We start from the raw sequence: 57,671 nt of genomic DNA, 5'->3' as shown, positions 1-57,671 counted from the left end.
TGGATACTAGCGCTAATCGGTGGTGCTAGTATAGGCGTATTTGGGATGTTCTCACACTTTTTCTTATTCTCTGGAGAGCATCAGTTAGTCGAATTAACGTCCACCATTGATGAATATTCCGTATTATTCTTGTTGGCTTTAGGTATGTTAAAACCTATTCTAGTCGGACTTTGTATGCAAAGTGGCTGGAAAGGCGGTATGATTTTCCCTGCATTATTCACAAGTTGTGCTATGGGTTACGTGGCTACTTGGTGGTTAGATTCGCCAGTTGCATTCTTGATTACGATTTTTGCAGCGGCTAGTTGTACGAAAATTGTTGGCAGTCCGCTTTTAACAAGCTCGATTTTGTTATTCATTTTCCCGTTACAATTCTTCCCTTTCATTCTAATTACAGCATTTCTTGTTAGTCGTCATTGGTTTAAAAGGACTGCAACAACTGCATGAAATAAAAAATGGCACTCCGGTGCCATTTTTTATTGGAACGAGTAAAATACACAGTTTTTTTCAATTTTTTTCGAATAAATTATCAAATTCTTCATAATTTTAGATATAATTGTATGGTATACTTTTTTTAACAGCTTTTGTTTAGTTCATACGTTAATAGAGATGAGAGGGGATAGTGAACGATGATTAGTCAACTTACATTAGAAGAAAAGAGAGCCATTCCAAAAAAAATTTCACACAAACTTAAACAACCGGGATTTTGACAAGCAGTATGAATTAATTACGGAGAACATCAAATTTTACAAAAATGGACAACTTATTCAGGGCGCTGACAATTTTGTAAACGCGTTACGTTCGATTACTGCTTCTTTTGAGGATGCACAAGTTGCCGATCATGAAATTTATGCTGACGGGAATGTTGCAGTTTCTCGCTATGTTATGTCAGGATCTTTAACGGGCGATATTACATTCCCAGACGGAACAAGCGCATCGAAGACACAGAAGGCATTCACTTATAATTCTGTTGAGTTTTTTGAATTCAATGAAGATGGGCTAGTATATGAAATTCGACAAGTAAATGATTCTGGCTTAACGCCTCAATCCATTGAAGCACAAGTAAAATAACGACACTTAAGAGCCGCCTCTCACTGATTCGCCTCCTAGTAATTAGGACGGAATCTGGTGAGAAGCGGCTTCTTTTATTGTTGATTTTTTAGTTTTTTATTGCGTTCTGCTAATTCCACTAAATACATTTTTTCAAGTTTGTCGGCTTTGTAGAAAAATAATGCGATTCCTGCGATGACAAAACCGATAATTGGTATCCAAATGAAGTTAAATTCGATGGATTGAAGTGCTGCGGCTGTTTGCGTTTTATTGGCTTGGTAACCTCCTGCTGCTAAAATTCCTGCAGTCATGGCGCCCCCGATTCCCATTCCGAATTTTGCACCGAAGCTTGATGCGGATGTTAACAACCCTTGGGCACGAACGCCGCTTTTCCATTCGCCGTAATCGACTGTGTCGGCAAGCATAACGGAAAGAAGTCCTGAAATGAAGCCTGTTCCGAAAGCATTAATGACCACGCCAACGATGATGATTGGAATACTCAAGCTATGTGCCCCAACGCCCATAATCACTTGACCGATAATGGCTAAAATGAGTCCACCGACCATCGTGTTTCGTTTGCCTAGTTTTCCGGCTACGGCTGGAGTCATGAGCAAGGTTAGTAAGGAACCGAATGCTAGCGCCATAATCATTGGTACTAAGTCTTCGCGATTTAAGTTATATTTGAAGAAATACACGGTTGTCTGGTTTTTCATCGTCATGGCCATCCAGTAAATGAAGTTCATCAAAATCATGATAATCCATGGCCAGTTGCGCTTCATTGCTTTAACGCTATCTTTTACGCGCACGACTTTTTGGACATTTTCGATGCGTTCTTTTGTGTTGAAAAATGTGTTAAGTAATAATACGACCGCGATGATGGAAAAAATTAAAATCGTTAGGAAAAATCCTTTTTGGTCGTTGCCTTTTCCTAGTGCTGCTACGATTGGTAGTGTGAATACAGTTACGATAATTTGTCCTAGTGTTCCGCCAAATTGACGTACCGTTCCAAGGACGGTTCTTTCTTTTGGATTGTTGGTTAAGCTTGGTAAAATCGACGTGATTGGCAAGTTTACGCAAGAATATAAAATACCTACTAGAATATAGGTGACGTATGCCCATGCAATCTTGCCGGCGTCACCAAAGCCTGGTGTGGTAAAGGTTAGTACGCACATTAAGCCAAAGGGAATGGCGAACCAAAGGAAGAACGGACGGCTTTTTCCCCATCGTGTGTTGGTGCGGTCGATGAAAATACCAATGATCGGTCCGTCAAAAGCATCGATAACACGCGCAACTAAAAATAAAGTTCCGACTGCTGCGGCACTAATTCCGTATACATCTGTGTAGAAAAACATTAAATAGGTTGAAATTACTTGAAATGCGAGATTACATGCGGTATCACTTAAACCATAACTAATTCTTTCTTTCCACGGCACCATCGCTTTCAATGGTTGTTCTGCCGTCATTCTTCCTGTTGCCTCCATAAAAATTCCACCTTTCTAATGTTCCTATCCGCATCTCTGGAATAGGAACATTAGTTTTTATGATAATTTGATTGTTTTTTCGGTTGTTTCGTAAGTTTTTGTTGCTGGATTGTGTTGTTTGTGCCAAATGATGGTGTATTCTGCTAAGCCTTTTGTTTGGACGGTGACTTCGTTGTTTTTGTTTTGAACATGGATGGTTGCTTTTTGTTGGCCAGTTGTTTGGTAAATGCTTGTGTTTGCTTCTGAACCGTCATTTTCGAAGCCGTAGATGTGAATAGTTGGTTTTTCAGTGTAGTCATATTCGGCGTGATTTTCTTCGGTGCCATGAACGATAATGCTGTTTTCTTTTGCTAAAAGTGGCAGGCTCATGTAGTCGTGGTGCTCAGAAACCCATTGGCCGCCGTCGTACACTTGCTCGGTTAGGATGTTCGTCCATTTTCCTTTTGGAAGGTAGAACTCGGCTTGACCTTGGTCATTAAAAATTGGGGCTACGAGTAGGTTCTCACCTAGCATGTATTGGCGGTCCAGCGTTGCGGCGGCTGGGTCTTCGGTGTATGCTAATACCATTGGACGCATGACTGGAACGCCTTCTTTGTGCGCCGTTACGGCTTGTTTGAACAAGTATGGCATGAGGCGCATTTTTAGTTTTGTAAATTTGCGAGTCACGTCTACTGCTTCTTCGTCGAAAATCCATGGTACGCGATACTCGACGTTTCCGTGGTAGCGACTGTGTGAGGAAAGTAGGCCGAATTGGGTCCAGCGCTTGTAAATATCTGGTGTCGCGCCTTCTTCAAATCCACCGATGTCATGGCTCCAGAAGCTAAATCCGGATAGCATGAACGATAGGCCGCCACGCAATGATTCTGCCATCGAGCTATACGTAGACAAGCAGTCACCGCCCCAGTGTACTGGGAATTTCTGTGAACCCGCTGTTGCGGATCTAGCAAATAGTACGGCTTCTTGCTCGCCTTTCTTCTCTTTTAATAAGTCAAAAACGACTTCGTTATATTGATACGCGTAATAATTGTGCATTTTTTCTGGATCGGAGCCGTCGAAATACTGCACATCGGTCGGGATTCTTTCGCCGAAATCGGTTTTGAAGCAGTCTACGCCCATATCGATTAAAGCGCTTAACTTCGCGCGATACCAAGCACATGCGTCTGGATTTGTGAAATCAACAATGGCTTGACCGCCTTGCCATAAATCCCATTGCCACACGGAACCGTCTCGATTTTTAATGAAATAGCCATGTTCTTTGCCTTCTGCGAATAATGCAGATTTCTGCGCGATGTACGGATTGATCCACACGCAAATTTTGAGACCTTTCGCTTTTAGTTTTGCCAACATTTTCTCTGGTTCGGGGAAAACGCGCTTATCCCACTCGAAATTGCACCATTCGAAATCCTTCATCCAGAAACAATCAAAATGGAAAACGTCTAACGGAATATCGCGCTCTTTCATGCCATCGATAAAGCTGTTCACCGTCTCTTCATTATAATCCGTGCAAAACGATGTACTTAACCAAAGCCCGAATGACCAAGCTGGCGGCAATGCTGGTTTCCCCATCAAATCCGTATACTTCCGCAAAATTTCTTCCATGCTTGGGCCATAAATAAGAATGTATTCCAGTCTTTCGCCCGCTACGCTAAATTGATTTTTAGACACATGCTCGGAGCCTACTTCAAATGATACGTTTTCTGGATGATTCACAAATACGCCGTATCCTTTATTGCTAACGAAAAATGGGACGTTTTTGTAGGACTGGTCACTACTTGTGCCGCCGTCTTTATTCCAAATATCCACGGTTTGTCCGTTTTTCACAAAATTTGTGAAGCGTTCGCCAAGGCCATAAATGTTCTCACCAACGCCTAAGTCAAGCCGTTCTCGTATGTAATTTTGCGATGACGAAGTGATGTAGCCTTGCCCATTCACGTCTGATTTCGTCAAAAATTGGTCTTTTCCGTAAAAGGTTAACGCGTAATTCTCTTTATCGACGACGACTCGCAAATTACCTGAGCTTACCGTAATATCACCGTCTGTTTCGCTAGATTTCAAAGCAATGTGCCCATCTTCTACTGGAAAAGCTGGTGACTTCGGTGCGCTACCGTCGTGATGTGTCAAACGAATCGTCATGACGTCTTCTCGCGGCGAATGGATTTCCGTTGTCATCAAGCCTAGATTTAAGGTGTCGCCACGTGTTTTTAATTTTTTTTAAATGGTGCGTGAATTTTTAGTGAATCCGCTTTCAATTCATAGTCGAATACTTCTTTAGGACTTTGAATCTCGAAGCCTTCTTTTACAAGCCATATACCATCAGTAAATTTCATTTTCGTCCCTCCTAGTTCGTTAGCATAATAAACTAACTAACATCATATTAATACGACAACTTTGTTTTGTCAAGCGCTTTCTTTTCTATTTTGCGCATTGGACAAAGACGGCGTTAACCGCTACAATGAGTAACAGGAGGTGTCGTCATGTTTGCAAACAGGACAGGAATTAGAGAAACAAATGAGCGCACGGTGCTAAGCGTTATCGTTAATGAAGGACCTTTATCACGCGCCAACCTCTCTGAAAAAATTGGCCTTAATAAAGCCAGTGTTTCCGCCATTGTCAAAACACTTATCGCGCAACAGTTAATTCAAGAAGTCGGCATCGGCGAGAGTACCACGCAAGGTGGCCGCAAGCCAATCATGCTAGAACTAAACAAAGCCGCGGGGTTCGCCATCAGCGTTGACATCGGCTACGATTACATAGATACTATGATTCACTATCTCGACGGTTCGACCAAAAATCGGAAACTTCTCCCCTTTCGAACCATCGAAAAAAACACCATTACCGCTGATTTAGTTACGATTATCCAAGAAATTACCGCCAAGCTTCCAAAATCACCTTTTGGCGTCATTGGAATGACTATCGCGATTCATGGTGTCGTGCAAAATAATTGGATTACGTTCACGCCAGCGTATGATTTTGCCGATTTCCCGCTAGCGTCTGAACTCGCACAACATTTTGATTTTCCGATTTTGATTGAAAACGAAGCGAATTTACTCGCACTTAGTGAGCATGCTAAAAATAATACGTACCATAATCTTGTTGGCATCAGCATTCACGCAGGCCTTGGCGCTGGTATCATTATGAACGACACACTTTACACTGGTGAAAACGGGCTTAGCGGTGAGATTGGTCACATGATTGTTCATATTAACGGCAACCCCTGCTCTTGTGGCGGACGTGGTTGTTTGGAAACGTATAGTTCGGAGAAAGTCATTTTAGACGCATTTCGTAACATTTCGGGCAATCCAGAAGCCATTATTCCAGATTTACATCGCGCGTATGTCGCTAATAATCGCCAAGCTATCCAACTCATCGACAGCATGATTGACTACCTCACAATCGCCGTTCACAACACGATTGCGCTTTACAACCCGAAAGTCATTGCAATTCACAGCGAAATCAGCCGACTTATTCCAAGTTTTCCAGAGCAAATCAAAGAACGATTACCACGCCTAACCGCGCAAAATATCGAACTAAAAACCGCCCAACTCGGTGAAGAAGCCATTTTGTTCGGTGCAGCGGTTGTTACGATTTCTAATTTTTTAGAAGTTCCGAAATTCGAATTGAAATGATGGGAGGATAGACGATGAATAAAGCAGATCAAGTGATGGACGGTGTGAGGGACCTGCTAAATAAGATGGGCTGGCTGAACAAGTTCGAGATGGAAGTCCGGCTTGACGGCTACAAAGCCTCGGAGGTCCACTGCATCGAAGCCATTGAAAAAACGACTGACCCTAATGTGACCAAACTAGCGCAGTCCCTCTACATGACCCGAGGCGCCGCCAGCAAAATCACGAAAAAACTCCTAAAAAAAAGGCTACATCGAAAGCTATCAAAAACCTGATAATAAAAAAGAAATCTATTTCCGTCTTACCGAGCACGGCCAAAAGATTTTCAATATCCACGAAGAAGTCCACAAACAATTCCAAGACCGCGACAAAGCGGTGTTTGAGCAAGTGACCGACGAGCAGTATGATATGTTGTTGGCTTTTATGGAGAAGTATAATCAGCATCTTGATGAGGAGATTAGGAAGCAAGGGTTGGATATTAGGTAATGGAGTATATCCTATGCAGACTAACGCACACAGAAATGCCCTCCAATTAAAACAATATAATAAATGTTTGGGTAGGAAAATAAGTTACCGCAACAATTGACCTTGAGCCACATTTAAAAACCAACAAAAAAAGCCTATGAAAATTAATTCAAGGGCTTTTTAGATTGCTTAACTTCAATACGCGGTTAATTAAAATTGGTACTCAAATTTTTCATAATCATAAAATATGATTACATTGACTTTATTATCAAACATTCCAAATACTAGCTTTTGATTTGTTTTAGAATCTTGAAACTCTATCACATCTCCATATCGTTCTGTAGATTTTTTTCTATAATTTTTTCCGTAGGCCTGTTCAACGTCTTTCAATGAGCTACCCAATGTTATATTTTTTTTTCGTCGTTAGTTTTTGATTTGGCACTTCATTTCTCAATTCAATACAGACTATCTTCTTATTCTGGGCAGTAACAACAAAACTATCTTCATCATTATAATAATACGTATTGTTATTTTTCCCATGAGAAATAGCGAATTCCGGATAATAATGGCGGATGTGTTCCTCATCCATACCAACGGTCAGCTTTCCAATACCATCATCTTTTAGTGATGTATCTTTTATTGGTCCATTATTTTTAAACCACATAAAACCTACAAATAATAACACTGCCAAAATAATTAGTGAAATTATTAATATCCATTTCTTAGTCAAATGCTATTCACCTCTCCCATCCTGCTTTTAAATATAGATTAATTAAATCAGCGGGGGCATTTTTGGCATAGAGTATTCTAGCCCCTTCACATTTTTAACTATTAGATTATCAGTAGATAAGTTGGCACTAGCCTTTTTTTGGTTTCTGATTTGCTGTTCATTTTTTCGTGATTATGCGTTTCATCAGCAAACACATTTAACGATTCCACTGCCACGCTGCCAAGCAAAAACATAAACTAATTCTAATCATTTTCAGTGCTATCTCTCCCTATTAGTGTAGTAAATCACATTATACCATAATAAATTTGATATATATTCCATTAGTCCTAAACGTAGCGATTTTGTTCCTGAATGCTTATTTTTACAGTTATAAAAACATTAAATATAACATTATAAAATTATTGGGAATTTCCTCAGTATATTTATTGAGAAACATAATCCATTAACTAGATAAACCTACTCCTAATTTACAGATGAACATCTGAAAAACAAAAAGGGGTACATTTTTTGTTGACAAGGAAACTAAATAGTTATAAGATAATTATGTTTCCTAGGAATCAATATATCTACAAGGAGTTTTCCACATGACTAAAAACAAAGTAAAAGGTTCAGGATTATCCAGAGAAATCCTCGTCGCGGCTTGGGCTATCGCACTTGGCGCCATTGCACCGATGCTGGACTCAACTATGGTGAATATCGCCATCGACCAACTAAATAAAGACTTCCACACAACTTTAGATACAATCCAATGGGCCATTACAGGTTACGTTTTAGCTCTCGCCATCGCCGTGCCTATATCTGGTTGGCTGATGAATAAATTCAATGGCAAGAGAATTTTTATCGGAGCGGTTGTCGCTTTTGGGATTACTTCGGTTCTTGCTGGGCTTAGCTGGGATGTTTCCAGTTTCATTTTCTTCCGACTGCTTCAAGGGTTTAGCGCTGGTGTCATTACTACGCTGATGTCAACGCTTCTCGTCAAAACGGCGGGACCTGAAAATCTCGGTAGAGTCATCGCAATTGTTACGACGCCCATGATTCTTGGTCCAATTCTCGGCCCTGTTATCGGTGGCTTTATTATTCATTTCGCCTCGTGGCACTGGATTTTCTTTATCAACGTGTTTATCGTTCTTATCGCGGTGCCGTTAATGATGAAATCGATTCCTGAGTTCGAACCGTTCAACAAAGATAGTAAGCTCGATGTTTTCGGGATTGTTACTTTGGCTGGTATGAGTGTTGCCTTGATTTACGGTATTACAAAAGCCGCCAGCCACGCTTCTTTCAACAATAGCGAAACATTGCTTTGCGTTGGTGTTGGCCTTGTTTTGGCGGTCGTTTATGTCATCTACAACCACATTCGCAAAAATCAAACGGTTCTTCCGTTAAACTTGTTCGTGCATAAGCGTTTTGCGGCATCGAGTATTGGGCTTTTCCTCGCGAATATCGCCATTATGGGGCCAATGATTATTATGCCGCTTTTCTTCCAAACTTTCCGCCATTTCACGCCTATTGAAGCTGCGATCGCACTGATTCCGCAAGGTGTTGGTATGATTGTGACGAGACCTGTGATTGGTAAAATGATTGATAAATTCGGCGCCAAATATGTCGTGATGGTCAGCCTCGCTCTTTCACTTATTGGCTCAATTCCGCTTGTCTTTATTACGGATAAAACGAGTATGATTTGGATTTCCATCATCTTATTCATCCGCGGTACAAGCATTGGAGGTATTAATTTGCCACTGACGACCGACGCGTATACAGGTCTTGATAACAAGCAAATTCCTGAAGCTAGTATTGGCATTAACATTATCGAAAATCTCGGTTCCAGTTTTGGTTCCGCCGTTATCGCTACGGTTGTCGCCAGTTTCGTTCAAGTCTTACATCCCTCTTTTGCCGCGAGTTTGAAAGGTTTCCAGGCTGGTTTTCTAGTATCTGCTGTGGTCCTCGCGCTCATCTTCATTCCGAGTTTCTTCTTAACTAATAAGCAAAAAAAGACTCGTTGACTTACTTGAGTCTTTTTTTGCGCTATCCATTTAAATATTTTTTTAGGAGAAAAATAGGGCCTATCGCGGATTGTTTGGCATTGCAATTTCGGCAACAGTCTACGGTGTGATTACGGCGAGTGGAAATATTGATTTAGCAGCGATGATCGGTTTATTGACAAATGTTGGTTTTTGCTTGCCTTCGTTGATCGCGATTATTGTAACTGTGCCAAGGGATAATAAGGCTGTAGAACTTGTAACGGAATAAGTCAGATTGGAGATGTTGGTTTGTCCATGTATTCTTTCCAGCGTCTCCAATCCAACAATACCCATTCTTTCCCTTTCGCTAGCCAGCCGCATTCAATCAACTCTTTACGCACGCCATTTAAATATTCTCGTGTGCAATGTGCATATTTAGCCAACTCTACTTGTGTCATGACAGTGGGAATATAGCAATTGTTTAATTGACAAATTCCAATTTCACAGGCAATTTGATATAAAAGTGCCATAATTCTTTGTTTTACTGGTAAGGCGTATATATTTAGCTGATAGGTTAACGCCTGTATCATCCTTGCTTGTGTTTGGTTTTGTTTTTGCAAAAAATCGCTTGGTGAAACCATCGGCAATCGTGTGATTCTGGCATGACCTTGTGCTTGAAATTGGATAGCGTCACCAAACAAAGGTGTCTCCGTAATGATGAAATGTCCTTCTCTTAATATTTTTATAAAATGATTTCCCGTTCTGCATACTATATAACCATGAATTATCGCATATTCTCCGTATTCTTTAATAAATTCCCCTTTTTTTAGTTCCGTTACTGGACTGTTGTTTGTTGTCATCGCTTTTTCCTCCTTTTTAGGTACGCTTTTCGCTAGGTTTTGTATGGCTTAATGCAATCATGTAAAGTACAGCTAGAATAATGCTGATGATGCTTCCTGATACAAGCAGTGTATCAACAGGGCTGGTACATAATGCGTAAATGAATGGAAAGGCAACAATTAATTTCATTTTAAAATTACCACTCGTGGAGCGAATAATCGCGATAAGTGTAACAATGAATAGCGCAATTAGGAAAATGCTCCCGAGAATGCCTGTCTCACCAATAATCATTGCCCAATAGGAATCTGTGATGAAGGATGGATTGATACTGGATAGTCCCCAAACACGAGATAACTGGTAATCGAAATATAGTGGTGAGTAATGAAGACGAGAAGCATGAGAGCCGAACATTCCTAATCCAGCGCCAAATGGAGCATGGTCTTTGGCAATTTCTACAGATGTACGTAGTAATACGCCGCGTGCCTCTGTGTTCTCCGCACCAAATTGATTGATGATACGGTCCCAGCTGAACCAAGCAAGGAAGCTACCGAGTAAAAGATACATGTAATTTGGTATTCGCTTGATGTATGGAAAGAATAGGAGTAGCAAAAACAGGCATAAATAAATCCCGATGGCAGTACTTCTACCCGCCGTAAAAATAAGCCCCAAGTTCAACAGTAAATATAGATACGGCAATCGTGTTTTTTGCAATAAGGAAAAGAACACCATCAATACCGTAAAAATAATCACAATCATACTAAACGGCGCGGGGTGACCAAAACCGTAAGCATACGTTGGCATGCCAAAACGAATATCAAAAGGTTGCATCAGCGGCACTGCGATATTTAGTACATAGACGAGTAAACAAATAATAGAAAACAGCCATGCTAAGCGTTTCATCCACGGAATACTCGCTCGAAAATCAAGCCCCTTCACCAAAATTCGACCACTATAAAATAAAATAAGAAACTTCGTCATCCCGAAAAAGGTATACAGTTGCATCGCCATCGTATTGTGTGGCTCGTTAAATAAATTCGGCATAAATGCGACTAAGAAAAAGGCGCTACATAAGACAAGCGATAATAAAATCCACCCGTCCATCGCTTTTTTCTCTGCTTTTTCTAGGAAAAATAGTTTCACTAGAGCAACCATTGCAAAGCCAATGACGATGATTTCATTGATATACCCCAAAACTGGGTTGATTGTCTCCAGCAAACTGGAAAACAAGGCGACGATAAACAAGATCATGTAGATTACCATACTTTATTTCACCACTAATTTCTGTATTATTTCGCAAGGCGACGCGCGTTTTTAGCACGCATCATTTTTTTCGCAAGGAGGAGTTGACATGTAATTAGCATCAGCGCAAATCCGAGTTGGATGACGATATTAGGAACGTCGCTGAGTGATACGTAAATGCTCTGTATAAACAAGATAGCAAGGCTACACCAAAAGAGCGTTTTGGCTTGCATCTGATGGAAAAATCTTGTTTGCTTCATGCGGAGTAACCAAGTGATTAAGAATCCGATAAGCGTTGCGATGGACGCTCCAATAATACCGATGAACGGAATAAGCAGGAATGATAAAGCGATATTCACAGCGCCACCTTTTAATGTGGTTATGACGAGTTGCTTTGTTTTTTTTCTCTGCCATATAGGAAACTTCTAAGAAACTTGAGAAACTGGACAGGATTACCGCAATTAAAAGAAACGGAACGTACTGCCAAACGCCTTGATACGCTGCGGAGAACAATGTCTCGGCGAGCGGTTGCACGATAAGGAGAATCGCTTCGGTCACGATGAAAAACAAACACGAAAAGATACTGAACACTTGGGCAAAGAAAGTATCGTTTTTCTTAATCCCATCTCCAATTGCCGAAATACTCCATGCTTGGAAAAAGATTGTATTTATCATCGATAGCAAACTTGGAATTTTAGCGGCAACCGTATATAAACCATTTGCTGCTACGCCAAGAAATAGCGTTAAAATGTAACGATCTGATACTTGCATCACCCACCAAAGAATCGCATTTGGAATCAGTGGCAAGGAGTACAACAACATTTTCTTCAATAAAGCTTTGTTCATCTCTCGAAAAGAGAATAAGCGGTATAACTTACTTCCGAAAAACAAGACAATAGCTTGGCAGGAAAATGCAACTAAATTGGCATAAAGAAACCCTTCAATACCCATATTGCCATATTTCAAAAAGATAAGATTAGCAATAAATAACACGACTGCCATAAGAAGTCCCGATACAGAATATAAAATGAGTTTGCCGTTTGCTCGTGCTTGCTGCTGAAATAATGCATTCCATGCCTGGACAAGTAAAATAGCGCTACATAGCAAGTAATAATTTTGAAGCATGGGGATCTGTAATAATATTGGTGCTAGCAAAATCAAAATGGCTGTCATCAAAATTAAGATCGCGCATCCTGTGCTGAACACCTGCTTCGGACTTACCTTATCCATCGTGTAACGAAACACGCCATCTGCAATACTTAGCGTTACAATCGGCAATAAAATAGAAATTGTCATCATTAAAATATCTGCTTTTCCATATTCGGCTGGCGATAAATAAAACGTATAAAACGGAACTAGTAAGAAAATCATAAATTTGCTGCCCATACTTCCCAGCCCAATAATGAACGTATTCCAACCTAGTTTTTTTAGACGATTCATAGCATGCATGCCTTCTTTTGCTCTGTATTTTTATTCTGCATAGTAATAGTCCCGCATCTTCATTTTCGTGTTGTTAAAGATTGTCCCAATGACTTTTGCACCTGCTGCGTCTAGTTTTTTCAAAGCTTTTTTGGCGTTTTCTTGTTTGGTGTAGTTGTTACGGATGACTAAAATGGAGCCATCTACCCAGGAAGCGATGATTTGGGCATCAGCGACAGACATGACTGGGGGTGTATCAATGATAATGCGATCGTAATTTTCGTAGAGCTTTTTGTAGAGTTGTTGTACCTTTTCGGAGTTAAGAATGGAAGCGGGATCGGCGGGTGTCATGCCAACTGGGAGAACATCGAGGTGAGGAACTTCCGTTTTTATAATCGCTTCTTCTAATGGCAACATATCTTTTAAGAAACCAGTAATTCCGTAAGAGGAATGGCACTCTGGGAAAATTTTGTGCACGGTTGGTTTTCGCAAGTCAAGATCGATGAGGATGGTTTTCATATCTAATGCAGCGTAAGTAATCGCAAGGTTGGCAGAAATTAAGGACTTTCCGGAGTCAGGGTCTGGGGATGTAATCATGATGGATTTATATTCGTTATCAATCCCTGAAAAATCAATGTTGGCGCGGATATAACGAAATGATTCGGCGTAGGCTGACTGGGGTTCGTTTTTAGCTACTAGTTTGCGTTTACCGGATGTTTTGTCGCGAAATTTTTTGCTTCTCATTTATTTTTTTCTTCCTTTCCTTGCGTCTTTGGATTGATATTCCGGCAGTTTACCGATAGCTCCGAGCATTGGTACGCCTAATGTTTCAATATCTTTTTCTTCTTTAAATTTATTGCTAAGTAGGTTGCGCATGAAGGCGATGATGATACCTAGAAGCATGCCACCGAATAGACCAACAAGCCCGATGAGTCCGGGTTTTGGTGACACGGGGGTCGTTGCTTTTGTCGGTTGTGCGACAGATAAAATATTGATATTGTCTACTTTCATGACTTTGGGTGTGATTTTTTGAAAAGCTAGTGCGGCTTGATTGGAAATTTCGGCAGCAGTATCTGCATTTTTGTCTTCTGCTGTGATGTTGATAACTTGTGAATCTTGTTCCGTGCTAACCGTTATTTTCTCTGCTAGTTCTGCGCTCGTGTAGGCGCCATCCATCTCCTTGGAAACTTGATCTAAGACACGCGGGCTTGTGATGAGAACGCGGTATGTGTTGACGAGTTGTAAATTTGCCTGAACTTCGGCGTTTTGTGAAACGGCATTTTGACTTGTCTCCATTTGTGAAACAATCACTTGTGCGTTCATGGCAAACATTGGCGTCATCCAAAGATACACAACAAGACTTGCTGTCACTAAACCACCAATCGCAAAGCTGGCAATCCAAAGCCAACTTTTTTTTCAAAATGGTGATGATGTCTTTCATACTAAATAGGTTTTCCATCTGTTTCTCCTCACTTATGGTTTAGTTTCGAATAGAGTTGTTCCCATTTTTTAAGATACGGAGCCATGGCAAAACGGTTTTCTATCGTGCTTCTTGCCGCCTTGGAAAATTGGGTGCGCATCGCTTGGTCACTAAGCATCGTCGTGATGGCAGTAGCAAGCTGTTCGGTATTTCCTGCCTCGATGAGCATGCCGTTTTGATTTGGTTCGATGGCTTGAGGAATACCACCAACATACGTGCTAATATTTGGGATTCCGTGGGACATCGTTTCTAAAATCGCCATTGGCAGACCTTCGTGATACGATGGCAAAATGTGAAGTACGGCGTCTTGCAAAATCTTCTCTTTCGCTTCGGCATCAATCCAACCGCCAAGTTGCACATTCGTTAAGTTGCGTTGCTTGATTTCATCGGCTACTTTGTCCACCTCACCGTCACCGTATAAATCGAACTGCACATTCGGAAAAACGGTACCTACTTCTTCTGCTATTTTCAGGATATCATAACTTCCTTTGCGCTCGCCGATTCGTCCAAAAGCAATAATATGTTGCGAGGTGGCATTGTAACTACTTTCTGCTGGCATGTCTACCGCATTTTCAATAACGGTTACTGGCACATCTGTTATTTTTTCATAAAATGCGGCCCATTCTTCGCTTAGAACAACCACTTGATCTGGTTGACGCAATGTCCAACGTATATATTTCTGAGCCAAGGGGTGGCTACGATGATAAAAGGTGTCAAATTGAGAGGCATGCATATGGAGTACGACGCGACAAGATGATTTAGAAAGCAAAAGCAACAATGATTTTCGATAAAAACTGCCTTGTTGCGCCATATGAATATGCACGATATCGATCTTATTTTGGCGAATAATTTTTCGAAGTTGGAAAAAAGAGCGTACGGTGGTTTGGAGCCGCTTATAGAATGTACCTTCTTGCCATGTTGCGAGGTAAGTTACGTTGTGTTCGGAGGAATCAAAATGCGTCTCGAAATTGCCAATGACCGTTGCGATACCGCCTTTTGATGCGCTACTTGGACCAATCATTAAAATATTCATGCGAAATTTCCTGCTTTCTTATTTAGCTTTTAAAATATGCCTAGAAAGACGAGATTACCGACGATGTAACGATCAAACATTCGGATTGGTTCTTGAATGAAGCGATAAAACCATTCACAGCCAAGACGTTGTATCCACGCTGGTGCGCGTTTCGTTTTACCGGCAATGACGTCAAAACTACCGCCTACTCCCATAACAAACGGGACATTCATACGTTCTAGTTGCTCATGAATCCAATATTCTTTCATCGGGCTAGAAAAAGCGACAAACACAATATCTGCTTGGCTAGCGCGAATTTCCTCGGCAATGCTAGCTGAAATACTAGCGTCAAAATAGCCGTTTTCATGACCCACGATTTGGATGTTCGGATACTTTTTACTAGTTGTCATTACAACTTGGCGGGCAACCTCTTCTGTCGCTCCGAAAAAGAAGACGCGATAAGCCTTTTCATCGGCTAGTTGAAGCAATTCATCCATTAAGTCAATACCTGTAACGCGTTCTGGCACTTGTTTACCAAGCATTTTGGCAGCTAATAAAATAGAAGCTCCATCTGCATTGATTAGCGGCGAACCATTCACAATGTCACGTAAAGTGTCGTCTCGTTTCATTAAATTAATCTTGTTTGCGTTTATTACCACGTGCTGTACGGGCGTTCGTGCTTGGATAATTTCATCGATACGCGTCACCGTTTCTTGCATCGTTAAGCAATCGAGCTTACTTCCTAATAATTCAATTCTCATAATCCTTACATTCCTTTTCCAGCGAACTCTTTAAAAGTGGCACATAAAATCTTGATGTTCAGCCACATGCTTTGTTCGCGAATATATTTCAAATCTAGTTCAACCATTTCTTCAAATGTTAATGTGTTGCGTCCGCTCACTTGCCAAAGTCCTGTACAACCTGGCGTCACGGTCAATCGTTGTAAATCGTAATCACTATATTGGGCAACTTCTCGTTCTAATGGTGGGCGTGGCCCAACAAAACTCATCTCGCCTTTCAGAATATTAAGAAATTGAGGGAACTCATCTAAGCTGGTTTTGCGGATAAACCGACCGATTTTGGTGATTCTTGGATCGTTTTTCATTTTGAACATATGCCCTTCCATTTCGTTTTCAGCGAGCAGGGCTTCTAGTTTCGCTTCGGCGTCGACGTGCATCGAGCGGAATTTATACATATAGAACGGTTGCTGGTTTTTACCGATTCGTTTTTGGCGGAAGAATATAGGGCCTTTCGGGTCGTCGAGTTTAATCAGGCAAGCGATGATAAGTGTGACGGGCGCTGAGATGAGGATGGCCAATAAGGCTGCGATAATGTCAAAGATGCGGATAAAACGGTTCGTTGCTTTGGCTTTTAATTGAATTGGTTTGTCGCTGGATTGTTCGTAATACATGGCTGGGTCTTCACCTTTCTACATTTTCTGCGGGATTTTATTCACGGCTTCGTATAAGTTTCCTAAATGATGTAATGTCGCGTGATGGTTTTTAACAATCGTTTTTGTATCTAAAATTCGGGCTTGGCTCATAACTTCTGTGGCGCTTTCTGGGATGGTTTCGAATTCGGCATGATCGGTTAATACAAGAATCAGTGAGCTGTCTTGGCATGCTTCTTCGATTGGCATTGTGGCGTGCGCTACATGGGGATCGTATTCTACCACATCAAAGCCTGCGCGTTGCAACATCCATGAGATTTCTTGTGCTGGGCTTTCACGCGTGTCGTCAATGTTACCTTTATATGTGAGACCAAAAATGGTGATTTTGCGATTTGGTGCTGTTTCCATCAGTTTCGTGACGTTTTCGACAACGAAATGTGGCATGGAACTGTTGATTTGTCGTGCGGTTTGAATCAGAGGTGAAAAAGTTGGGGATGCCGCAGCGACGAAATAAGGATCTACCGCTAAGCAATGGCCGCCGACGCCTGGCCCTGGAGAATGGAGGTTAACGCGTGGATGACGGTTTGCCATCTCGATGACTTTTAAGGCGTTGATTTCAAGGTCTAAACCGATTTTTGCGAGTTCGTTAGCTAGTGCGATATTGACGTCGCGATACGTGTTTTCCATTAGTTTGCTTAGTTCGGCTTCACTTGCTGTAGATTCGATGAGTTCGCCTTGAACAACGGTTTGATACATCTTTTTGGCAACGGCTGTGCAGGCTGGTGTGATTCCGCCGATGATGCGCGGATTGTGAATAAGTTCGTAAGCGATGTTCCCTGGTAAGACACGTTCTGGGCAGTGTGCTAAGAAAATATCTTCACCTACCGTAAAACCTGCTGCTTCTAACATTGGCTGTACGACATCTTCGGTAGTTCGAGGGGCGATGGTGGATTCTACGATGAGTAGATTGCCCTTTTCTAAATACGGAATCGTGCTTTCTACTGCGGAAATAACATACGATAGATCACACGATTTGTATTCGTCTTCGTTGTTTGGTGTAGGAACGGCAATGATGAATGCGTCTGAATCACTCGGTGTTAGTGCTGCTTCAAAATTTCCTGCTTGTAGGGCTTCGTTGTAAAGGGCTTGTAATCCTTCTTCTTCAATATGAATATATCCTTGATTGAGTGTTTCAACGACCGCGGGATTTGCGTCAACGCCTCGTACGTGATGACCGTGTGTGGCGAATAATATCGACGTTGGTAGACCGATATAACCTAATCCGATAGTTGTGATTTTCATTTTACTTCACCTTTCCTAACCGTTTTATTTTTCGGGTACTTTAAGTTCCCATTGTGCTTGTTTCTTTCCTGCTGGTTCGTAGTAGAATGTGACTGTTTTAGCGTCTGCAGGGATTTCGTAGTAGCCTTTGCCTTCGATTGTTTTGCCTGGTTTGATAGCTGTTCCGAAGTTCTTTTCTTCTAAGCCGTATACATCGTAGCTTTTGCCGTTATCTGCTTTTACTTCGAAGTCTGCTGCTCCTGCGCCGCTTTCTTCTTTAGAGATATTCTTAATGTTCATGTCTACGATGAGCATTTGTTTGTTTTTATCGCCTGATTCTGCATAACCGCTTTTTACGGATTCGACTTGGATGTCAAGGTCTGCTGTTTCGACTGTTTTACCGACTTCGTTTTTAACTTCTTGGGTGTTGTCATTTGTTCCACATGCTGCAAGGCCTAGTGTGATTGCTGTTGCTGATAGTAAAAGTCCTAATTTCTTTTTCAAGGGGATATCCTTCTTTCTTATTTGATGTGCTAAGTATACACCCAGCTAGGTTGCCGTGATTTTATGGGAATGGTGAACAAATAGCCTATTTTTAATGATACGTATATTGAAGCTTCTATTTTTTGCTGTAAAAATTGCATTTTGACGTGATATTGGCACTTTGTGAACATTTGATGAATATTTGATTTTGCTCGTATTTCAAAAAAATAGGGGCTGAGTAGTATTTTTTCGGGAAAATATTGCTTCAAATACATGGGAGCACGTGATGTGCTCCCGTATTATTAGTCGACGATTGTGACGTTTTGTTCGTCCATCACTAAGCCGTTTTTGTCTAGTAAAGCGATTTTAACGGTGTCTGATTTCGATGATACTTTGTCTTGTAGGCCAACGTAGTAGTTGAAGTTACCGTTTGCTACGGTTCCACCGATTGGTAAGGCTACGCCGTTTACTGTTACGCGAAGGGACTTGGCATTACCAGTGTATGTTCCTTTGATCGCGCTTGTTTTGAAGGAGAAGTTCGCTGGTGTGATTGTGCCTACTTCTGGTTTTGCTGCTGCGATGTTCACTGTTTTTGTGTCTAAGATGTTGCCGTCTTTGTCTAGGCCTTTGATGGTTACTACGTCTGATGTTTTGGAAATTTTGTCGCCGATCCAGAAGTTGATTTTACCGTCTTCTACTGTACCGCCTTGGTATTCTGTGCCGTTGATTGTGACGATGACAGATTTCACGATACCTGTGTAGCTACCTGTTAGATATTTGTCGCCTGGTGTTGTGAATGTGTCTGGTGTGACAGTTCCTGTTGTTTCTGGGGCTGTTTGTTGTACGGGTACTGTTTTGCGTTGTAGCGAACGGCCGTATGCGTCGTAAGCTTCGATGATAACTTCGTCGGATGGAGATGTGATCTTGTTACCGATGTAGAAGCTTACTTGTCCGTTAGAAACGGTACCACCTGTATATTTTGTGCCATTGATTGTGACAGATACTGTTTTGACATCGCCTGTGTAGCTAGCCGTTAGTGTTTTATCTGTTGCGATTGTATACATGTTTGGTGTAATTGTTCCTGCTGTTACTGGTAAAACTTTCGCTACGGTTACGGCAGATGTCGCGATTTTGTTGCCATTGCGATCATAACCGTCTACGAAAACGACTTGGTTCGTGTTGTTGATTTTGTCTTTTGCGTAGAATGTGAAGTTACCGTTTGCTAGTGTTCCGCCGCTGTAAACTGTGCCGTCCACGCGTACTTTAATCGATGCCACATCGCCTGTGAATGCGCCTGTGATGTTTGTGTCTGTGCCAACGTTGAAGTCGTTTGCTGTTACAGTTCCTGTGCCGACACCTGATGTGCTGTCTTGGGCATCGGAAAGGGCGATGGCGCTTGTTGCGATTTTGTTGCCTTTGGCGTCGTAGCCGTCGATGCGTGCTGCTTTGGATTTGTCTGTGATTTTGTCTAGGGCGTAGAAGCTGAAGTTGCCGTTAGCTACGCTACCGCCGCTGTAAGTCACACCGTTGTATACGAGTTTGATGGATTTCACGTCGCCTGTGAATGTTCCTGTCACGTTCTTGTCTTGGTGAATGACGAATCCGTTGGCTGATACGGTACCTGTGCCTGGTGTGTTGTCGTTGTCGCCTTTGTTAGATAGGGCTACGTTGCTTGTGGCGATTTTATTGCCTTTGGCGTCGTATGCGTTGATGACTGCGGCTTTTGTTTTGTCTGTGATTTTGTCTAGGGCGTAGAAGTTGAATTGACCGTTAGCTACGGATCCGCCTTTGTATGTCACACCGTTGTATACGAGTTCCACTGAGGCTACTGCGCCTGTAACTGTTCCTGTGATGTTTTTATCTTGACCGATGACAAATGGGTTCGCTGATACTGTTCCAACACCTGGTGTATTGTCGGAAGATTTTTGAATGATGTTAGCTGTTTTCGTATCTAGGACGTTGCCGTATTTGTCTAGGGCTTCGATTTTGTATGTGGTTGCTGTCGTTGCTGTTGTAATTTTATCGAATGCATAGAAGCTGTATGAGTGATCTGTTGCATTTACGCTTCCACCTGTATATACATTAGTGCCCACCGTTACACGGAAGTTCTTCACGTCACCGGAATAAGTTCCTGTGATATTTTTATCGGTTCCTACTGTAAAATCATTAGCTTTTACAATCGCGCCTGTTTGTGCTGTTTGTGTAACTGTAACTGTTGTTGCTGGGCTAACTTTATTGTTTGGTGTCGTTGCTGTGGCATCTATCTTTGTTCCTGCTGCTTGTGCTGGGATATTGATCGACCATGTGCCATCTGTTGCTACTGTACCTGAGTAAGTCTTGCCGTCTGGCGTCATTACTTTGATAGTATCGCCTGCTACGCCTTGTCCTGTTACTTTTGTATCCGTATCTTTGATTGGATTTACAGTCGGTGCTACAGGGGTACGATTATCTTGTACGGTTGTGTTGGCAGATGATGTTTTACCATTGCTTGTCGCTGTTGCTGTGACAACTGTTCCGCCTAGTTGTTTAGTAATTGTCAAACTGTATATACCATCTGATCCGACGCGACCTGTTGCCAGTTGTTTGCCACTTTGATCTGTTATGACAATGTTTGCATTTGGTTCTGCTGTTCCTGAAACGGATGTGGAATCTGTTGTCAGTGCGTTAATTGTTGTTTGATTAATGCCATCACGTTCTACAATAGTAGAGGCTGTGGATGTGAAACCTGCTAAAGTTGCTGTTGCTGTAATAACATTTCCTTCTGCTTGCTTGGTAATCGTCATGCTGTATATACCGTCTGATCCGACACGACCTGTTGCTAATTGTTTACCGTCTTGGTCTGTAATAACCAATGTGGCATTCGGCTCTGCTGTTCCTGAAACGGATGTAGATTCTGTGGTTACTTTATCAATCGTTGTTGTGTCAATTTCTCCTCGAATAACGGTTGTTTGCGCAGTAGATGTTTTGCCGTTTGATGTAGCTGTTGCTGTTACAATTGTTCCTACTGCTTGTTTAGGAATGGTAATACTATATATGCCGTCTGATCCGACGCGACCGGAGCCCAGTACATCACCAGCGCTATTTTTGATTTCGATAGTTGCGTTTGGTTGTGCTGTTCCTTCTGCTACTGTTGATTTTGTTGTTAATGCAGAAATCGTTGTTTGTGCAAGTTCGCCTTGTGTCACCGTTGTTGTTGCAGACGATGTCACCTCTCCAACTTGCGCTGTTGCTGTTACTCTTGTACCAACATCTTGCTGTGAGATTGTAATGCTGTAAGTGCCGTCTGATGCTACTTTTCCAGAGCCTATGACTTCATCATTGGCTGTAATTTCCATTGTTGCGTTTGGCTCTGCTACACCTGTTGCTGTTGTTGAATCTGTCGTTAGTGGGGCAATGGTTGTTTGCGCAATGACAGCTTGTTTTACTGTGGTTTCTGCGGAAGACGAAATACCGTTAGAAGTAGCTGTTGCTGTTACTTTTGTGCCTGCTGTTTGTTTAGGAATTGTCACTTCGTAGTAACCGTCTGATCCGACACGGCCAGTTCCTAATGTTGCACCTGCTTCGTTTTTAATCACGATTGTTGCATTCGGCTCTGCCAAACCTTTTGCTGTTGTTGAATCGGTTGTCAGTTCTTCGATTGTTGTTTGTGCGATGCTTGTTTGTGCAAAGCTACCACCGAAAAGTTTTGCTGTTTTTTTACTTACAAATTGGGATTGGAATTGTGCACTATTTGATGTTAGTTGTTTTTGACTGAGGTTTCCTTTGTCCCAACCAGATAAATTAAATGTTGCTGTTGTGAAATCATTGTAATTGTGTGTTGGTAGTGTAGTATTGATTAAACCGGAATCCCATGTTGATAAGCCTTTATCGGAATTAATATTGATATTCGTTGAACTTCCCGCATAGTTGGCAAAAACGGAGCCAACAGGGTTCGTATTTGTAATAGCAAAATTGGAGCCATTCTCAAATACAAGTTTACCTCCTGTTTGGACTGTTCCTTGTTTACCTGGTGAAGTCACCACAAAATCGGCACCTGTTTGGACTGTTAGGTTCCCGCTTTTGATAGAGATACCTTCTTCTGTCAAATCGCCAGCAGTAGCCTTAAATTTAGCGCCTGTTTGAACAACCATATTTCCACCTGAACAGGCTGTGTAGATTGCTTGTTCATTTGTAGAAGTTATGTCCATGTTTCCTGCTGTTACTATTTGTGTATCGCTATTATGACCGTAAATGGCATGATCTCTTGCTGTTACTTTCAAATCAGAGTTCGCTTCTTGTGTCAAACTACCGTATAGACGAATGGCTGGGCATGAAGTGGTACATGTGAAATCAACTTTTGCACCGGTTTTAATGTTAAGTATTTTTCCTTGATATACTTCTTCTCCTGAGGCGCTTGCTGTAACGTTTCCTTCTAAGATGGTTGTACCGCTAGCATTATATACGAATTGTTTACCACTAGATCTCACATCTTTATAAGTGACTTGTACACCCTTTGATTCTGACCAGAATAATGGATAGATATTTTGGTTCGTAATTGTTAGATCTTCCACGCGATTGACTATATTTTCTTTTGAAATTCCGATTTTATAGGAATTCATATTAAGCGTATGGCCATTACCGTATAGATTTTTTTGCGTTGTTACGCTAAAGCTTGATGTTACTTGAATGTCTGCTGTTAATTGGATATTAGTTACACTTGCATTTGTTAACGCTGCTTTTAATTCGGCAAATGTTGCTACTGCTGTTGCATCCGTTGGTGTAGCTGTTAGTGCGGCATTTTTAAGTGCGGCTTCACTGGCGAATACGTTAACTGGTAGTGTACTTAGTAGCGAACTCCCAACTAATATAGTTGCTAAAGCAATCGGTCCACTCTTTTGGATGATATTTTTTTTCTTTGGCATAATTAAATGCCTCCCTCTTTTAATTTTTACTCTAAGCTCGTAGCTATTTAATGAATGTTGACGTGACATTGATAATTTGTGAACATTTGAATTTGCCCGTATTTCAAAAATAAGAGCAAAGTAGTTTTTTTTTGAAATATGTTGCTTTCAATACGTGGGAGCACGTGATGTGCTCCCGTATTGATTTGTGTGGATTAGTCGACGATTGTTACGTTTTGTTCGTCCATCACTAAGCCGTTTTTGTCTAGTAGAGCGATTTTAACTGTGTCTGATTTCGATGATACTTTGTCTTGTAGGCCAACGTAGTAGTTGAAGTTACCGTTTGCTACGGTTCCGCCTACTGGTAGGGCTACACCATTGACTGTAACGCGAAGAGACTTGGCGTTACCAGTGTATGTTCCTTTGATCGCGCTTGTTTTGAACGAGAAGTTAGCTGGTGTGATTGTGCCTACTTCTGGTTTCGCTGCTGCGATGTTCACTGTTTTTGTGTCTAGGATGTTGCCGTCTTTGTCTAGGCCTTTGATTGTGACAACGTCGGATGTTTTCGAAATTTTGTCGCCAATCCAGAAGTTGATTTTACCGTCTTCTACTGTTCCGCCTTGGTATTCTGTACCATTGATTGTGACGATGACTGATTTCACGATACCTGTGTAGCTACCTGTTAAATATTTGTCGCCTGGTGTTGTGAATGTATCTGGTGTGACGGTACCTGTTGTTTCTGGTGCTGTTTGTTGTACGGGTACGTTTTTCACTTGTAGGGAGCGACCGTATGCGTCAAGTGCTTCGATTGTTACGGTGTCTGCTGCTGTGATTTTGTTACCGATATAGAAGTTTACTTGTCCGTTAGAAACGGTACCACCTGTATATTTCGTGCCGTTGATTGTAACTGTTACGGATTTCACGTCACCTGTATAGCTTGCTGTTAAATATTTATCTGTTGCTACTGTGAACATGTTTGGTGTGATTGTTCCTGCTGTTACTGGTAACACTTTGGCTACGGTTACGGCAGATGTCGCGATTTTGTTGCCATTGCGGTCATAACCGTCTACGAAAACGACTTGGTTCGTGTTGTTGATTTTGTCTTTTGCGTAGAATGTGAAGTTACCGTTAGCTAGTGTTCCGCCGCTGTAGACTGTGCCGTCAACGCGTACTTTGATTGATGCTACATCGCCTGTGAATGTGCCTGTGATGTTTGTGTCTGTGCCAACGTTGAAGTCGTTTGCTGTTACAGTTCCTGTGCCGACACCGGATGTGCTGTCTTGGGAATCAGAAAGGGCGATGGCGCTTGTGGCGATTTTGTTGCCTTTCGCGTCGTAGCCGTCGATGCGTGCTGCTTTGGATTTGTCTGTGATTTTGTCTAGGGCGTAGAAGCTGAAGTTGCCGTTAGCTACGCTACCGCCGCTGTAAGTCACACCGTTGTATACGAGTTTGATGGATTTCACGTCGCCTGTGAATGTGCCTGTGACGTTCTTGTCTTGGTGAATGACGAATCCGTTGGCTGATACGGTACCTGTGCCTGGTGTATTGTCGTTGTCGCCTTTGTTAGATAGGGCTACGTTACTTGTAGCAATTTTGTTGCCTTTTGCATCGTATGCGTTGATGACTGCGGCTTTTGTTTTGTCTGTGATTTTGTCTAGGGCGTAGAAGTTGAATTGACCGTTAGCTACAGATCCGCCTTTGTATGTCACACCGTTGTATACGAGTTCCACTGAGGCTACTGCGCCTGTGACTGTTCCTGTGATGTTTTTATCTTGACCGATGACAAATGGGTTCGCTGATACTGTTCCAACGCCTGGTGTGTTGTCGCTGTTTGCTTTGATGATGTTGGCTGTTTTTGTTTGTAGCACGTTGCCGTATTTGTCTAGGGCTTCGATTTTGAATGTGCCTTCTTTTGTTGCTTTGTCTAGGGCATAGAATGTGTAAGTGCCTTTGACTTTGTCGATGGATCCGCCAACGTAGACGTTGCTACCGATTGTCACACGGAAGTTTTTCACGTCGCCTGTGAAGTTACCAACGATGTATTGGTCTTTACCAATTGTGAAGTCTTTTGTTGTAAGTGTGCCAGATTGTGGTGTTTGTGCAATGGTGATGTCTGTTTTTGGACTTGTGTTGCCGTTTGATGCTGTTGCTGTGACATCGATTTTCGCGCCTGCTTCTTGAACTGGGATAGCTACAGACCATGTGCCGTTGTCCGCTACGATAGCGCCGTAGTGGGAACCGTCTGGTGTTGTTACTTGGATAGAATCACCTGGTGTTCCTGTTCCTGTCACTGTTGTGTCGGAGTCTTTCACTGGGTTTACGACTGGTGCGGCTGGTGTACGGTCGTCTTGTACAATCGTTGTTACGGAACCGCTTGTTTTGCCTGCTTTTGTTTGTTCTACAGCTACGTTTGTGCCGGCTGCTAGTTTAGGAACGGTTACTTCGTATGTTCCGTCTGCTTTGACTGTATCTGTGTACGTCATGTTGTTTGCTTTTACTGTCACTGTTGCGCCTGCGACACCTGTTCCTGTTACTTTGGTATCTTGGTTGGAAACGCGGTTAACCGTTGGGTTCGCTAATACGTCTGCTTGAACGGTTACTGTTGTTGCTGCGCCTTTGTTGCCAGCTTCGTCTGTTAGAGAAACTTCGATGTGTGCACCGATCGCTTGTTTTGGCATGTTGATACGGAAATTACCTTCGCTGTCTGTGCGACCTTCGATGATACCGCCTGATGGTAGTTTCACTTCTACGTCACAATTTGCTTCACCTGTTCCAGAAATGACTGTGTCTGTGTCTTTGACTGCATTGACGCTTGGTGCGTCTGGTGCGATGACGTCTAGGACTGTTTTAGTTGTTTTTTGGCTTAAGGTGTTAGAGCTGTCTTTAGCGATAGCTTCTACGATTGCGCCTGCTTCTGGTGTGTCGATGTTAACGGAGAATTCGCCAAAGTCATCGATGGTACCACCATATGAAATGCTGGAATCGCCTGTTTTTACTTTGATGGTGATGGTATTTCCTGGGTCACCAGTTCCTGTTACTCGTGTGGATGTGTTGGTAACATTGTTTAGTTCTGGTGTGTTTGGACCTTCATAAGATACAGTTGCTGCGGCTTTCGCACTGGATACACCGTTTAATACGGATGTTGCTTCTACTACTGCATTTGCTGCTTGTTTTGGAATCGTTACGCTCCATGTACCGTCTGAAGTGACTGTTGTTGGATATTCGATGCCGTTTGCTTTGAATGTTAGTGTAGAACCTGCTTCACCTGTTCCTGATGCTGTTGTGCTTTTAGATGTTAACGGATTGATGGCTGGTGTAGCGATTGGCGCTTGTTTGACGTTGACGTTTTTTGCATCACTGATATTTCCTGCGATGTCTTGTGCTGTCACTTGAAGTGGTGTGTTGTAGGCTTGTTCTGGAATGGTAACGGTATAAGCTCCACTACTATTTGCTTGCGCTGTGCCGATTTCTGTACCATTAGCCTTTACAGTTACGTTTGCGTTTGCTTCTGTTGTACCTGAAACACTTGTGGAATTCGTGAATACCTCATTAACCGCTGGAGCTACTGGGGCTGTTTTATCATTATCCTCTACTTTAATATTTTTATACTGTGAAGTCATGATACTTCCTGGTACAGAACTGTAAGGATATTGACCAAATGTTATGGTTTGCGTTGTAGATGTAGCTACAAAAGAATAATTTAAATTTTTCCATTCATTATCAGTATTAGCAATTCTCATATCTGATATATTCACTGCACCTATACCTCTATATGTTGAAGACACATTTGTTGTCTCATTGAATGCTAAACCATTTGAACCTAAACTGACTACCATACGATTCGGGTTTGTCCCAGATACATTGCTTGCAGAAACTCTATAATCTGCAGTGATTGTGTAAGTTCTCCCAGGAATTAAATTCTTCATGGTTTGACCAAACATTCCTATTGGTTGCGGAGCAACACTAGACATTGTTGTTATACTGGTTTGTAAAATACTTTCCCCACCTGACATAAATGACTTCACATAATACTTACCATTTCTATTTGATCTGTCTTGCACATTATAGGAATCCCCCGATACAATCAGTGGCTTAATATCGGCATTTGAAATAACTTTATTCCCATCATAATCATAACCTTGTGAATAATAGTAATTCCAATTTTGCCCACCTATATTGTTAAAATTAGAGAATGTTGAATCATCGAACAAGTTCCTATTTTGAATCGTAGCCCCTAATCCTGCAGACTTCAATCCACCTTGCAACTTCTGTTCTGCTTGATTCCCAACTGCCGTACTACCTTCATTCTCCGCCGCCATGCTCTTCACTGGCATTGTTGTGATTAGTGAACTTGCTACTACATTCGCCGCGACTACTGCCATGGCTACTTTTTTCATTGTTTGATTTTTACTCATTATTTGTTGTCTCCTCTTATTATAATTTTAGTTTTTTTACTCATGAATTAATCGACGCTGGAATTGTTTGATTTGACCTAACTCCTCTCAGCTATGGTTTCATTCCGTTTGCGTTTAGCTTGAATTCATGAACATCGACTCCTTTCTGCTTTTTATTCGGTTACTTTAGCAAGCTTGCTAACATCTCGTTTTCTTGTATGGCTGCTTTATTCATTACTAATTGATGTGATATCGGTTCTAAAAATCCTTCTTCTATCAGTTGTTTGCAAATGTAGTACATCGTTGTCATTGTTATATTTAAATAATTAGCAATTATTTTTTTAGTTAGAATTTTCGGTAATATTAAGTGCTGTGTATCTTCTTTGCCATATCGTTTAGCTAGTTGGATCATGTTGGCCATGATGCGTTCTTTTGTTTCGACCATTTGGTAGACATTTCGTTGGATTAAATATTCGTTATTTGTTTTCATCTCATTGTATAGGTAGAAGACGCCTTCTTGGGTAGACATTAGTTTGCGCATCACGTCTTCTTTGGCGAATCGCCATACTTCTGATTTAGCAAGGGCTTGGACGGTGAAGAATGATGTTTCGTTTCCTAGGATGCTGTTGATGCCGATGAATTCGTTTTGTTTGGTGAAGCTGATGACGTGTTCTTTTTTCCAATTGCTGAAAAGGCCGCTTTTGACGATGTATATATAATCGTGAATTTGATTTTCGTGGAATAAGATGTCCCGTTTGTTTAATAGAAGCTTTGTGCTTGGAATGGGGTATGTTTTTTTGTCGAGTAATAAGTGGATGAGTTGATTCGTATTAAATGTCTCTTCCATCACTTCTTTATCGAATAACTGCATGTATGACATGGCTCTAACTCCTTTCTTTGTGCTTTTCAAAACAGTGAATACTCTTTCGATATATTTATCTTAGCACCTTTTAAAAAATCTGTTTCACAAATATGCTAACTTGATGAATGTCTTTTCCGAACAATATGTGAACGTGTTATAAATTAGTGTCGTTTTTCGGATAAATAATCATGCCGTGGGGTTCGTCGTGTAGTATTCCTTGGGCTGAGAGGCGTTTGCAGACAGAAGCGACGGTGGCATAACTTAGTTGTAAGTAGTTGGCAAGCATTTTTTTGGAGAAGTACATGGTCATGTAGATGGCGTTGTTTTTTTCTTCGCCGTATAGGTAGCCGAGGTGTAATAATGCTTGGAGTACTTTGTCGTAGTTGCTTGTTTGTGCTGCGATTCGTGTTTTTAGGAGTAGGGTGTGGTGGGTTAATACTTTATTTAAGGTTTGGATGCCGGCTGGTCTTTCGGCTAACTTCCGAGTGACTTCGCTTGCTGGAATTTTGTAAAGGACTGTTTTGGTTAATGTGATAAGGCTTGATGTGGCGGTGCTTCCGTGAAACATGGTGTCTAGTCCTAAGCATTCTTCTTTGCCTAGAAAGTGAAGGACGGTTTGGTTTTTTGTTTCGATGACTACGCCGGATGCGATGATGTAGATGGCGTCGTTTTTTTTTTGTTTCTTCTATTATGGTTTTGTTTGCGTCCATATATAATTTTTCGTAAGGTAGCGAATAGGTTGTGTCTTCTAATAGGTATGCTTTCAACTGACGATTAATGCAGTGTGTTTCTAGTTCGGATGGATTTAAAATCATTATTTTCTCCTCCTTGTTACTGTCTCTCTTTCGAATAACAACAGTATACTCCGTTCTGTGATTGGTTGTTTTTTTATAAATATGTCACTAGGAGAACAAAAACGTGGAATAGCATCCTATGCCTATGTTTTGCTAATTTATCGCTTTTTAAAGATGCCGAAATCGAGCGAAATCGATAGTATTTGAACAATTTATGAACTTTTAAAATGTATTGGATTTAACTTTTATTTTCTATCAAGCCTCTTATTTTTATAAAATAGTCTACTAAGAATCGATTTTGAGGGTAGAGTGGAGGAATTTTAGGGTATAGTAAGCTTAGGTAAAATTAATTGTGACGAAAGGTTGGATGGCTTATGTATCGCGAAGGCGAACTTGCGTCTTTGGCCTCTTTCTCTAATACTTTGAAATTGTTAAAGAAGGATGCGCATTTTAATCAGTTTTGCACGCAGCATAGAGTTCCAAAAGGTACAACGCAGGAAATTACAGATGATATGAAGCATGTGTACTTGCTGGAAAGCGGTTATTTAAGTTATACGTATGCTGGAAAAGTTGGTGGTGGCTATTTCTTTATTACGTTCCCAGGTTCGTTTGCTAATCTCCCTATTTCAGGAAACCAAGTACCGATGGTTGGAACATTGACTGCATTGACAGATGTTGTGTGGTGGAAAATTGATGTAGATTTTTTGCGAAAAATGCTTTTTACGGAGGATCCGCGTAACCACATTATGTTAAACTTTGCTTTACAGACGCGTTATTATCTCTATTTAATTGTTAAAAAGTATCATTTGACTTCGGAGGAACGTGTGTATTTCTCCTTGTTGCGTTGTACGGAGTCGGGTATTCAGGTCAAGGATAATCAAGCGGAGTTGCCGTTGTTTCTGACGTATGATTTGCTTGCTCAGTTTTCAGAGACATCGAAAAGCTATACATCGCGTGTTCTTGCGGAGTTGCGGAATAAGGGGATATTGCAGTCGTCGAAAAAGCCGTGGGTAATTACGGATGTGAATTATTTGAGGAACTTAGTGGACGTAGGGGATGATTTACGACCGCTTGTATAGAAGATGAGGTGTGGATTGCTTTTGGATAGCGATTTGCGCCTTATTTTTTTGAGTACATTGAAAGAAAGCGTTCGCTTATCATGTGTTAACGAATCTTTGTTGAATTTCCCCAGCTAAGCCCGCTTCTTTTGCTATACTTTATAGAAGGGGGCGTTTTTATGCGGATTTTTATTATGGAAGAGCAGTTCGTCCAAATAATGAAGGAAGTTATTGATGCAAATCATTATCCATTTGATATTCATGTGGTCACTGATTCGGCGGCGATTTTGCAAGATATTGGAGAATTGCCTAATATTTATTTTCTACCTGCGGATTCGTCTGATCTTGCGTGGCAGATTAGGGAATTGGATGTGCATGGGTATCTTATTTTTTTCACGGATTGTGTTCATGTGCTGCACGATATTGTAGCGCAGTATATTGCGCCGACTGCATATATTGTGAAGCAGGAGGAGATTTCGGATGCTATTGCTTTTGCGTTGCAGTCTGTTTATTCCAGGGAAATGGTGCGCCAAAATACGAATTTTTTTGTTTTTGATAACGAAAATCGGGTTTTGTATGAAGATATTCTGTATTTCGAGACAATTCCACGGACGAAGAAGGTTAAGTTACATACTTGTAGTGGCACGTATATTATCGCGGATTTTTTGAAAAATATTAAAGCTAGATTGGTAGGTCACACCGAGTTTTCGGGAGTCAATTCTTATTTAATTAATCTACATAATGTCATTCGTATCGACCGGAAAAATGGGATTATTACGTTTAGAGGCGATGCTGAGATTCACGCTGGTCGCCGCGTTATTAGTGCGGTTTACAGGGATTTCCAAGCACACTATTCGCACTAAAAAAGCCCCGCAATAACGCTGAGGTTGTTGGGGGCACGAAATTTTTTTCATTTAAAATGTAGTTTTTCTATCGGGTAAAACTAGACCATCTCTGGGTTTTTAAATAAACTGCGCCATGTTCGCAACATAATGATTAAGCAAACGGTGAACGCTCCTACATCTGCGAGTGGGAAGGCATACCAAACGCCGTCCAACCCCCAGAAATTCGGCAAAATCAGGAGTAATGGGACTAGGCAAATAATCTGGCGCATCAAGGAAATAACGAAGGAAATCCGAGCCCGGCCTAATGCTTGATACAAGCCACCACATACTATTTGGAAGCCAATTGTTGGCGCGGCTAGTAATACGACCTGTACGGCATGTGCACCATCTTTTAGCAAGGCTTTGTCTTCGGTAAAGACGCTAACCAATAAATCTGGGAACAGCTCTACTATGACAAAAGCTACAATCGACATTGCTGTTGCCGCAATAATGGATAGTTTGACCGCTTTAATCACGCGCTTATATTCTCGGGAACCGTAGTTAAAGCCAACAATAGGTTGCATTCCTTGGGTGACCCCGTTTATTGGCATAATCATGAAGGAGGCAATTCGATTGGCAACGCCGTAAGCTGCAATTGCCATTGTTCCGCCGTGAATATTGAGCATCCAGTTCACGGCAATCGATACGATACTTCCCGCCGACATCATAATAAATGACGGGAATCCAATCGCCACAATGTTTCCCGACAATTTCCAATCGATATGGAAGCGGAAGCCGTGAAGTGTGAGCGAACTTTTTCCAGATAGGAAGTAAATAAGTAGCCATGTCGCGCCCACCGCCTGAGCAATCAATGTCGCAAAAGCAGATCCGCGAATGCCCCAATCCAGACCCATAATGAAAATCGGATTCAAAATCATGTTTAAAACTGCGGAAATGATCATGGTCAGCATCGCAATTTTGGCATTACCTTCAGAGCGAACAATGTTGTTCATCGCCATTCCGAATGTTTGGAAAACCGAGCCAAGTAGTAAAATTTGCAGGAAATCCTTTGCGTATTGATGAATTTCTGGTGTCGCGCCAAACATCGTGATAAGCGGATCTAGGTAAACAAATGTCACAAGAGCAAGCAACAGGCTGGAAATCACCACAAGCCAAATGACTTGGTGGTAAACTTTATTGGCCCGTTCTTGGTCTCCGGCACCTAGGGCCCGCGAAATAATCGAAGCCCCGCCAATTCCAAACATGGCCGCCATCGCCATCATAATCATCTGAACAGGAAACGCGATAGAAAGTGCTGCAACACCTAACGAACCAACGCCCCTCGCCACGAAAATCGTATCGACAATGTTATACATCCCCATAACAAACATACCGATAAAGGCAGGAACGGACAGTCGCCACATGAGCGAACCAATTTTATCTTCTCCTAATCGCTTACTCTGTTCCTTCATTACCGCTCACCTCCTCTTGAAAATTCTGTGCGTTTTCAGCCATTCGTACTAATAAATGCACGAGTTGCTCACGCTCTTCTTCTGTCAAACCGTCTGTCAAAATTCCCGACCAAGTTTTCATCGTTTCTTCAATGATTGGCTGAACTTCTTGGCCTTTGCTCGTTAAATAAATCAGATGTTTTCGTTTATCAGTTTGGTCCACTTCACGTCTAATCATGCCTAAGTCTTCTAACCGTTGAATGTGGCGTGCAACATTCGCCTTATCTACCATAAATCGCTTCACAATGGTGTCTTGTGATAAACCTCCATGATGATATAATGTCGTGATATAGCGTAATTGTCCAACGCCCAAGCCATATTCTTTTAACCGATTTAATTTGAATGTATTTCCACACCGATTCACAATCGACATCGATTTTGCGATAATTTCGTACCGATTTGCCATACTACTCCCTCTTTCTATGTAATACATTAGTTGCGATATCAACTTTACTCATTATAGCTAATATCAGTGATGCAATCAAATTTGACTTTCCAAACCGGATTTGCCACAATAATTAATAGTAGAAAGTGAGGTCAAAACTATGCGCATCCAAAAATTAAAAGAACGTTATCCTGAACTTACATATTCCGAAAAACCATTACGACAAAACACCACGCATTTATTTTTTTATGAATCCCCGTATTATTTTGCAATTCCGAAGAAAGCGCTAACTTCTGCGGAGCAAGATTTACTGCAAACCTTATTTCAAGCGCCCGCGCCCGCCTTCAAAAATGAGCAGTTGCACGATTGGTATACTTTATTATTCACACAGGAAAATCTGAATTTAAAAGAAGAAAACGCGAATTACCGCATCATCCAATTTCAAATTCAATCCGCCGTCCCTTCCAAAAAAACATTACAAGAATGGCAAAAAGCATTGGCTAGTTTCTTCGCTCAAGATAGCGAACTGCTAATGCTTACAGATGATTATGGTGTGATTATCGAAAGAGTTGCGGGGTCATTGCTTGGCGAGGAAGAACTGGACGCAATCTCAACAACGTTAGAAAGTGATTTTTACATGCGGGTGCAGTTTTTTATGGGCTTGTTTCATCCAAAGAACCTGCTATTACGAGATTTATTCGCCGAAGAACAGCATTTATTCCGGCAAAATACGAACCAACTCGTGCAAACAGTGGAATCTAATTGTCTGCCGATGATTGCGACACATTTAACAGACAGTCTGCTAGTACGTCAAATCGGGCTCATCTTTGAAAAAGACGATACTTGGGAGCCTCTCATCAAGGCACTTTGGGCGCAACAAGGCAACCTCAGCATGACCGCTAAGGCAATGTTCATGCATCGCAATACGATTCAATATCGTATCGACAAATTCCAAGAGCTAACAAACCTGTCATTACGCAAGACAGATGGTTTATTACTGGCATATCTAAGCTGTCTCTTATTCGAAGCATAACCCAAACAAAGCCGTAGACTGCCTTACCCAAATACTACAAGTAAGGCGAAAAAACGGCTTTTTATCGAGCAGAAGCATCTAGCATCGTTTTATCTAGGCCATGCTCTAACTTTATTCATCGCGGCGTTTTGGTTCGAATATGAACAATCCTATAGCTAAAATAGCAATTCCTATAATTAATAGATACATTTTCTAGCCCCTTTTCCAAAACAAATACTAACAACTTTATCCTAATACCCTTTTTGAAAAAAATTATACATGTTGTTAATGTTTCTTTCCTCACAAAAAGCCGAGACAGAACTAAATTTTCATATAAAATAAGCAGGAAACTACGAGTCCCTTTTTTTTGGGTAAGACGTGTTTCCTGCTATACATAAATGGAATGAAAGCGTGTGTATTCAGCGAAATAATTGTTCACACCTACATTTCGGCTGACTTTCCGCTTGGAATTGGCTCCACTTTAAGAGCCGTATTATTGCTGTCTTTATAGGTCACTAACATCTCGACTAAATCCGCATGCCAATAAGAGATACCCGCTTGACCGGCCAATGCACAGAATTCTTCAAAATTAACCTTGCCAGCTTGAGCTTGTTTAATCGCATCGGTTATCGCATCGACGGAGGTTTCTGTGGTGACTTCTTTTGGGATGCCGTTCAATGGCGCTTCTACTTTCGTGCCGTCCGCGTCATAAAACACGTACATCCCTGTTGCCACAATATACTCATACTTTGTCACACCTGCAGATTTAAACCCTTGTACGACTTTTGGAAAATCTCCTGCGTTTGCTTCGCTTGTCGCGATTTTCATAATCGTTTCTTTTGTAAGCATTGTTTTCCCCTCCTAATGAAATGTCGTCAACTGTGGTGTTGCATAAATCGAATTGTTATTGAAGAACAATAAGGTGTCATCGATTTTATATTTTTTCACGTAAGCTTGTAAATCAAGGTTCTTGTAATAGCGCAAATCAAGCACATGCACATTCGCATAATACGGCGCGATAAACTGAATAAAGGCGTTCGCATATGAATCTTTAAAAATTAGCAAGTTCTTCTTTGTCAGCGGATCTGGAGATACAATATGCAACTCTGGATAATCCGTACCAATGTAGGTGGTATAGCGGTTAGTATATACGGCTGGATCCGTTAGTCGACTCATCACATAAAGGGAATCGCGTTGTTCTTGAATAACGTCTAATTTATACGGCGCACTTAAGTTTTTCTGCGTCGCAACCATCACTTGATCCGACTTCGAGGCGAGTGCTGATGTTGTTTTTCGAGCATCCGAACCATAGAACGGTAAGCCTTCCAATTTCCATGTCCAGTCGTCTTTTGTTAGCTGCTTCACGCCGGGATTCATATTTTTCGTTACTTTCTCCGAAGCTAAAAATGCAGCCGTCGCTTGCCAATGGTGATCCGTATAGTAAAACATATTTGGCTTTTCTTTATTTTTGTAAAGGATTGGCGAAACGTCAATATTTTGCACGTACGTATTATCAATTAGTGGCATGAGGCGATTGTAGCCTTCGCGTCCAAAACTCGGATAGTAAGACGGAAATTTATCTTCAAAAACAGTCGATTTGTTCGGAACTAGAACAAGGCTTGTTTTTACACCAAGTGTTTGTAATTCCTTGCCAACATCGTTAATTCGTTTTGCAATTTTTTGCGCATCATCTTTTGTGTAGGACTCGACTTTCGTCAATAAATAGCCATCTGGAGCCACATAAACGTCCTTATATACATCTTGACCTAGCGCCAACTCATTCACACGCATGTTTAGCTCCGTAAACGCATCTCTTCGCGGAAACTGGTCATTAAAAAAGCTATCCCAAGCCCGCATATAGTTACCACTAGTAACTGCCTCCGCGCTATACATAGGCTTTTGCGCCAAATTGCGACTTTCTAAAATCGATACTTTATTGTCTCCAGCCACGATATAGAAGAAAAACACTCCGAAAATAAAGAGCAGAAATCCCGCTGATAGCAATAAGTTAAATAGTTTTTTATTCACCGTAATTCTCCTCACGTTTTAAAATCTGAAATAAATGAATGGGTTAAATGTCGAACCAACGACTAAAGCTACAGAATACACAAAAATGAATGCCAATACAGCTAATGTAGCAATATCTTTTGTGATGTGTAACGCGCGATGTTTTTGCATGAAAGTAAGAAGTGCATCACTTGCAAAAAGATTCTTAACAAGCGGTGTACATGCGATAATCGCAACGATAAGCACCATGTAATATTCGTGCATATAATACGTTGCGCGAGCATCCCAAAACGCGCCAGAACCAAACATGGAACATAAATAGGACCAAATATCGCTCACATTGTCAATGCGGAATAGCAACCAGCCAAAAATAATGACAATCAATGCGTAAACATGTTGCAGTGCCGCTGGAACTCGCTGTAATGCTTTTCCTAAAAAGGCTTTTTCTAGCATAATGAATGCGCCATAATACGCGCCCCACAGCAGGAAATTCCAACTTGCGCCGTGCCATATACCTGTGGCCAGCCAAACAATCGCCAAGTTCCGATACACTTTAATAGGAGAAACGCGATTTCCACCTAGCGGAATATACACATAATCCTTAAACCAAGTTCCAAGCGAAATATGCCATCTCCGCCAAAACTCCGAAACAGACTTCGCAATGTACGGGTAATTAAAATTCTCCAAGAATTTAAACCCAAACATCCGACCAAGTCCAATTGCCATATCCGAATAGCCAGAGAAATCAAAGAAAATTTGCAAAGAATAGAAAATCAGTCCAATCCAAGCCGTCCCAACAGACAAGCTACTACCTTGGCTTTGAAAAATCTGATCTGCAACTAAACCGCAATTATTCGCAATGAACATCTTCTTTGCCAATCCAATAATAAAACGCTTAACCCCGCTCGTAAATAAGTTTAAATCAACCCGGCGGCTCTCAATTTGATCCGCAACCGTTTGGTAACGGACGATTGGCCCTGCCACAAGTTGAGGAAATAATGATATGTATAACGCAATATTTAGTGGATTCTTCTGTACTTTACCGTCCCCTCGGTATACATCGATAACATAGCTAATTCCTTGGAATGTGTAGAATGAAATGCCGAGTGGTAATGCAATCATTTTCCAATCAAAAGTAGCACCAAACAATGATTCTATATTAAATACAACAAAATTCGCATATTTAAAAATTCCGAGAATAGCCAAGTTCCCAATAACCATTAATGTGATGACTAACTTACCATATTTCCCTTTGCGCTTCGCCTTATCAGCAAGTATCCCAAACACATAGTTGAGCGCAATCGAAAGCAACATGACATAAAGAAACTTCGGCTCTCCCCAAGCATAAAAAAATAAGCTGGCAAGCAGCAAAACAATGTTTTTTAGCTTTCTTGGTGCAATAAGATAAATAGCTAAAACACACGGTAGAAACATAAATAAAAATGTCGTCGTACTAAATAGCATATGTTCTTCTCCTTTTTTCTGTGTTTAATATAATGTCTATCACTACTTATGATACTATGCTACTAACTAAAACACAACAAGATTTTATGTAAGAAAAAAAACGGTTACAAGTTATAAAAATTGCATGCCCAGATCAACTGCATGTTCTTGGTTTATAACGTAAAATCGAGCCTGTTCCTCACGCTTTTATAGCGCTTTTTGAACAAGCTCGATTAGAAAACTATTTAAACGGCACACTCGTACGTTTTACTTCGGTACTTCCCACGTATAACGCCACCTCGACACGTTGATTTTTAGTGGTAACGAGGCCATTAGCATAGATTTGGAAGGTTTTCGTTGCGGGCGTAAGGGCACCATTTTTAACTATGACACCATCCACGAGGAGTGACACTTTCGTAATAGCCTCCAAATTTGTACCCGCGTAGGTCCCTGTGATATAGCTACTTCCTAGTTGATAGGGCGTAGCGTCTATACTATAGCTTCCGCCAGCATTTACTGTCACAGTTGTCCGTTTTAATTCCGTAGTACCATTAAATAAAGCAACTTCGACACGTTGATTAGTTGTTGTGACCAATCCTTTGGCATAGATTTGGAAGGTTTTCGTCGCGGGATCAAACGCGCCATTCTTAACTATCACACCATCGACGAGAAGAACAACCTTCGTGATAGCTTCTAAGTCATTTCCCGTATAGCTTCCTGTGATGTTATTTGTTCCCAGTTGATAGGTTGCCGGTGTCAAAGTAAAATTACCAATAACATGGACTGTCGTACGTTTTACTTCGGTCGCACCGATGTACAGAGCCACTTCTACTCGCTGACGCATGTTTGTCACCAATTCATTTGCTGCGATTCGGAAGGTATTAGTACTCGTATTCAGAGCTCCATTTTTGACAACGACACCATCTACGAGGAGAACAGCTTTTGTGATAGCTTCCGTGTTTAGACCAGAATAGCTCCCAGACACATACGCATTACCGATTTGATAGGTAGCTGTAGTTAACATGTACGCATCAATAACAAAGACATTGGCCCGCTTTAATTCTTTTGTACCATTGAATAAGGCGACTTCAACGCGTTGCTTACTGTTTTTCACGAGACCAGCTGCTGAAATTTGGAACGCTTTTGTGGTGTTATTAAACGCGCCGTTCTTAACAACTACGCCATCGACTAACAAGACTACTTTGGTGATTTGGCTCAAATCCGTTCCAGTATAAGTTCCCGTCACTAAACTGGTTCCCAATTGATATGTCGCTGGAGTCACCGTATAACTGTCACTCGGACGTGCTGTGACTGTGACTGGCGCCCGTTTTAATTCGGTATTTCCATGGAATAGCGCGACTTCGACACGTTGATTCGTATTGGTAACAAGACCGTTAGCTGAAATTTGGAAGGTTTTCGTAGTATTATTAAATACACCGTTTTTAATGATGACACCATCGACTAATAGAACCACTTTGGTAATTCGTTCTAATTCAGTACCCGCATATGTTCCTGTCACGTTGCTAGTGCCGATTTGATATGGTGATGCGGTAATTGTATACGGATTTTTCTCGACAGTGATAGTCGACATGTACTCTGTGCCAGCAATGGTTTGGAAGACGCGAAGCTTTGTTCCTTCTGCTTGTATTGGTATCGTGATGGTATAATTGCCATCCTTGTCAGCTTGTCCTCGACCGATGACCTGCCCACTTTCTGTCTGAACATGCGTTGGCGTATTAGGATTTCCATTTCCTGTAAGTTTCGTGCTCGCTGCTGTGACAGGATTTACTTTTTGCGACCAGCCGATTAGTACTTCTTGCGGGTGACTCTCACGGGCATTATATAGCTGGACGAAAAGTAGCTTTGACCCGACCGCTACTAATTCCCGAAATTTGAATCGTACTGAGCCATCTGAACCGGTTCCAATCTCAACGTAGTCATCTTTTATACTGATATAAGCCCCTGGTACTCCTATACCCTCTATTTCATATTCAGTTGCCTTCGTGACAATAAATTTAGGAGGAATAGGTGGCAGTGTATAAGAAGATTGATATATAAGTCCTCCAGATTTCACCGTAATTATTAGTATAGTGCCTTGACGAACATTAGTAATGTCTTGGTGATAATGATGGTTACTACCCATGTTTCCTTGACTCAAAATAGCCCCTGCTTCTGTTCTGATTTGTATATCTGCATCGGCAAGGGTAGATACAACTAATTCCGTGGATGTACATCTTAAAATTTGAATCGCTTTTTGAACTTTCATTCTGGTCTTAGGTCCCGTCAAGCCCTTCCATTCTTGGTGTATATCAAGTGTTCCATTATAGGTGATTGGAGCATAAAGTGAAAATTCACCATTCTCATCTGCAATTGTATCCGTTGTATTACCTAGATAATCTGTGAGAATAATTTTTGCATTTGGCAGAGCAATCCCTTCTATTGGGTTATACGATTGGGTAATAATTATCGGATCGTTGATATTCTTCTGCTGGGCAGCGACTTGATGCGGGCTCTGATTTAGCATCCCCCACCATATCGCTAACACAGAGCTTACTAATATTGCGACTTTCAAAAATATTTTCATTTTCTCTTCGTCCTTTCTTTTCGTGTAATATTCTCTGTAACTTTATAAGTTATACCTCTTCCAGATTATACTATGTACGATAGCCTATTGCTGTAGACATATTATGAATTACGATGTATCTAACAAGCCCAAAGAAAACGCTTTCCACTCATTAAAAAACTAAGTTCGGTCATTCAAATTTGACCACACAGGAAAATTTGAATAGGATAGAGTTAAATAAATAGGGGAGGTTTTACAAATGAAAAATATTATTCCCGCATCGGATTATCGTCGGCTAAAGTTGCTGAACTTGCTTTTTTTCGCAGAGTCGCCAATCCCTAAAAAAGAAGCAGCAAAGTTCGTGGAATGCTCTATCAATACGCTTAACGCTGACATCGAAACGCTTAACGCGAATATTCCGGATGGTGTAGCTCACATTGATGAAATTGACCGAAAACTCACACTACGAGCAGCTCCAAAAATTAACTTCGATTATCTAACCGCATATATGATTTCTAATAGCCATTTGTTTCAGCTAGCTCTATCGGCATTCAACGAAGAAAACCAATCGATTTCGGAATGGGCCGAGAAAAATTTCGTAAGCCGCTCGACTTTTTATGTAAAGCTGGCAGAAGTTGATACGTTTTTATCTCGTAGTAGGCTTATTCTCAACACAACCCCACTTGAAGTACAAGGTAATGAAATTAATGTACGTTTTTTCTACTACCACCTATTTAGCAAGTGTTATCCGTATTCTGGCTGGATTATCGATGACTTCGGTTTGGAAACGCCTATCAATACCTTTATACAAAAATTCGAAAAAAGTTTAAATATCTTCTTTTCGCTTAGCGCTAGGACGAACTATGCGATTGCGATTGCGGTTACTTTAAAGCGAATTAAGCAGGGGCATCCTGTTCGAGTGAGTGATGAAAACATGCAATTTTGGCATGATGTATATACGTATCATAGCGTGACAGAAATGGATTTTAGTGATTTGGAAGCAGCACTTGGGGAAACACTTAGTCAGGAGGAACGTTACTTATTAATCATTATTAGCGCACTCAGCTATTTCACATACGTTAATCACGAACAAATGACGCTTCGTCTGTCCTATACAGAGAAATACCAACGGATTCGGCTTCGCTTAGTGGAAGAACTGATAACTATTTTGAATGAACGCGTCTCTGATACACTTGTCTTAAAAACGACGCTTGTAGATTACTTCGCACGTTTTTATTTTGTTCAGAAATCGAATCTGCTTTTAGATGTCGATTACTTTACGAAGAAGTTCATTCCGGACACTGTAGATAAGCAAAAAATCATTTCTATCTTGCAAAAATACGAATCTATACCCGATTATCGTTTTATTAAAGCGAATATGGATATTATTGCGACATATATTCACGATTTTTTCAATGCCGCATTGTTAATGGAGTCTTACACGAGTTCTCTTCATATTAAAATTATTGCTAAAAACGGCTTTATCTGGGAAGAATTCTTAAAAACAGAAATTCGCCGTCACTATTCAGAAGATTTCATTGTCTTTTGCGATGAACTTAATCCAAGCGAACACTGGGCGCAACATGACTTTATTATTAGCGATTTTCCATTGCCCGAAGTTACCGATGTAGATGTTCTCGTTTGGCATATGCCCCCAACAAAACGGGATTTCGCAGATTTAGATACAATTGTACGTGAGAAATATGGAAAAACAGAATAGGAATCGGTATACAGCTTTCAATTAAAACGGAAGCTGTATTTTTTATGCATAAACATGCATGGATTTCATAGCATTTTTCTAATGGCGGTTTTGTGAACACTCAAAATTCACTTGTAAAACCCCCTTGATATTTTAATGACTTAGTGAAAGACTGCGGTTAAGATTAAGGTAGGCAAAGAAATCCGAAAGAGGTGAAATATCCACTATATAAAAGCAAGCTTCCCGTGCAATCATCACGCCATATCTCCTGCTAAACCTTGCAAAAAAACACGGCCAAAATTATTCCTAAACAGCCAATGAAACGCAAAAACAAAAAGTAAACAATCTCACATCAAAAAAGGAGGACATGACTACTACCACATAATATTTATGCATAAGTAGTTATAATTTAAAAACATGAAGACACGCAAAAAATTTTAAAATGAAAGCTTTATACATGGCAATGATTTTTTCTCTAGTACTACCAAACTCTATTGGAAACCTCGTTTATGCCGCAGAGTCCCTCACTACTATATCCACGGAACAAACCACAAATACGGAGAAAAATTTCTCATTGACGAAAGAATCAATGATTAAGACTAGTGCAGATGATGCCGAAGTTTCGAGTACGGCGGTCAATTTAACGAGCACAGGGCTTGACTTACATGGTCCAGCTGCGACGGTACAAGGAACGTATCTACGTTTTACCGGCCTTGAATTACCGACAGACGCCAAAATCACGAATGCGTATCTTTCGTTTACGGCACGTGACGCTTCAACGGCTGCGCAATCTACAACGCTTCGTATTTCAGGGGAACTTGGAACGCAAGCTGCTTTTGCAAGTACGGTCGCTTCTTTTACAAATCGAACTTTTACAAATGCAGCAGTAAGTATGCCAACACCGACTGTCGCAGTAAATAGTGTTTTTAATACGAACGATCTTTCTTCTGTTATTAATGAAATGAGAGCTAATACGCCAGACATTGAAGATTATGTTTTTAAAATTAATGGGAGCGGCACAGGTTCATTCATCATGCGCTCTTTTGATTCCAGCGCGACAATGGCGCCAAAACTAGTGGTTGAATACACTTCTACATCAGGAGATTTTGCGGCTAGTATTACCAACACTTCTGATGATGCTGAAGAACGCGGCACAGCCAATGCTATCGACTTAAATACGGAAATGGAAATTGGCGGCTACACGTCAGCAACATTGACACCGGCCAACAAAGAAATTTCAGCCTTCCGTTTTGGCAATGTAACACTTCCTGAAAACGCAAAAATTGAAGATGCTTATTTAGAATTCACAACAAAAGCAATTGCGGCAAATCGTAGCGCTAATCTCGCAATTTCTGCAGAATTAGGCAATCCCGCGACGTATGTTAACACTGCTGGTAATATTAGCGGTCGTAATTATACGGCTTCTACAGTGCAATACGTCCAACCTTCTTTCACGACAGCATTGCAAACTGTTAGAACACCAAACTTAAAGAACATCATTGACGAAACGCGCTTAATGGGTTGGCAAAATGGGAACGCGATGGCCTTCAAGGTAGACGGTGACAACTATATCGGTAGCGTCTATCAAGGCGGTTCAACCGCAGCATATCAACCACGACTTATCATTAAGTACACGTATAGCGAAAAAGACGCCATCGCAAGTGAAGTCACAAAAGACCCAGCGTTAATGAAAAATCTATTTATCAACGAAGTTGCAAGTATGGGGACGGATAATCAGAAAGACGGCTGGATTGAAATTTTCAATAACAACGACGAAGCTGTATTTTTTGAAAAAGATATTTTCCTATCTGATGATGCTGGCAATTTAGGCAAATCCGAGTTGAAAAACCTCTACATCCCTGCAAAAGGTTACCGCGTAGTGAAAGCTGACGGGACGCAAAACAATGCTTCGGTGAACTTCACATTAGGTGACCGCGACGCAACGCTTTATTTAGCAACAAAATATGATAATACGCTTCACAAAATCGATACGTTCGCCGCGAAGAAAATGGCGTTCAATGAGACAAATGGCCGTTTTAACGATGCAGATAGCCATCTTGTTTCGTACAACGTGGGCACGTATGAGAAATCCAACAACGACGCGACACCAATTGTTCGCATCACACCTAGTCAAGCGCCTGGAATGTACAAAGAAAGTTTCAACTTGACGCTAAACACGGATGCTATCAACACGATTAAATACACACTAGACGGTTCCACACCGAGCGAAACAAATGGCACAACCTACACAAAAGCAATCACGATCGACAAAAACACCACAGTAAAAGCTTACGCCTACAACGCAAAACAAAATAGTGGCGTACAATCCTATTTCTACGCTATCCGGGAAGATGCTGAAAACATCCCACTTGCCACAAAAGAATTTAGCGTTAAAACAAGCGCGGATGACGCCAAAGTAACAGCCGCGACAGTCAATTTGACAAGTACTGGTCTTGAATTACAAGGAACATTAAGTAATGTCGCACAAGATGCTTATGTTCGTTTTGCCGATGTTGCTATTCCGGATGACGCCGTGATTAGCAAAGCATATCTTGTCTTCACAGCACGCGATGCTTCAACAACCGCAACCAATTTGACGATTTCAGGTGAACTTGGTAAAGGCGATGTTTTCACAAGCACCGTCGCTTCTTTCACGAGTCGCCAGTTCACAAACCAAACCGTGAAAACAACGACACCATCTAAAGTTGCTATTAACGATGTCTTAAATAGCGAAGACTTAACACCAGTCGTTAACGAGATGCGTGCAGCAAATCCAGACGTTAACAACCTTGTTTTCAAAATCAGTGGTGACAAAACCGGATCATACATTGCGCGTTCCTATGATTCTAGCGCTGCCATGGCTCCGAAATTAGTTTTAGAATATTACTCAGGCTCTGGTGATTTTGCTGGAAAAGTAGCAGCATACACTGATGACGCCGAAGAATATGGCACAGCAAAAGCAATAAACTTAAATGCTAATTTAAGTATCGGTGGCTATTATTCGACAACATTGACCCCTACCTACAAAGACACGTCCGCTTTCCGCTTCTTGAACGTCAACATCCCTGAAGGCGCTGAAATCGAAGACGCGTACATGGAGTTCACAACCTACAACACAAATGCCAATAAAATTAGCGCCAACATGGAAATACGTTCAGAAATTGGCAATCCTGTTGGTTACACAACAACAGCAGGCGACATCACTTCTCGTAAATACAGCAGCATGGTCGTTAAATATAGCCAACCAGCCTTTCCAACGAGTAACCAAATCGTTCGTACAGCCAACCTAAAAGACATCATTGATGAAAACCGCCTCGCCGGCTGGAAAAATGGACAAGGAATGGCCTTCCGCGTGGATGGCGACAACTATATCGGTAGTGTTTATCAAGGTGGAACTGCTCAAGCCGCCCGACTAATTATCAAATACAAAAACAACAACAAAGGAGCAAACATCACAAACGCACTTGCAACACCTGATAAAATCAAAAATGTCTACATCAACGAATTATCATCCGAAGGTACTGCCAGTTCTAAAGCAGCATGGATCGAACTTTACAATGACAACGATGTTCCTGTCGTTCTAGGAACAGGCACCTATATCACAGACAAATCAAAGACACTAGACAAATTCGAGTTTTCTAACCTTGTTATCCCAGCAAAAGGGTACCGCATCTTATATTCCGACAAAGCCCCAGAACTCGGCAATGACCATTTAAGTTTTGAAATTGGTAGTAGCGGCGACGTTATTTTATCCGCAAAAGTCGGTTCTGATATGAAAACAATCGACTCCATCAAATATACGAAACAAGCGTATAACCAATCATTCGGACGTAAACCAGACGCTAGCAAGAATCTAACGCTATTTAGCTCTGACACATTCGGCAAAACAAATAATGTCGGTCAAACAAACTACCCGCTTCAATTCAGCAAAGAACGCGGCGTATATGACACTGGCTTCACATTAAGCTTAAGCTCAAATACAGGCACAACTATCAAGTACACCCTAGACGGAAGCAATCCAACAGGAACCAAAGCACTCACCTATACAGGCCCACTCACAATTAGCAAAACAACCATCGTCAAAGCCTACGCTTATGATGCAGACGGTAATTCCGGCGTTATTTCAAGCAGTTATATCTTACGCGACAACTACAAAAACGAAATTCCAGTCGGCTACCAATGGCAATTTAAAAACACTATCACAAGTGATGAATACGCCGCAGCTATCGATGATTTTCCAATCGTATCTGTAACTAGTGATGCTACAACACTAGACGCCATTAACTACACAACCGGTACATTCGAATTCTTAGATACACACACAAACAGCAGTGGCACCAACTACTTCAGTTACTCCGGAGCTAAAAAATTCGGACAAGTCAGCGCAAGTCAATTTAACTCAGGCGTTGCTGTGAAATTCCATCGTGATTTCAACGCAAAAAAAAGCAAAATACAACTTCTTTGATCCAACACCGGGTGAAGCCTTCCCAGTCGTAGGCAAGTTCAGTAAATTAGAACTAAAAGAAGGTCAAGACGGCCCGCAAAGCGATATCTATAATCTTGGCTACAATCGTTATGACGAAGCCGTAACCGACACACTTGCCCAACAAATGAACAAGATTGCACTACACACAAAATACGTACAATACTTCTACAACGGCCAATACATGGGTGTCAAAACCATGCGCGAAGACTTTGGACAAAATATGTTTGAAGAATACTTCGGCGACAGCGATGACGACTATACAAAAATTCGTTTCCAAGATGATTATTTTGCTCCAGGAATTGTCGAAGCCGGCGACGGTGACACAGCCATTTTGACAAAAGTAAAAGCTTTAGCAACGGCGAAAAACTTGCAAGAATTCAAACGATATGTAGACATCGAAGACCTCATTAAAACACAGATTCTCTTCATGTTTGTCGATACAGAACGCGAAATTGATGCAGTCGTTTCCAATGATATTGCAAACGGAAATGGTATTAAAATGAAATTCAACATCAATGACACAGATGGCGCTTTCTTTAATAACGGTGGCACTGGAACAAGCGCATCGGCCCTGGCAGGCGGCGGTGGAACATATCGCTACAAATGGAATTCAGATGCCATATCCAGAAATGGTGCTGGCGGATTTTTCGGTAATTTCTCAGGAAACAGCACCGTCCCAACAGCCGGAAATTTAGAATTCAAAACACTTGTGAAAGACCAAGTACTACAACAAATCGGACCAACAAGTGGAGATTTCGCAGGCGCTGACGGAGCACCATTATCCGTTGCAAACGTAAGACAACTCATTTTAGACAATCAAAAAGAACTAGACGCAGCCTACAAAGTAGATGCCGCATTCATGGGCGCGCGAAGCACAATGTACAAAGACTGGCTAACATTGCAAACAAAAGTACAAAACCAAGTTCCCGATCGCGTGAAATTCTCCCTAGACATGTGGACAAAATACGGTATGGCGCACACTCTTCAAAACATCAACGTCCTAAAAACAGACACAGGCGTAACACTAGAAAATCCAAATGCCAACACCGACGTTTACTACACGACAGACGGTAGCGATCCGATGGGTGCAGACGGCGTCATCTCAAGCAAAGCCGTGAAATACACGCCAGGAACTTTTTTTAAGCAAAACAACACCACTAACAATGCGTGCCTTCACAACAAACAACTGGGGTCCAATCAGCGACAATAAAAAAGCAGCCGAAGATGCCCAAATTGAAGACACAGCAACAAAAGCCATTTCTGAACTATTCTCAAATAACAACCCAGATTCAGGTTCACTCAAAGCTACAACTGACCAAAAAGCCCTTGACGCAGCACAAAAAACCGTCGATGCAGTTCAAGACACAACAGCAAAAGCAGCATTGCAAACACAGCTAAACAGAGCCAAAGAACTTTTTGCTCATAAAACAAGTGGTAACATTACAACGAACAACTTTACAATTGGGGCAGACAGTTACGTGAAAGGAACGTACACTGGCGACGTGGCTAAGCTTGCACTCGAAGTAAATGGGACACTGTTACAAATCATCACAGCAACTGGAAGCCCGTACCAATACTACGCCAAAGGTAAAATCAATGCGGTAACGGACACAGTCTACATGATTGCCTACGATACAAAAGGCACCCAACTACAGAAAACAAAAGTCAATGTCCTAAAACCAGCAACTGGTCAACTAACACCAAACGTTTTTTATCTTGGTAAAGACAACTATGTCACAGGCCAATTTACGGGCGATATTGCCAAGATCAGCTTAACGGTAAATGGCGTTGAAGGAACAAAAATTGTCGCTTCGGCTTCAGAAATTAAATACTACGCCAACAACGTGATTCGCAATTTAACAGACATCGTGACTTTAAACGCCTACGACACAAACGGCAGCCTACTAGATAGCAAAACAATCAAGGTGGCAAAAGAAACACCATCTGTAATTACAGACGTAGCACCATTTAAGCTAGGCACAGACGGCTACATCACAGCAAACTACACAGGTGACATTGCCCGCGTAGAAATTCAAGTCAACGGCGTGGCATTACAACGCATCAATGTGACAACAGACAGCATTAAATACTACGCCAAATCACTCATCACAAAAACAACCGATGATGTCAAACTCGTAGGCTTCAACACAGCAGGCATTGCTATAAGCACCAAAACCATTCCAATCATATCTACAGGCGGAGATATTACCGTAAATCCATTCACCATCGGAGACGGCTATATCAAAGGCCAATACACAGGCGATGTAGCCAAAGTTAGCATCAGCGTCAACGGCGTGAAACAAACAACAATCACAGTTCCAGCGCCAGACTTCCAATACTACGCCAAATCACTCATCAAGAGTCAATCAGACGTCGTCACTTTATCCGCGTACAACGCAGCAGGAACAACACTTAAAACCGTGACGGTCATCATCAATAAATAGTAGGATAAACAGAGTTTGAGACATAACCTAAATAAGCAAGCGACAAGCGATCGATTTGTATCAAGCAAAATTTTTCGCCCTATCCAAGTAATTGGATGGGACTCTAAATAGACAAAAAACAACCCAATATCGAGTTGAAATTGGGTTGTTTTTGTGGTCTTTCACCAAGGCTTAGTGCCGGTATGAATTATAACGACGGATTAACCTATCGCTTATATTGGAGGCTGTAATTGCAATATTTTGCTTTGCTGCTCACGCTTTTTATTGTGGGGGTGCGAAGTTTTTTTTTTAATGGATTAACCCATCGCTTTGCTCACGCTTATATTGGGGCTGTAATTCCAATACTTTGCTTTGTTGCTCACGCTTTTTATTGTGGGGTGCGAAGTTTTTTTTAATGGATTAACCCATCGCTTTGCTCACGCTTATATTGGGGCTGTAATTCCAATACTTTGCTTTGCTGCTCACGCTTTTTATTGTGGGGGTGCGAAGTTTCTTTTTAATGGATTAACCCATCGCTTCGCTCACGCTTATATTGGGGCTGTAATTCACTTTGTTTCATACAGCCCCAACAAAACCCCCAACAGAATTGGGAGTTCTGTTGGGGGTGAAGGGGAGGTTAGGGGATTTCGAAGGCTTGATTTATGTCTAATGCCAAGGGGATGGCTGGGGATTGTTAGACTAATCAAAATGGTTTTTATATTCTGTGTTCCATGGCGATTTTGCTATTTTAAATGGCGAGACGGCTTTGGGATGGACCCTCTCGTTTACTTATCTATCATACCATATTAGTTATTTAATTCACGCATTTTCTTGCAAAAAATACGTTTTTCATCATTTTAATTCACATATTAGACACAAAAAACGTTTTAAAAATACGTCTTTTACGCGAAATGATGTTGACATTTTTAAAACAATGTGATTTTCAAAAACAAGGAAGAGCTTATTACCGCCCTTCCTTGTCTTCATTTTTTATTTTACAACTTCAATCGTTTTCGTATCTAGTACGTTACCTGCTTTGTCTAGTGCTACGATAGTTACTTCATCAGTTACGGATTTCACTTTGTCAAAAGAGTAGAACTTGAATTCGCCGTCTGTGAATGTTCCACCTTTGTAAGCTGTACCGTTTACTGTTACTTGTACTGATTTTACTTCGCCTGTATATGTTCCTGTGATGTTTTTATCTGTTCCAAGTACTAATTTGTTTGGCGTGATGGCACCTTTAATTACGTTTTCTGATTCTGGGCCAACTAGTTTAATTGTTTTCGTGTCTAGTAGTTTACCTGCTTTGTCGTATGCTTTCATTGTTACTACATCGTTTGCACTTGTAATTTTATCGAGTGCGTAGAACTTGAATTCACCGTCTGCGAATGTGCCGCCTTTGTAGTCTACACCGTTTACTGTAACTACTACATAGTGTACGTCGTCTGTATATGTTCCTGTGATGTTTTTATCACCTGGTACTGCCATTTCTAGTGGTGTAATGCTACCTTTTGTTACTACTGGTACGCCTGTTACTACTTTCAGTGTTTTCGTGTCTAGCAGTTTGCCTGCTGCGTCGTATGCATGAATCGTTACTGGGTCGGTTGTGTTCTTGATTTTGTCAAAAGCGTAGAATGTGAATGTGCCGTTTGCTACTGTTCCGCCTTTGTAAACTTTATCGCCGACTGTAACTGTTATTTTTGTTACGTCTTCCGTGTATGTTCCTGTGATGTTTTTGTCTGTTGCTAGGCTGTAAGTTGCTGGTGTGATTTTACCTGTTGTTACGACTACGAATTTCACTTTTGTTCTCGATAGTTCTTTACCGTATTTGTCATAGGCTACTGCGAATACTTCGTCGGTTTTCTTGATGTTTTTATCGTTGGCATAGAAAGTGAATGTGCCGTCTGCTTTGACTGTTCCGCCAGTGTATTCTTTGTCGTTCACGAGTAGGGAAACTTTGGCTACGCTACCTGTGAATGTTCCTGTTACATATTTGTCGCCACCGATTAGGAAGTCTGCTGGTGTGATTGTTCCGATTGTCGATGAACGCATGTCTAGTAATTGTTGTGCTTGGTCTAAATCTCTTTGTAGTTGCGCTTTTACTGTCTCATCTGTTACTGTATCAATAATTTTTTGTGCTGCATCAATAGATGGTTGGATTGTTGGGTCTTTGATTTCGTTTGACAATGGTGTATCGTTCGTGAATAACTCGTTTACTGCTTTGCGTGCTGCTTCTTGGCGTGCTTTTTCTGCATTTTTAGCATCCAAAAGTTCTTGAGCGCGATCTAGGTCTTTTTGTAGGGCCGCTTTTACTGCTTCATCTGTTACTGCATCTACTAATTTTTGAGCTGCGTCAATGGCTTCTTGTGTTGTTGAGCCTTTAATTGCGTCTGTTGATGGTTGGTTGCTGCTGAACAATTCGTTTACTGCTTTTTGGGCTGCTTCCTGGCGCGCTTTTTCTGCGGCTTCTGCTGCATTACGTGCATCTAAAAGCTCTTGAGCGCGGTCTAGGTCTTTTTGTAGTTGGGCTTTTATTGTCTCATCTGTTACTGCGTTCACTAGCTTTTGCGCTGCGTTGATGGATGCTTGTGTTGTTGTATCTTTGATTGTATCTGTTGCTGGTTTATCATTTGTAAATAGCTCGTCTACTGCTTTTTGGGCTGCTTCTTGACGTGCTTGTTCGGACATTGCGGCTGCGTTACGTGCATCTAGTAGTTCTTGCGCACGGTCTAAATCTTTTTGTAGAGCCGCTTTTACTGTTTCATCTGTTACTGCGTCTACTAATTTTTGGGCTGCATCGATGGCTTCTTGGTTCGTAACGTCTTTAATTGCGTCTGTTGATGGTTGGTCATTGTTAAATAGCTCGTTGACTGCTTTTAGTGCTGCTTCTTGACGTGCTTTTTCTGCTGCAAGTTCTGCGTTACGTGCATCTAGCAATTCTTGGGCGCGATCTAAATCTTTTTGTAGTTGCGCTTTTAGTGTTTCATCTGTTACGGCATCAACTAATTTTTGGGCTGCATCAATGGCTTCTTGGTTTGTAATGTCTTTGATTGCATCTGTGGATGGTTTATCGTTCGTGAATAGTTCGTTCACCGCTTTTAATGCTGCTTCTTGACGTGCTTTTTCTGCCGCATTTGCTGCATTACGTGCATCTAGCAATTCTTGGGCGCGGTCTAAATCTTTTTGTAGTTGCGCTTTTACTGTTTCATCTGTTACCAGGTTGATTAATCCTTGTGCGTCGTCAATCGATGCTTGCGTTGTTGTATCTTTGATTGTGTCTGTTGATGGTTGATCATTCGTGAATAGTTCATTTACTGCTTTTTGAGCGGCTGCTTGACGTTCTTTGTCTGTGCTTGCTGCGTTACGTTCATTTAGTAGTTCTTGGGCGCGGTCTAAATCTTTTTGTAGCGCTGTTTTTTCGACTGTGTCTGTTACTGCATCGACTAATTTTTGGGCTGCATCAATTTTTGCTTGCGTTGTTGTATCTTTAATTGTGTCTGTTGCTGGATCATTATTTGTGAAAAGTTCGCTTACTGCTTTTTGTGCGATTTCGACTGTTCCTGTTGTTGTAATACGTTTTGCGTCTGCTAGTACGAATGTATTTTGGATATCGTTCGTAGATGAGATAGCGCCTGCTTGTACAGTTCCGGCTTGTGCTGATGCTTGTAATACTTGGAAGGTTGCATCTTGCCATGATAGATCTGGTGTTTCTGTTTTGTTTGTTGGTTTAAATACACCGATTTCTGATAAGCCATTGAAGTTAATTGTTGTTTTTCCATAAGCCGAGAATACACGGTTAGCGCCAGTTCCGTTTGCATTTAGGTCAAGTTTGCGTGGGTCATTGATGTTAATTACTGCATTTGCTGCTGTCGTACGGAAAATATGTGCTCCAGCTGGAGATGTTGCGGATTGTTGTGCTACTAAGCTTGCGTTTGGATTTATATTTAAGGTCTGCCCTATTAGCATTAATGCTGCGGCGGACGCGTCTGTACGATTAATTGTTGTTGTAGAGCTCGTGTCGAATGTTATGTTCGCCATTGCGTATGGGAATAACTCACGAAGCGTGTTAAGATTGAATGTTGCACTTTTACCTACAGTGAAGTTAGCTGTATTTGCTGGTGCGTATAAAAGTTCCCCACCATTTGTTGTGAGATCTACTTTTGCACCGTCTTCAATTTTGAAATATGGATTTGTACCGTATATAGCGAAAGCATAGGTTGCTGTTGTATTGTGCTCACCGATGAATTCACCTGAAATTGTTACACTATTTGCTTGGACAAGTTCGTTTAGTGTTCCTAATTTGTCTACACCTTGTCCATTTACTATTTTGTTCTTCCCTGTGAAATTAGCAGCTCCATTGAGATTATAGACAAATTGTGGTCCTACGTAATCAATGTTTTCGAAATTTTGTACGACACCTTTCACACCGTCATATACTGTGAATGGCGAGTAATAATGGGTACCACGAATCGTTAAGTTTTTGATATTCATTGTCTTCATAGCGGAACCTGTATAGGCGAAAATTGTCATGTTCGCTGCATTTATGCTTACTTTACTTTCAGTTAAGGTGTGACCGTTACCGTTAATGGTAAGCGTTGTTTTCTTGTTATTAATTTGAATGCCTGCTGTCATCGTAATGTCTGCTGTTAATTCAATATTTGTAATGCCGTTATCTTGTTCAAGCACTTGTTTTAATGTTGTGAAATCGCCTACTTGTGTTGGTGCTTCTGTTGTTCCAATTTCGGAGCCTTCTGCTGCTGCACTTGTTGTTGGATAGACTGTTAACATTTGGGATAAAACTGTGACTGTTGCTAATGTTGTGAATAGGGCTTTTTTCACCTTTTTAGTAGGTAATACGTTGAATGGAATTTGTTTTTTTTGTCATGGGTTAATTTTCTCCTTTTCGATAAGAGGGGATCTTATCCTTTGAATTTTTGAGGCTTATGTTGCTTTAAAGAGGAATGATATTATATGAGGAAATTGAGATTAAGTTAGCTTTACATTGCCGCCACCTCCTTTAAGTTCGTGTTTCTCTTGGCTTAATTACAGTTTATCGCATTTTTTCGTCAAAACAGGATTTTTCCAATAAGTTTATTTTTAAAATCAACTTTTTAGACATGTAGGGCAAATTTTAAAATTCGAGCTATAATTAGGCGCTGACGACAAGTACTGTTTCTTGTTGGATTGTTTCTACTAGTTTGGTGGAGGAAACGCCTGCTGTGTAGTCAAAGTAGACAATGTCGACGTTGCGGCGTTTGAATTCGGCTTCTAGTTTGTTGAATGTGGGGCTGCCTTTCCAATCGTTGCCGTGGAACATGACATCTACATTATGGTTGTCGATCAGTTGCAGTTTGCTTTCGTGGCTTGTTTGGGGAACGACTAGGTCGACGTATTTGAGTGCTTCGACAATTTGTTTGCGGTCTTCGAATGGGATGACTGGAGTTTTCTGCTTATATGCTTGGACAAATTCATCTGTGCTAACGCCGACGATTAAGATGTCACATTGGGACTTGGCGTTTTTTAAAATATTTAAATGGCCGATATGGAAAAGGTCGAATACGCCTGTTGTTAAACCGATACGATATTTTTTCATGCCATGCACTCCTCGTTTAATTGGATTCGTTTAGGATTGTGGGTAATGCGCTTGCTTGCGGGGGGGATTTCCATGTAGTTCTTGCCATAAACACGTTCTAGTAATTGCGGGGTTTCGCGGGGGATTTTGAATAATTGGCCTTCAAAAGTGGTTTTTGATGGGGCGTCGTACATTTCTTTGGGCATTGTTTGTTTTTTGTAGCCGTATTGGCTGCCGTAGTTGACATAAAACGGGGCGTCTTCACTTGTTTGGGTTTGCATATATTTAGTTAGTAGTTGGAAGACGATACTTGCGGGGATTGGTTTTGTTAGGCTTAAAATGGCTTTTTTCCACGGGGATAGTTGCTTTTCTTGGTTGATTTTTAGGAATAGGTAGTTTTTGATTTGTTTGATGAGCATGCCTTTTGTATGGAAACGGAATCCTGTGTTCTTTTTGGCGTTGTCTAGCGGGAAAATGTCGATGAAAATGCCTTTATGTTTAATGGAAGGCGAGGCGCTTTGTTCTTCAAAAATGGTGCCGTTCTTCTTAATTTTGATGATTGGTAAATAGTAATCGGGATCGGTCGTGCCGTAGTGAAGGAACAGGGATTCGGGAAGTTCGGTTTGGGCGATTTTCTGGAATGTTTCGAAGTCTTTGCGGGGCATTGCGATGTCAATATCGTCGTCCCAAGGGATAAATCCGTCGTGGCGAATGGCGCCAAGCAGTGTACCGCCAATAAGATAGTACGTCAAATCGTGTTTATCGCAAAGTGCTGCAACATCTACTAAAATGCTTAATTCTACTCGTTTGACTTGTTCTAAAACATTAGTCTGCATAGTAATAACCATCCATTTTCATTTTATTGTTGTTGAAAATGCTTCCGATAACATGTGCGTTCGCCGTCTGGAGCTTCTGGAGCGCCTTCTTGCTGTTTTCTTTAGATGAGTGATTGCTACGGACGAGCAAAATCGAACCGTCTACTAGTGAACAAAGTAATTGCGCATCTACTACGAGCTGAATTGGCGGCGTATCAAAGATAATTTGGTCAAAAATTTCATACAGTTCAGCGTACACTTGCTTCATTTTCTCAGAACCAAGTAATTCAGAAGGATTTGGCGGCACAACGCCTGCTGGCAAAACGTATAAGTTCTCGACTTCTGTTTCACGGATGGCTTCGTCCATTGTGACGCGATTTGTTAGTATACCAGTCAAACCGTGCGATACTGCTTTCTGGGAAGATTTTTTTCACGGTTGGTTTGCGTAAGTCACCGTCGATGAGTAATGTTTTTTTGCCTTGTTGGGCGAATACTACTGCTAGATTGGCGCAGATAAGCGATTTCCCAGAATCGGGTTCAGAAGAAGTAATCAAGATAGAGCGCATCGGCTTATCCACACTAGAAAATTCAATATTTGTTCGAATGGAGCGGAACAACTCGGAATGCGGTGATTTCGGGTTGATTTTTGCGATTAGTTTTTGCGGCTCGTCCGTTTTTTGGCGTCTATGGCTCATTTCTGATTGCTTCTTGATTTTCTTTTTTCTGCTTCTCAATCTAATTCAGCCTCTCTTTACTATTATTTTTGTCCAGGAATTTTCGCGATATTTCCGAGCAGCGGAATGCCTAACTCATCAAGAACATCTGATTCATCTTTAAACTTGGTATTAAAAATAACGCGGATAATCATGATTGCAAAACCGATAACCATCCCGCCAGCCGCTCCTCCACCGATAAAAATAACCGAGCTAGGACTTACTGGTTTTGGATTTTCAAGTGCCGTTGCTTTTGCTAAAATTTCAATGTTATTGACGTTCATCACGTTTGGTGTGATTTTGGCGAAAGACGCGGCGATTTCGTTGGCTATTTCCGCAGCTACGGCTTGATTAGGATCTGTTACACTTACGTTTATAACTTGGGAATTATGCTCGCTAGCAACCGTGATTTTACTCATTAATTGTCCTGCTGTGAAGTTACCGTCTAGGTTTCTTGCCACATCATCCAGAATACGCGGACTTTTTAGTAATGCGGTATACGTGTTAACAAGTTGAATATTAGCCTGTACTTCTGATGTTTGTAAATTGCTATTCATCTCTGTCTGGGCGGACTGTGTGACAAGAATTTGCGTTCTAGCTTCATACATCGGCGTGACTAAAAATACAAGAACTGCTCCAGCAACCATCATGCCGATGACTGCAGTAGATATGATTAACACTAAATGGCGTTTAATTATCGTGAATATTATTTTAATACTAATAGTTTCTTTCATCTTGACTCCTTCCAACGAAGCGATTTTCTTTCCATTGTTGGATTTTCTCCCGCTTCACATGATTCAAAAAGCGTAAGTTCCCAAAAAAGTACCGAGAAAACATGCGGCGCGGTTCTTGAAGAAAGCGGTAAAACCATTCTAGTCCTGCTCGTTGCATCCATTGCGGAGCGCGGTTTGTTTTGCCTGCGATAACATCGAATGTGCCACCGACTCCCATCACGAATGGTACGTCAAGGCGTTCTAAATGCTCGCTTGCCCAATATTCTTTTTGCGGGCTGGAAAAAGCTAAGAATAAGATGTCCGAGTCGCTTTCACGGATGTCATCAGCAATACTTGCAGATTCTTCTGGTGAAAAATAGCCGTTACGAAATCCGCCAAAAGACATGTCTGGGTATTTTGCGCGATAATGGGCTTCGATTTCTTCAATCACTTCTTGTGTGGCCCCTAGGAAATACGGGCGGTATTCTTTTTCGTTACAAATTTCGAGTAATGCTTCGAAAAGATCAATGCCAGTGACTCTTTCTGGGATCGGCTGGCCTAGGAATTTTCCTGCTAAAACAATCGATGAGCCGTCTGCGTTGATTAATGGGGAAGCGTTGACGATATTACGGAGCTTGATATCTTGGTGCATCAAATTGATTTTATTTGCATTAATAACGACATGTTGTGTTGGGTGACCTTTTTGAATAATATCTTCAATTCGGTTTAATGTTTCTGATAATGTTAAGCAATCCAGATTACTACCAAGTATTTGCGTTCTCACGTTTATCATCCTTTCATTTTCTTGACTTACATCCCGTTACCTTTACTCGTAAACTCTTTGAATGTACGTAGCAAAATCTTTATATTGAATAGAATGGAGCGTTTTTCTATATACTTCAAGTCTAGTGCGACCATTTCGTGGAAGTCTAAGTTATTTCTACCACTTACTTGCCATAAGCCTGTGCAACCTGGCGTAACAAGGAGTCTTTTCTTATCGTAATTGGAGTAATTAGCGTATTCTTGCAAAAGAGGGGGGCGTGGTCCAACGAAGGACATGTCGCCTTTT

38 protein-coding genes and 6 pseudogenes (1 of these 44 running past the window's edge) are annotated in these 57,671 nt (G+C 41.3%); 13 read left to right on the top strand and 31 right to left on the bottom strand.

Features of this window, described 5'->3' with window-relative positions:
• Positions 1-444 (top strand): annotated as a pseudogene (locus PRIP_RS08430) (chloride channel protein); it begins 778 nt to the left of the window's first position.
• Positions 445-723: 279 nt separating this feature from the next.
• Positions 724-1,068: a nuclear transport factor 2 family protein gene (locus PRIP_RS08425; protein ID WP_241434136.1), complete on the top strand. Its 345-nt coding sequence runs from the start codon at positions 724-726 to the stop codon at positions 1,066-1,068.
• Positions 1,069-1,142: 74 nt separating this feature from the next.
• Here the strand turns inward: PRIP_RS08425 and PRIP_RS08420 are convergent, their stop codons facing one another.
• Together PRIP_RS08420 and yicI are read right to left on the bottom strand one after the other, a co-directional pair.
• Positions 1,143-2,528 (bottom strand): glycoside-pentoside-hexuronide (GPH):cation symporter, encoded by a 1,386-nt coding sequence (locus tag PRIP_RS08420; protein WP_036100798.1) that lies wholly within the window; start codon positions 2,526-2,528, stop codon positions 1,143-1,145.
• Positions 2,529-2,585: 57 nt separating this feature from the next.
• Positions 2,586-4,855, bottom strand: a pseudogene (gene yicI / locus PRIP_RS08415) (alpha-xylosidase).
• Positions 4,856-5,002: 147 nt separating this feature from the next.
• On the opposite strand from yicI, the gene PRIP_RS08410 reads away from it, so the two are divergent.
• Entirely contained in the window at positions 5,003-6,154 is a 1,152-nt protein-coding gene (locus PRIP_RS08410; RefSeq protein WP_036100797.1) for an ROK family transcriptional regulator, read from the top strand.
• Positions 6,155-6,168: 14 nt separating this feature from the next.
• Positions 6,169-6,637 (top strand): annotated as a pseudogene (locus PRIP_RS08405) (MarR family transcriptional regulator).
• Between the two features lie 373 nt (positions 6,638-7,010).
• Here the strand turns inward: PRIP_RS08405 and PRIP_RS08395 are convergent.
• Positions 7,011-7,346, bottom strand: coding sequence for a hypothetical protein (locus tag PRIP_RS08395; RefSeq protein ID WP_036100795.1), 336 nt, complete (start codon positions 7,344-7,346; stop codon positions 7,011-7,013).
• Between the two features lie 584 nt (positions 7,347-7,930).
• Between PRIP_RS08395 and PRIP_RS08390 the strand changes: the two genes are divergently transcribed.
• Both PRIP_RS08390 and PRIP_RS16975 read left to right on the top strand, forming a co-directional pair.
• Complete coding sequence (locus PRIP_RS08390) at positions 7,931-9,346, top strand: MDR family MFS transporter (protein WP_036100794.1); 1,416 nt, start codon at positions 7,931-7,933, stop codon at positions 9,344-9,346.
• A 67-nt stretch (positions 9,347-9,413) separates the two neighbouring features.
• Positions 9,414-9,593, top strand: a pseudogene (locus PRIP_RS16975) (MFS transporter); the annotation flags it as partial.
• Position 9,594: 1 nt separating this feature from the next.
• On the opposite strand, the gene PRIP_RS08385 reads toward PRIP_RS16975, so the two are convergent.
• The 14 genes and pseudogenes from PRIP_RS08385 to PRIP_RS08320 form a co-directional block, all read right to left on the bottom strand.
• Positions 9,595-10,164 (bottom strand): Crp/Fnr family transcriptional regulator, encoded by a 570-nt coding sequence (locus tag PRIP_RS08385; RefSeq protein ID WP_036100793.1) that lies wholly within the window; start codon positions 10,162-10,164, stop codon positions 9,595-9,597.
• A 16-nt stretch (positions 10,165-10,180) separates the two neighbouring features.
• Positions 10,181-11,404 (bottom strand): hypothetical protein, encoded by a 1,224-nt coding sequence (locus PRIP_RS08380; protein ID WP_036100792.1) that lies wholly within the window; start codon positions 11,402-11,404, stop codon positions 10,181-10,183.
• Positions 11,405-11,587: 183 nt separating this feature from the next.
• Complete coding sequence (locus PRIP_RS18355) at positions 11,588-12,823, bottom strand: lipopolysaccharide biosynthesis protein (protein ID WP_036100791.1); 1,236 nt, start codon at positions 12,821-12,823, stop codon at positions 11,588-11,590.
• A gap of 30 nt (positions 12,824-12,853) precedes the next feature.
• The gene (locus PRIP_RS08370; protein WP_036100790.1) at positions 12,854-13,546 is read right to left on the bottom strand and encodes a CpsD/CapB family tyrosine-protein kinase; all 693 of its coding nucleotides are present in this window, start codon (positions 13,544-13,546) and stop codon (positions 12,854-12,856) included.
• Positions 13,547-14,203: pseudogene (locus PRIP_RS08365) on the bottom strand (YveK family protein); the annotation flags it as partial.
• Positions 14,204-14,271: 68 nt separating this feature from the next.
• Complete coding sequence (locus tag PRIP_RS08360; RefSeq protein WP_036100789.1) at positions 14,272-15,315, bottom strand: glycosyltransferase family 4 protein; 1,044 nt, start codon at positions 15,313-15,315, stop codon at positions 14,272-14,274.
• Between the two features lie 29 nt (positions 15,316-15,344).
• A complete protein-coding gene (locus PRIP_RS08355; protein ID WP_036100788.1) occupies positions 15,345-16,055 on the bottom strand; it encodes a WecB/TagA/CpsF family glycosyltransferase in 711 nt (236 codons plus the stop codon).
• Positions 16,056-16,060: 5 nt separating this feature from the next.
• Positions 16,061-16,705: a sugar transferase gene (locus tag PRIP_RS08350; protein WP_052008817.1), complete on the bottom strand. Its 645-nt coding sequence runs from the start codon at positions 16,703-16,705 to the stop codon at positions 16,061-16,063.
• An 18-nt stretch (positions 16,706-16,723) separates the two neighbouring features.
• The gene (locus tag PRIP_RS08345) at positions 16,724-17,986 is read right to left on the bottom strand and encodes a nucleotide sugar dehydrogenase (protein ID WP_036100787.1); all 1,263 of its coding nucleotides are present in this window, start codon (positions 17,984-17,986) and stop codon (positions 16,724-16,726) included.
• A 24-nt stretch (positions 17,987-18,010) separates the two neighbouring features.
• Positions 18,011-18,469 (bottom strand): DUF4352 domain-containing protein, encoded by a 459-nt coding sequence (locus PRIP_RS08340; protein ID WP_052008816.1) that lies wholly within the window; start codon positions 18,467-18,469, stop codon positions 18,011-18,013.
• Positions 18,470-18,750: 281 nt separating this feature from the next.
• Positions 18,751-23,349: an immunoglobulin-like domain-containing protein gene (locus tag PRIP_RS08335; RefSeq protein WP_036100786.1), complete on the bottom strand. Its 4,599-nt coding sequence runs from the start codon at positions 23,347-23,349 to the stop codon at positions 18,751-18,753.
• 194 nt (positions 23,350-23,543) lie between these two features.
• Positions 23,544-27,743 (bottom strand): immunoglobulin-like domain-containing protein, encoded by a 4,200-nt coding sequence (locus PRIP_RS08330; RefSeq protein WP_036100785.1) that lies wholly within the window; start codon positions 27,741-27,743, stop codon positions 23,544-23,546.
• 160 nt (positions 27,744-27,903) lie between these two features.
• Positions 27,904-28,602 (bottom strand): Crp/Fnr family transcriptional regulator, encoded by a 699-nt coding sequence (locus PRIP_RS08325; protein ID WP_036100784.1) that lies wholly within the window; start codon positions 28,600-28,602, stop codon positions 27,904-27,906.
• A gap of 136 nt (positions 28,603-28,738) precedes the next feature.
• A pseudogene (locus tag PRIP_RS08320) lies at positions 28,739-29,248 on the bottom strand (Crp/Fnr family transcriptional regulator); the annotation flags it as partial.
• Positions 29,249-29,752: 504 nt separating this feature from the next.
• Here PRIP_RS08320 and PRIP_RS08315 point away from each other — a divergent pair.
• A complete protein-coding gene (locus tag PRIP_RS08315) occupies positions 29,753-30,457 on the top strand; it encodes a Crp/Fnr family transcriptional regulator (RefSeq protein WP_036100782.1) in 705 nt (234 codons plus the stop codon).
• Positions 30,458-30,615: 158 nt separating this feature from the next.
• Positions 30,616-31,299, top strand: coding sequence for a LytTR family transcriptional regulator DNA-binding domain-containing protein (locus PRIP_RS08310; protein ID WP_036100781.1), 684 nt, complete (start codon positions 30,616-30,618; stop codon positions 31,297-31,299).
• Positions 31,300-31,379: 80 nt separating this feature from the next.
• Here the strand turns inward: PRIP_RS08310 and PRIP_RS08305 are convergent, their stop codons facing one another.
• Together PRIP_RS08305 and PRIP_RS08300 are read right to left on the bottom strand one after the other, a co-directional pair.
• Positions 31,380-32,732, bottom strand: coding sequence for an MATE family efflux transporter (locus tag PRIP_RS08305; RefSeq protein ID WP_036100780.1), 1,353 nt, complete (start codon positions 32,730-32,732; stop codon positions 31,380-31,382).
• Positions 32,716-33,177 (bottom strand): MarR family winged helix-turn-helix transcriptional regulator, encoded by a 462-nt coding sequence (locus PRIP_RS08300; protein ID WP_036100779.1) that lies wholly within the window; start codon positions 33,175-33,177, stop codon positions 32,716-32,718. The genes PRIP_RS08305 and PRIP_RS08300 overlap by 17 nt, the downstream gene beginning before the upstream one ends.
• A 139-nt stretch (positions 33,178-33,316) precedes the next feature.
• Here PRIP_RS08300 and PRIP_RS08295 point away from each other — a divergent pair, with 139 nt between their 5' ends.
• Complete coding sequence (locus PRIP_RS08295; RefSeq protein ID WP_036100778.1) at positions 33,317-34,189, top strand: helix-turn-helix domain-containing protein; 873 nt, start codon at positions 33,317-33,319, stop codon at positions 34,187-34,189.
• Between the two features lie 420 nt (positions 34,190-34,609).
• Here PRIP_RS08295 and PRIP_RS08290 read toward each other — a convergent pair whose 3' ends face one another.
• The 4 genes from PRIP_RS08290 to PRIP_RS08275 form a co-directional block, all read right to left on the bottom strand.
• Complete coding sequence (locus PRIP_RS08290; protein WP_036100777.1) at positions 34,610-35,017, bottom strand: DUF1398 domain-containing protein; 408 nt, start codon at positions 35,015-35,017, stop codon at positions 34,610-34,612.
• A 12-nt stretch (positions 35,018-35,029) separates the two neighbouring features.
• On the bottom strand, positions 35,030-36,196 hold the full coding sequence (locus PRIP_RS08285) for a DHHW family protein (protein ID WP_036100776.1): 1,167 nt from the start codon (positions 36,194-36,196) through the stop codon (positions 35,030-35,032).
• An 18-nt stretch (positions 36,197-36,214) separates the two neighbouring features.
• On the bottom strand, positions 36,215-37,639 hold the full coding sequence (locus PRIP_RS08280; protein ID WP_036100775.1) for an MBOAT family O-acyltransferase: 1,425 nt from the start codon (positions 37,637-37,639) through the stop codon (positions 36,215-36,217).
• Positions 37,640-37,859: 220 nt separating this feature from the next.
• The gene (locus tag PRIP_RS08275; protein ID WP_036100774.1) at positions 37,860-40,202 is read right to left on the bottom strand and encodes an immunoglobulin-like domain-containing protein; all 2,343 of its coding nucleotides are present in this window, start codon (positions 40,200-40,202) and stop codon (positions 37,860-37,862) included.
• A gap of 238 nt (positions 40,203-40,440) precedes the next feature.
• Here PRIP_RS08275 and PRIP_RS08270 point away from each other — a divergent pair, with 238 nt between their 5' ends.
• The 4 genes from PRIP_RS08270 to PRIP_RS08255 all read left to right on the top strand — a co-directional run bounded on the left by PRIP_RS08270 (position 40,441) and on the right by PRIP_RS08255 (position 48,810).
• Positions 40,441-41,901, top strand: a complete 1,461-nt coding sequence (locus PRIP_RS08270) for an AcpB/EbpR/MafR family transcriptional regulator (protein ID WP_036100773.1) — start codon at positions 40,441-40,443, stop codon at positions 41,899-41,901.
• A gap of 436 nt (positions 41,902-42,337) precedes the next feature.
• Positions 42,338-46,345: a chitobiase/beta-hexosaminidase C-terminal domain-containing protein gene (locus PRIP_RS08265; protein WP_036100772.1), complete on the top strand. Its 4,008-nt coding sequence runs from the start codon at positions 42,338-42,340 to the stop codon at positions 46,343-46,345.
• On the top strand, positions 46,305-47,576 hold the full coding sequence (locus tag PRIP_RS08260) for an FN3 associated domain-containing protein (protein ID WP_036100771.1): 1,272 nt from the start codon (positions 46,305-46,307) through the stop codon (positions 47,574-47,576). The genes PRIP_RS08265 and PRIP_RS08260 overlap by 41 nt, the downstream gene beginning before the upstream one ends.
• Positions 47,530-48,810: an immunoglobulin-like domain-containing protein gene (locus tag PRIP_RS08255; protein WP_036100770.1), complete on the top strand. Its 1,281-nt coding sequence runs from the start codon at positions 47,530-47,532 to the stop codon at positions 48,808-48,810. The genes PRIP_RS08260 and PRIP_RS08255 overlap by 47 nt, the downstream gene beginning before the upstream one ends.
• 969 nt (positions 48,811-49,779) lie before the next feature.
• Here the strand turns inward: PRIP_RS08255 and PRIP_RS08245 are convergent.
• The 8 genes from PRIP_RS08245 to PRIP_RS08215 form a co-directional block, all read right to left on the bottom strand.
• A complete protein-coding gene (locus PRIP_RS08245) occupies positions 49,780-53,628 on the bottom strand; it encodes an immunoglobulin-like domain-containing protein (protein ID WP_036100768.1) in 3,849 nt (1,282 codons plus the stop codon).
• Between the two features lie 310 nt (positions 53,629-53,938).
• The gene (locus PRIP_RS08240; protein WP_036100767.1) at positions 53,939-54,382 is read right to left on the bottom strand and encodes an FAD synthase family protein; all 444 of its coding nucleotides are present in this window, start codon (positions 54,380-54,382) and stop codon (positions 53,939-53,941) included.
• Positions 54,379-55,197: a LicD family protein gene (locus tag PRIP_RS08235; RefSeq protein WP_036100766.1), complete on the bottom strand. Its 819-nt coding sequence runs from the start codon at positions 55,195-55,197 to the stop codon at positions 54,379-54,381. The genes PRIP_RS08240 and PRIP_RS08235 overlap by 4 nt, the downstream gene beginning before the upstream one ends.
• A complete protein-coding gene (locus tag PRIP_RS17645) occupies positions 55,187-55,573 on the bottom strand; it encodes a CpsD/CapB family tyrosine-protein kinase (protein WP_241434130.1) in 387 nt (128 codons plus the stop codon). The genes PRIP_RS08235 and PRIP_RS17645 overlap by 11 nt, the downstream gene beginning before the upstream one ends.
• Entirely contained in the window at positions 55,524-55,910 is a 387-nt protein-coding gene (locus tag PRIP_RS17640) for a nucleotide-binding protein (protein WP_241434129.1), read from the bottom strand. The genes PRIP_RS17645 and PRIP_RS17640 overlap by 50 nt, the downstream gene beginning before the upstream one ends.
• A 23-nt stretch (positions 55,911-55,933) precedes the next feature.
• Positions 55,934-56,623, bottom strand: a complete 690-nt coding sequence (locus PRIP_RS08225) for a YveK family protein (protein WP_036100765.1) — start codon at positions 56,621-56,623, stop codon at positions 55,934-55,936.
• On the bottom strand, positions 56,607-57,395 hold the full coding sequence (locus PRIP_RS08220; RefSeq protein ID WP_052008815.1) for a WecB/TagA/CpsF family glycosyltransferase: 789 nt from the start codon (positions 57,393-57,395) through the stop codon (positions 56,607-56,609). Before PRIP_RS08220 ends, PRIP_RS08225 begins: the two co-directional genes overlap by 17 nt.
• A gap of 17 nt (positions 57,396-57,412) precedes the next feature.
• A partial coding sequence (locus tag PRIP_RS08215; protein WP_036100764.1) for a sugar transferase occupies positions 57,413-57,671 on the bottom strand: 259 nt, incomplete at its 5' end.

This window comes from Paenilisteria riparia FSL S10-1204 (assembly GCF_000525995.1).
Lineage (GTDB): Bacteria > Bacillota > Bacilli > Lactobacillales > Listeriaceae > Listeria_A > Listeria_A riparia.
The sequence above is the reverse complement of the archived record's forward strand: the minus strand, read 5'-3'. Positions and strand labels throughout refer to the sequence as shown.

Coding starts and splice junctions, on each gene's coding strand:
- PRIP_RS08330 (WP_036100785.1), bottom strand. CDS start 27,743: ATGAGTAAAAATCAAACAATGAAAAAAGTAGCCATGGCAGTAGTCGCG.
- PRIP_RS08355 (WP_036100788.1), bottom strand. CDS start 16,055: ATGAGAATTGAATTATTAGGAAGTAAGCTCGATTGCTTAACGATGCAA.
- PRIP_RS08305 (WP_036100780.1), bottom strand. CDS start 32,732: ATGAAGGAACAGAGTAAGCGATTAGGAGAAGATAAAATTGGTTCGCTC.
- PRIP_RS08270 (WP_036100773.1), top strand. CDS start 40,441: ATGAAAAATATTATTCCCGCATCGGATTATCGTCGGCTAAAGTTGCTG.
- PRIP_RS08255 (WP_036100770.1), top strand. CDS start 47,530: ATGCGTGCCTTCACAACAAACAACTGGGGTCCAATCAGCGACAATAAA.
- PRIP_RS08360 (WP_036100789.1), bottom strand. CDS start 15,315: ATGAATATTTTAATGATTGGTCCAAGTAGCGCATCAAAAGGCGGTATC.
- PRIP_RS08280 (WP_036100775.1), bottom strand. CDS start 37,639: ATGCTATTTAGTACGACGACATTTTTATTTATGTTTCTACCGTGTGTT.
- PRIP_RS08410 (WP_036100797.1), top strand. CDS start 5,003: ATGTTTGCAAACAGGACAGGAATTAGAGAAACAAATGAGCGCACGGTG.
- PRIP_RS08300 (WP_036100779.1), bottom strand. CDS start 33,177: ATGGCAAATCGGTACGAAATTATCGCAAAATCGATGTCGATTGTGAAT.
- PRIP_RS08225 (WP_036100765.1), bottom strand. CDS start 56,623: ATGAAAGAAACTATTAGTATTAAAATAATATTCACGATAATTAAACGC.
- PRIP_RS08390 (WP_036100794.1), top strand. CDS start 7,931: ATGACTAAAAACAAAGTAAAAGGTTCAGGATTATCCAGAGAAATCCTC.
- PRIP_RS08380 (WP_036100792.1), bottom strand. CDS start 11,404: ATGGTAATCTACATGATCTTGTTTATCGTCGCCTTGTTTTCCAGTTTG.
- PRIP_RS08235 (WP_036100766.1), bottom strand. CDS start 55,197: ATGCAGACTAATGTTTTAGAACAAGTCAAACGAGTAGAATTAAGCATT.
- PRIP_RS08240 (WP_036100767.1), bottom strand. CDS start 54,382: ATGAAAAAATATCGTATCGGTTTAACAACAGGCGTATTCGACCTTTTC.
- PRIP_RS08315 (WP_036100782.1), top strand. CDS start 29,753: ATGTATCGCGAAGGCGAACTTGCGTCTTTGGCCTCTTTCTCTAATACT.
- PRIP_RS08325 (WP_036100784.1), bottom strand. CDS start 28,602: ATGTCATACATGCAGTTATTCGATAAAGAAGTGATGGAAGAGACATTT.
- PRIP_RS08385 (WP_036100793.1), bottom strand. CDS start 10,164: ATGACAACAAACAACAGTCCAGTAACGGAACTAAAAAAAGGGGAATTT.
- PRIP_RS08350 (WP_052008817.1), bottom strand. CDS start 16,705: ATGTATTACGAACAATCCAGCGACAAACCAATTCAATTAAAAGCCAAA.
- PRIP_RS08335 (WP_036100786.1), bottom strand. CDS start 23,349: ATGCCAAAGAAAAAAAATATCATCCAAAAGAGTGGACCGATTGCTTTA.
- PRIP_RS08295 (WP_036100778.1), top strand. CDS start 33,317: ATGCGCATCCAAAAATTAAAAGAACGTTATCCTGAACTTACATATTCC.
- PRIP_RS08275 (WP_036100774.1), bottom strand. CDS start 40,202: ATGAAAATATTTTTGAAAGTCGCAATATTAGTAAGCTCTGTGTTAGCG.
- PRIP_RS08370 (WP_036100790.1), bottom strand. CDS start 13,546: ATGAGAAGCAAAAAATTTCGCGACAAAACATCCGGTAAACGCAAACTA.
- PRIP_RS18355 (WP_036100791.1), bottom strand. CDS start 12,823: ATGAATCGTCTAAAAAAACTAGGTTGGAATACGTTCATTATTGGGCTG.
- PRIP_RS08345 (WP_036100787.1), bottom strand. CDS start 17,986: ATGAAAATCACAACTATCGGATTAGGTTATATCGGTCTACCAACGTCG.
- PRIP_RS08265 (WP_036100772.1), top strand. CDS start 42,338: ATGGCAATGATTTTTTCTCTAGTACTACCAAACTCTATTGGAAACCTC.
- PRIP_RS08310 (WP_036100781.1), top strand. CDS start 30,616: ATGCGGATTTTTATTATGGAAGAGCAGTTCGTCCAAATAATGAAGGAA.
- PRIP_RS08420 (WP_036100798.1), bottom strand. CDS start 2,528: ATGGAGGCAACAGGAAGAATGACGGCAGAACAACCATTGAAAGCGATG.
- PRIP_RS08290 (WP_036100777.1), bottom strand. CDS start 35,017: ATGCTTACAAAAGAAACGATTATGAAAATCGCGACAAGCGAAGCAAAC.
- PRIP_RS08220 (WP_052008815.1), bottom strand. CDS start 57,395: ATGATAAACGTGAGAACGCAAATACTTGGTAGTAATCTGGATTGCTTA.